Here is a 57671-nt window from a genome sequence, read left to right as displayed (position 1 = left end):
GAGCTGCCGCTTCAAGACTATTTCGCAGCGAAATCACCGTAAGATACTGCGTTTTTTCTACGGTGTTGTCGGCATTATCGTCGCGCTTGCCGCCGCGGAAATGGCCCAGATTATCCTGACCGGCGGCAGTAGTTTGATTGAGAAAATTTCGAAGTTTCTCATCTACAGCAACAGCTACGTGCTCAACTTTATTAGCTTCGGTGGGCGGCGTACCACCGCGCTCTATTTTGAGCCCGCTTTCTTCGCCCTGGCATTAATCTCAATTTGGCTCAGTATCAAACAGTTTGGTATCAAAACGCCGAAAACTGATGTTATGATTCTTTTAGGGATAATCCTTTCAGGATCCTTCTCCGGGGTGATGACGTTTATTTTGTTTTACCTGCTGGAGTGGGCATTCCAATACCTTAATAAAAGTGCCATTAAAAAGAAGTTGCCGTTAGCAATTATCTCTTTAGCCGTTTTTTTGATCGGTCTGGTGTTTGCATTTCCTTATATTGCAACACGTATTGGTGATTTAGGGACGGAAGGATCTTCATCGTATTACCGAATAATTGGTCCGTTAGCCATGGTGGGTTATTCTCTGGCAAATGTTGATGGGGTAGTTCGTTTTGGTTCACTCTATGAATATGTCGCATCATTCGGAATATTTAACGGTGCGGACGTAGGGAAAACCGTGGACAATGGACTGTATCTGCTGATTATTTATTTTTCATGGTTTGCACTGCTGATGACCGTTGGCTATATGTGGCGAGTCATGAAAATGATGCGCAATGCATTCGGCAATAATGAGAATTATCGTGTTCAGCTTTGGTTGTTTATGCCTGTATCCTTGTTTTTTACCGGTTCGATTTTTAGTCCGGAATACGCATTTTTAATTGTTTGCCCATTTATTTTGCGTAAAGCAATTAATCGTTCGCTGCCAGGAGGTGCGCAATAATGTTATTAAGTGTTATTACAGTCGCATGGCGTAATTATGACGGGGTAGTGAAAACCTGGCAATCACTGGCGCATCTGGCACAGGCCAAAAACATTGAGTTTGAATGGATCGTCGTTGACGGTGATTCCCCGGATGGCACGGCCGAGTTCCTTTCAGGTCTGCAGGGCCAGTACAACCTGCGCTTTGTCAGCGAGAAAGACAACGGCATTTACGACGCGATGAACAAAGGGATTGCTATGGCGCAGGGGCGCTACGCGCTCTTTCTGAACTCCGGCGATGCTTTCCACCCTGAGATTGCCGAGGTGATTTATCAGCTGGCAGCCGTAGGCGAGCGTGACGATGCGATGGTGATTGGCGACGCGCTGCTGGACTTTGGCGACGGCAATAAAATTCGCCGCAGCGCTAAGCGTGGCTGGTATATCTATCACAGCCTGCCGGCAAGCCATCAGGCGATCTTTTTCCCGTTATCCGGCCTGCGTAAATACCCTTACGATCTGCAATATAAAGTCTCATCCGATTATGCGCTGGCGGCAAAAATGTATAAAAGCGGCTATGCCTTCAAACGTATCAAAGGCCTGGTGTCTGAATTCTCAATGGGCGGCGTTTCTACCTCTAATAACGTTGAGCTGTGCCAGGATGCAAAAAACGTGCAGCGTAAAATTTTACGCGTGCCGGGATTCATTGCAGAACTCTCTTTTCAACTGCGGTTAAAAACAACCGGCAAAGCCAAAGCGCTTTATAACAAAACCTAAAGCACACGGGAAATATTATGCAGGATTTAAGCGGCTTCAGTGTACCGAGGGGGTTTCGCGGCGCGAGCGGCATTAAAGTGCAATTGTGGTGGGCGGTACAGGCCACGTTATTTGCCTGGTCTCCGCAGGTTTTATATCCGTGGCGTGCCTTTTTATTACGCATGTTTGGGGCGAAGGTAGGCAAAAAAGTTGTTATTCGCCCGTCGGTGAAAATTACCTATCCGTGGAAGTTAACGCTCGGAGATTATGCCTGGGTTGGCGACGACGCGGTGCTTTATACCCTCGGCGAAATTACCATCGGCGCAAATTCCGTGGTGTCACAAAAGTGTTATTTGTGCACCGGCAGTCACGATTATATGAGCCAGCATTTTGATATTACCCAGTCACCGATTGTTATCGGCGAAAAATGCTGGCTGGCAACGGATGTGTTTGTTTCCCCTGGCGTCACGATAGGTAATGGCTGCGTCGTGGGGGCACGGAGCAGCGTTTATAAATCATTACCGGCGAATGCCGTTTGCCGGGGTAACCCGGCAGTAAAAATACGCGAACGCGCGTAATTACTTTTACCCTCGCTCTACGCGTTAGCGGTTCTCGCCCTCTCTCCTTCGGGGAGAGGGATGGGGTGAGGGGTAAGGGCCAATAAAAATGTTCACAGAGGATAAAATATCATGACTAAAGTAGCTCTCATTACGGGTGTCACCGGACAAGACGGCTCTTACCTGGCGGAATTCCTGCTGGAAAAAGGCTATGAAGTTCACGGTATCAAGCGTCGCGCATCTTCTTTCAACACCGAGCGCGTTGACCATATTTATCAGGATCCACACGCGGGCAACCCGAAATTCCATCTGCACTACGGTGACCTGACCGACACCTCAAACCTGACCCGCATTCTGTCTGAAGTGAAGCCAGATGAAGTGTACAACCTCGGGGCGATGAGCCACGTAGCGGTTTCGTTTGAATCCCCTGAATACACCGCTGACGTGGATGCGATGGGTACGCTGCGCCTGCTGGAAGCCATTCGCTTCCTGGGACTGGAAAAGAAAACCCGCTTCTATCAGGCCTCCACCTCCGAGCTGTACGGTCTGGTGCAGGAAATTCCACAGAAAGAGACCACGCCTTTCTACCCGCGCTCTCCGTACGCGGTTGCCAAGCTTTACGCCTACTGGATCACCGTTAACTACCGTGAATCCTACGGCATGTATGCCTGTAACGGCATTCTGTTTAACCACGAATCTCCACGCCGCGGCGAGACGTTCGTGACGCGTAAAATTACCCGCGCCATCGCCAACATTGCTCAGGGCCTGGAGAAGTGCCTGTACCTCGGCAACATGGATTCCCTGCGCGACTGGGGCCATGCCAAAGACTACGTGAAAATGCAGTGGATGATGCTGCAGCAGGAAAAGCCGGAAGACTTCGTTATCGCCACCGGCGTGCAGTACTCCGTGCGTCAGTTTGTGGAAATGGCTGCCGCGCAGCTCGGCATCAAGCTGCGCTTTGAAGGCCAGGGCGTGGAAGAGAAGGGCATTGTGGTTTCCGTCACGGGCCACGACGCACCAGGCGTGAAACCGGGGGATGTGATCGTCTCCGTTGACCCGCGCTATTTCCGTCCTGCGGAAGTTGAAACCCTGCTGGGCGACCCTACTAAAGCGCACGAAACGCTGGGCTGGAAACCGGAAATTACCCTGCAGGAGATGGTCGGCGAGATGGTGGCCAAAGACCTGGAAGCGGCGAAGAAACACTCCCTGCTGAAGTCCCATGGTTACGAGGTCGCCATCGCGCTGGAGTCCTGAGTATGAATAAGAAACGTATCTTTGTTGCCGGCCACCGTGGCATGGTCGGCTCGGCCATCGTCCGCCAGCTCGGGCAGCGCGATGACGTTGAGCTGGTGCTGCGCGGGCGCGATGAGCTGAATCTGCTGGACACCGGTGAGGTGAATGCCTTTTTTGCCAGCGAGAAAATCGACCAGGTATACCTGGCGGCGGCAAAAGTGGGCGGCATCGTCGCCAACAACACTTACCCGGCGGAGTTCATCTACGAGAACATGATGATCGAAAGCAACATTATCCATGCCGCGCACACGCACGGCGTGAACAAACTGTTGTTCCTCGGTTCATCCTGTATTTACCCGAAGATGGCGAAGCAGCCGATGGCCGAAAGCGAATTGCTGCAGGGTACGCTTGAAGCCACGAACGAGCCGTATGCGATTGCCAAGATAGCCGGTATCAAGCTGTGCGAGTCCTACAATCGCCAGTACGGGCGGGATTACCGTTCGGTGATGCCGACCAACCTGTACGGGCCGAACGACAACTTCCACCCGAGCAACTCCCACGTCATTCCGGCGCTGCTGCGCCGCTTCCACGAAGCCACGCAGGAGAACGCACCTGACGTGGTGGTGTGGGGCAGCGGAACGCCGATGCGCGAGTTTTTGCACGTAGACGACATGGCCGCGGCCAGTATTCACGTGATGGAGCTGGATCAGGAAGTGTGGCAGGAAAACACCGAATCGATGCTGTCGCACATTAACGTCGGTACCGGCGTGGATTGCACCATCCGTGAGCTGGCGCAGACGCTGGCGAAAGTCACCGGCTACCGTGGTCGGGTGGTGTTTGACGCCAGCAAGCCGGACGGCACGCCTCGCAAGCTGCTGGACGTTTCCCGCCTGCATCGCCTCGGCTGGTATCACGAGATTTCCCTGGAGGCGGGCCTCGCCAGCACTTACCAGTGGTTCCTCGAAAACCAGCAGCGGTTCCGGGGGTAAGTATGTTCCTGAGCGCTGAAGATTTTGCCACCGTCGTGAGCGCGACTCCGCTGATCTCCATCGATCTTATCGTCGAAAACCAGGCGGGTGAGTTCCTGCTTGGCCTGCGCACCAATCGCCCTGCAAAGGGCTTTTGGTTTGTGCCGGGCGGGCGCGTGCAGAAGGATGAAACCCTGGCTAACGCGTTTATGCGCCTGACGGAGGCGGAGCTGGGAACATCCTTCACCCTGGCGAACGGAGAGTTTTACGGCATCTGGCAGCACTTTTACGGCGATAACTTCTCCGGAAAAGATTTCTCGACGCATTACGTGGTGCTCGGCTTCCGCCTGCGGGTGGACGACAAGCAGCTGAATCTGCCGTCCGAGCAGCATACAGCATACTGCTGGCTGACGCCGGAAGCGCTGCTTAAGCGTGAAGACGTGCACGACAACAGCCGCGCTTACTTCATTAAGCAGGGCAAAGGGAAGGTACCGGGCTTATGAAAATACTGGTCTACGGCATTAACTATTCACCGGAGCTGACCGGCATCGGCAAGTACACCGGTGAAATGGTGGAGTGGATGACCAGCCGGGGCCATGAGGTGCGGGTGATCACCGCGCCTCCTTACTATCCGGTGTGGAAAGTTCACCCGGACTACTCGGCATGGAAATACAAAAAAGAGCAGGGTAAAGCGACCGTCTGGCGCTGCCCGCTGTATGTGCCAAAGCAACCTTCTACGCTCAAGCGCCTGCTGCATTTAGGTAGCTTCGCGCTGAGTTCATTTTTCCCGCTTCTCGCCCAGCGAGGCTGGAAGCCAGATCGCGTAATTGGCGTGGTGCCGACGCTGTTTTGCGTCCCGGGTATGCGCCTGCTGGCAAAACTCAGCGGCGCACGCACGCTGCTGCATATCCAGGATTATGAAGTGGACGCGATGCTTGGCCTGGGTATGGCAGGTAAGACGCCGGGCAAAATTGCTCGTCTTGCCCAGCGCTTTGAAAAGAGCGGCCTGCACAACGTCGATAACGTCTCCACAATTTCTCGCTCGATGATGAATAAAGCCACCGAGAAAGGCGTGGATCCGCAGCGGGTGATTTTCTTCCCTAACTGGTCGGAAGTGGCGCGTTTTCGCGATGTTGCTCCCGAGCAAATAGAAGCCGTCCGCCGGGCGCTCAATCTGCCGGAAGATAAAAAAATCGTGCTGTACTCCGGCAACATTGGCGAAAAGCAAGGGCTGGAAACGCTTATTGAAGTGGCGGGCCGGTTCGCCGAGAGCCCGTACTTATTCGTGATTGTTGGCCAGGGGGGCGGCAAAGAACGTCTCGAAAAACTGGTGCATGTCCACGGGCTAAACAATGTGGTTTTCCACCCGCTTCAGTCTTACGAAGCGCTCCCGGCGCTGCTTTGCCTGGCCGACTGTCATCTGGTCATTCAGCGTCGTGGGGCGGCGGATGCCGTACTGCCTTCAAAACTGACCAATATCCTGGCGGCAGGCGGGAATGCGGTAATTACCGCCGAGCCGGAAACCGAGCTGGGCCAGCTTTGCGACGCTTATCCTGGCATTGCGGTTTGCGTGATGCCTGAGTCCGCCGATGCGCTGGCGGCGGGTATAGAAAAGTGCCTGCAGCGCCCTAAAAACAACACGGTGGCACGTGAATATGCCGAACGCACGCTCGAAAAAGAGAACGTGTTAAGCCAATTTATTGCTGACATTCGGGGATAAATTATGAGTCAGTCACAACTCTATCCGGTGATCATGGCGGGCGGAAACGGCAGTCGCCTCTGGCCGCTGTCTCGCGTGCTGTACCCCAAGCAGTTCCTCTGCCTGAAAGGGGAGCTGACCATGCTGCAAACCACCATCAATCGCCTTAATGGAGTGGAGTGCGAAAGCCCGGTAGTCATTTGCAACGAGCAGCACCGCTTTATCGTTGCCGAGCAGCTGCGCCAGCTGAATAAACTGACCGAAAATATCGTGCTGGAGCCCGCCGGACGCAATACGGCACCCGCTATTGCACTGGCGGCACTGGCCGCACTGCGTAATCAGCCTCAGCAGGATCCGCTGATGCTGATCCTGGCCGCCGATCACGTTATCCAGAATGAAGAGGTTTTCCGCACGGCGGTGCGTAGCGCGATGCCGTATGCCGAAGCCGGCAAGCTGGTGACCTTTGGTATTGTCCCGGACCTGCCGGAAACGGGCTATGGCTATATTCGCCGCGGCGGCGTTATCAGCCCGGAGAACGGCGTTGATGCACTGGCTTTCAATGTGGCTCAGTTTGTAGAAAAACCCGATCTCTCTACCGCTCAGGCCTATGTTGCCAGCGGTGAGTATTACTGGAACAGCGGTATGTTCCTGTTCCGCGCAGGCCGTTATCTGGAAGAACTGGCTAAATTTCGCCCGGATATTCTGGCCGCCTGTGAAAAAGCGATGGCGGGCGTTGACCCGGACCTCGACTTTGTGCGCGTGGACGAGCAGGCATTCCTGGACTGCCCGGATGAGTCTATCGACTACGCGGTTATGGAAAAAACCGCTGATGCGGTCGTGGTGCCAATGGACGCGGGCTGGAGCGATGTCGGCTCCTGGTCATCGCTGTGGGAAATTAGCGCCAAAAACCCGGACGGCAACGTACATCATGGCGACGTCATCAGCCACGAAACCGAAAACAGCTACATCTATGCCGAGTCCGGCCTGGTCACCACCGTTGGCGTGAAAGATCTCGTGGTGGTGCAAACCAAGGATGCCGTGCTGATTGCCGACCGCGATCACGTCCAGAGCGTGAAAAAAGTAGTGGAGCGCATTAAAGGCGACGGTCGCCACGAGCACCATAACCACCGTGAAGTTTACCGCCCGTGGGGAAAATATGACTCCATCGACGCCGGTGAGCGTTACCAGGTGAAGCGCATCACCGTCAAGCCGGGCGAGGGGCTTTCCCTGCAAATGCACCATCACCGCGCCGAGCACTGGATTGTGGTGGCGGGGACCGCGAAAGTCACGCTGGGTGATGAGGTGAAGCTGCTGGGTGAAAACGAGTCTATCTACATTCCGCTCGGCATGACTCACTGCCTGGAAAACCCTGGAAAAATCCCTCTCGACCTGATCGAGGTTCGCTCCGGTACTTACCTGGAAGAAGACGATATCGTCCGTTTCCAGGATCGCTACGGGCGCATTTAATCCCTGATTGTAAACATTCTCCACGGGCCACGAACCCGTGGGTTGGGTAACTGTTGCCCGAAGGAGCGAAATCATGCAGCAACTGACCTGTTTTAAAGCCTACGACATCCGCGGCCGCCTGGGCGACGAGCTGAACGAAGACATCGCCTGGCGCATCGGCCGCGCCTACGGCGAGTACCTGAAGCCGAAAACTATCGTGCTGGGCGGCGACGTTCGCCTGACCAGCGAATCGCTGAAACAGGCGCTGGCGCGTGGCCTGCAGGACGCGGGCGTGGACGTGCTCGATATCGGCCTGTCCGGCACCGAAGAAATCTATTTTGCGACCTGGCATCTGAACGTGGACGGCGGTATCGAAGTGACCGCCAGCCACAACCCGATGGACTACAACGGCATGAAGCTGGTGCGCCAGGGCGCCCGCCCGATCAGCGGCGACACCGGCCTGCGCGATGTGCAGCGCCTGGCGGAAGCCAACGACTTCCCGCCGGTAAATGAGGCGGCGCGCGGCAGCTACCAGAAAGTGTCGGTGGTGGAAGCCTACCTTGACCATCTGTTCTCCTACATCAACGTCAGCAACATCAAACCGCTAAAGCTGGTGGTCAACTCCGGTAACGGCGCGGCAGGCCCGATTGTGGACGCTATCGAAGCCCGCTTAAAGGCACTGAACGTGCCGCTGACCTTCGTGAAGGTGCACAACACGCCGGACGGTAATTTCCCGAACGGTATTCCTAACCCGCTGCTGCCCGAGTGCCGCGCCGATACCCGCGACGCGGTGATTGAGCACGGAGCCGATATGGGCATCGCCTTTGACGGGGATTTTGACCGCTGCTTCCTGTTCGACGAGAAAGGGCAGTTTATTGAGGGTTACTACATCGTGGGCCTGCTGGCGGCGGCGTTCCTCGAAAAACAGCCCGGCGCGAAAATCATTCACGACCCGCGCCTGTCCTGGAACACGGTGGACATCGTCGAGCGCGCGGGTGGCAAACCGGTGATGTCGAAGACCGGGCACGCGTTTATCAAAGAGCGCATGCGTGAAGAAGATGCGATTTACGGCGGCGAAATGAGCGCCCATCACTACTTCCGCGACTTTGCCTACTGCGACAGCGGAATGATCCCGTGGCTGCTGGTGACTGAGCTGCTGTGCCTGAAAGGGAAAACGCTGGGTGAGCTGGTACGTGACCGTATGGCGGCATGGCCGGCAAGTGGGGAAATAAACAGCAAGCTGGAAGCCCCTGCCGCGGCGATTGAGCGCGTGCGCGCGCATTTTGGCCCGCACGCGGAAGAGATCGACCACACGGACGGGATCAGCATGGCGTTTGGTGACTGGCGCTTCAACCTGCGCAGCTCTAACACCGAGCCGGTGGTGCGCCTGAACGTGGAGTCTCGCGGCGACGAGACGCTGATGCAGGTGCGAACGCAGGAAATTATGGCTTTGCTGAACCAGTAATCTGCCGCATCTGTGTGTTTTAACCCTCACCCTGGCCCTCTCCCTGGAAGGGAGAGGGGAAAGTCAGGAGCCAGAACTTCCGGCCCTCTCCTGGCGGGAGAGGGAATGCTCCTGGTTCCAGTTATTACCCCCTCTCCCCCTTGGGGAGAGGGTTGGGTTGAGGGGGAAAACACCGATGCGACTTCTTTCAAAGGTAAAACGATGACAAATCTAAAAAAGCGCGAGCTGCCAAAAACCAACGCATCGTTGATCTCTATGGTGCAACGTTTTTCCGACATCAGCATCATGTTTGCCGGGCTGTGGATGGTCTGCAAGGCTAACGCGTTGCCGTTTCTCTATATGCATCTGCTGATGGCTTTATTGACCCTCGTTGTGTTTCAGATGATCGGTGGGATGACGGATTTTTACCGTTCCTGGCGTGGGGTGAAAATCTCCAGCGAGCTCTTCCTGCTGCTGCAGAACTGGACGCTGAGCGTCATTTTTAGCGCCGGGGTGCTTGCCTTCAATAGCGATTTTGACGGCTCGTTTGGGGTTTATCTGGCCTGGTATGTTCTGACCGGTGTCGGGCTGGTTATTTGCCGCTCGTGGATTCGGTTTGCCGCAGGCTGGCTGCGTAATAAAGGTTTTAATACGCGTCGTGTCGCCATAGCGGGCTCTCTGCCGGTCGGGCAGGTACTGGCGCAAAGCTTTAAAAATGAGCCGTGGCTGGGCTTTAACGTGCTGGGCGTGTACGACGATGAACCACCGGCAGGCGCGCTGATCAACTATATGGGCAACTTCAATACGCTCGTGGCCGACGCTCGCAACGGCGAGATTGATAAAATCTACATTGCGATGGCGATGAGTCATGAGTCCCGTATTAAACAGCTGGTGAGCGAACTGGCGGATACCACCTGTTCCGTGCTGCTGATCCCCGATGTTTTTACCTTCAATATTCTTAATGCCCGTACCGAAGAGGTGAACGGCGTGCCCGTCGTGCCGCTGTTTGAAACCCCGTTGAGCGGCTTCAATAGCGTGCTTAAGCGGCTGGAAGATATCGTGCTGTCCTCTTTTATTCTGCTGCTGATTTCCCCGGTTCTACTGTGCATCAGCCTGGCGGTGAAGCTGACTTCGCCGGGGCCGGTTATTTTCCGCCAGACCCGCTATGGGATGGACGGTAAGCCTATCAAGGTCTGGAAATTCCGCTCGATGAAAGTGATGGAGAACGACGCGGTGGTGGTGCAGGCGACCAAAGGCGACAAGCGTATTACGCCCATCGGGAGCTTTCTGCGCCGCACTTCGCTGGACGAGCTGCCGCAGTTTATCAACGTCCTGCTTGGCGGAATGTCAATTGTCGGCCCTCGCCCCCATGCCGTTGCCCACAACGAGGAATACCGCGCGTTAATCGAAGGCTACATGCTGCGCCATAAGGTCAAACCCGGTATTACCGGCTGGGCGCAAATTAACGGCTGGCGCGGGGAAACCGACACGCTCGACAAGATGGAAAAGCGCGTGGAATTTGACCTGGAATACATTCGCGAATGGAGCCTGTGGTTCGACATCAAGATTGTTTTCCTGACCGTTTTCAAAGGCTTTGTTAACAAAGCGGCCTACTGACCGGAACCCGAAATGAGCCTGAGAGAAAAAACCATCAGCGGCGCAAAATGGTCCGCGATTGCCACGGTCATTATTATTGGCCTGGGGCTGGCGCAGATGACTATTCTGGCCAGAACCATTGATAACCACCAGTTTGGCCTGCTTACCGTGTCGCTGGTGATTATCGCCCTGGCCGATACGCTGTCTGATTTTGGTATTGCCAACTCCATTATCCAGCGCAAAGAGATAAGCCAGCTGGAGCTAACCACGCTGTACTGGTTAAACGTCAGCCTGGGCGTTGTGGTATGTGTCGCGATCTTTTTATTGAGCGATGTGATTGCCGGCGTGCTGCATAACCCGGATTTGTCGCCGCTGATCAAAACGCTCTCCTTTGCTTTTATCGTCATCCCACACGGGCAGCAGTTTCGTGCTCTGATGCAAAAGGAGCTCGAGTTCTCAAAAATCGGTTCGATTGAGACGGTGTCCGTGCTGGTGGGCTTTAGCGTGACCGTTACGGCGGCGATGTACTACCCGTTCGCCATCACGGCAATCATCGGTTACCTGGTGAACACCGCGGTACGCACCTCGCTGTTTGGCTTCTTTGGACGAAAGATTTACCGTCCGGGATTCCACTTCTCCCTGAAGTCGGTCAATTCCAACCTGAAGTTTGGCGCATGGCTGACCGCCGATAGCGTGATCAACTACGTCAATACCAACCTTTCCACGCTGGTGCTGGCGCGTATTCTCGGCGCCAGCGTCGCCGGTGGTTATAACCTGGCTTATAACGTCGCCGTTGTCCCGCCGATGAAGCTCAACCCGATCATTACCCGCGTGCTGTTCCCGGCGTTTGCCAAGATTCAGGATGACACCGCGAAGCTGCGGGTGAACTTCTACAAGCTGCTGTCGATTGTCGGCATCATCAACTTCCCGGCGCTGCTGGGGTTGATGGTGGTATCAAATAACTTCGTTCCGCTGGTGTTCGGGGAAAAATGGCAGTTCATTACGCCCATCCTTCAGCTGCTGTGCGTCGTCGGCCTGCTGCGCTCCATCGGTAACCCGATAGGGTCGCTGCTGATGGCGAAGGCCCGCGTGGACATCAGCTTTAAGTTCAACGTATTTAAAACCTTCCTGTTTATCCCGGCCATTATTATCGGCGGCCAGCTGGGCGGCGCGCTCGGCGTCACGCTCGGTTTTCTGCTTGTTCAGGTGGTTAACACCGTCCTCAGCTATTTCATCATGATCAAGCCGGTGCTGGGCTCCAGCTACCGGGAATACATCCTCAGCATCTGGCTGCCTTTTTATCTGTCGCTTCCGACGCTGATTGTCAGCGCCGGGCTTGGCGTGGCGCTTAACGGGCATCTGCCTCTGGCGGCATTGCTCTGCATACAGGTCGCGGCGGGTGCTGCCGCTTTTATGGTGATGATTATTTTGTCCCGCAATGCGCTGATCGTCGAAATGAAGCGACAGTTTTGCCGAAGCGAACGTCTGAAAGCTCTGCTCCGCGCTGGCTAATAACAACGAAGCGGGAAAAAACACGCTTTTTCCCGCTTCGTCATAAATATAGAGGTCGATATGAAATTACTTATTCTTGGCAACCATACTTGCGGCAACCGCGGTGATAGCGCCATTTTGCGCGGGTTGATCGATGCCATTACCACGCTTGATGACGGCATACATGTGGATGTCATGAGTCGCTATCCGGTGAGTTCAGCCTGGCTGCTGGGGCGCCCGGTGCTGGGCGACGGGCTGTATAAGCAAATGAAGCAGTACAACAATGCCGCCGGGATTGTGGGCCGGGTGAAAAAAGTGCTGCGCCGCAAATATCAGCACCAGGTGCTGCTGGCGAAGGCGACTAATTCCGGGCGTCTGCGCAATATCGCTATTCCGCAGGGCTTTATCGACTTTGTTAAGTCGCTGCATCAATACGACGCGATTATTCAGGTTGGCGGCTCGTTTTTTGTCGATCTGTACGGTGTGAGCCAATTCGAGCATGCGCTGTGTAGCTTTATGGCCCGCAAGCCCGTGTACATGATTGGCCACAGCGTCGGTCCGTTCCAGGAGCCGCAGTTTAACCAACTGGCTAACTACGTTTTCGGCCACGCGAAGTCGCTTATCCTGCGTGAAACCGTGAGCCTGGATCTGATGAAACAGAGCCAGATAGATACCAGCAAGGTCGAGCAAGGGGTCGATACGGCATGGCTGGTGGCGCAGCATGAAGAGGACTTTGTGCCGAGCTATGCGGTTAAGCACTGGCTTGGCGTAATTGAAGGTAAGAAAACCGTGGCGATTACGCTGCGCGAACTTGCGCCGTTCGATAAGCGGCTGGGCACCACCCAGGAAGCCTATGAGCGGGCCTTTGCCGAAGTGGTGAACCGCACCATTGAGCAGGGCTACCAGGTTCTGGCGCTCTCCACCTGCACCGGCATCGACAGCTATAACAAAGATGACCGCATGGTGGCGCTCAACATTCGCCAGTACATCCGGCAGCCCGATGACTATCACGTGGTGATGGACGAACTCAACGATCTTGAGATGGGCAAAATCTTCGCCGCCTGCGAGCTGACGGTGGGGACTCGCCTGCACTCGGCAATTATCTCGATGAACTTCGGCACGCCGGCCATTGCCATCAACTACGAACACAAATCCGCAGGCATTATGCAGCAGCTCGGCATGCCTGAAATGGCCATCGATATTCGCCAGTTGCTGGACGGTTCTTTACAGGGCGTAGTTGCTGACGTGCTGGGGCAATTGCCGCCGATTAACCAGCGGCTTGCGGCGGCGGTGAGCGCCGAGCGTGCAAACGGCATGAAAATGGTGGAATCGGTGCTTGAGCGAGTCAAGGAGGGGAAATGAAGGTTGGTTTCTTCCTGCTGAAGTTTCCGCTGGCTTCGGAAACCTTTGTGCTGAATCAGATCACCGCTTTTATCGACATGGGCTACGAGGTTGAGATTGTTGCCCTGCAAAAAGGCGACCTGACCAATACCCACGCGACGTTTAAAAGCTATGGGCTTTCGGAAAAAACCGTCTGGTTGCTTGATGAGCCAGAGGGTAAAGTCGCCAAGCTGCAAAGCCGCGCGTTGAATACGCTACGCGGAGGCCTGCGAGGCAGAACCTGGCGAGCCTTAAGTCGTGCGCGCTATGGCGATGAAGCCCGTAACCTTATCCTTTCATCTATCTGCGGGCGGCAGAAACAGCCGCTGGAGGCCGATGTGTTTATCGCGCATTTTGGCCCGGCGGGCGTCACGGCAGCCAAGCTCAAGGAGCTTGGATTGCTAAAGGGCAAAATTGCCACCGTATTCCACGGCATAGATATCTCGCACCGTGACGCGCTGGCTCACTACACGCCTGAATATCGGCAGCTGTTCGAGCGCGGAGATCTGATGTTGCCGATAAGCAATCTCTGGGCGAGCCGCCTGAAGCAGATGGGCTGCCCGGAGAGCAAAATTGCGGTATCCCGGATGGGCGTGGATATGGACAAATTTTCTTTGAGGCCCATGAAAACGCCGGGCACGCCGCTGGAGATTGTCTCGGTGGCGCGCCTGACGGAAAAAAAAGGGCTGCATATTGCCATTGAAGCCTGCCGCCTGCTGAAGGCGCGCGGCGTGGCATTTCGCTACAACATACTTGGCATTGGCCCCTGGGAGCGCCGTCTGAAGACGCTGATTGAGCAACTGCAGCTGGAGGACGTGGTCTTTATGCCCGGCTTCAAGCCGAGTCATGAGGTGAAAGCGATGCTCGATAGCGCCGACCTCTTCTTGCTGCCTTCTGTCACCGGTGAGGACGGTGATATGGAAGGTATTCCCGTTGCGCTGATGGAGGCGATGGCCGTCGGGATCCCCGTTGTATCAACCGTTCATAGCGGAATCCCCGAGCTTATCGACGCCGATGAGTCGGGTTGGCTGGTGCCGGAAAAGGACGCTTTTGCGCTCGCCGACAAATTGCAGGCCTCTGCTTCCGTGTCGGAAAGCGACCTGCAGTTGATGCTGTCGCGCGCCAGAGAGAAAGTCGCCAGCCAGTTCAATCAGCAGGTTATCTACCAGCAGCTTGCCCGTCAGCTTCAGACGCTGTAAATCACCGAATCCTATGATGAGGACTTATGTCGAAAAGCAATCCACTGAAGCGCATTCCTTTTTCCCTGTCTCGCCGTAAGCTGCTTGCCGCCGGCTCTGCGCTGGCGGCTGCATCCCTTATTCCCGGCCCGGCAAAAGCTATCGGTCGGGGATCTCAGGTCAATGTTAAAGATTTCTATCAAAACGACTGGATCGCCGCCTTTAAGCAGGCATTTGCCAGGGCGGACGTCGTACAGGTGCCGGCGGATTTAGTCTGTGACAGCATCAATACCGCGATTTTCATGCCGCAGGGGAAAACGCTACACGTTGCCGGTGGTCTCAAAGGCAACGGCAAAGGGCGTTTTGTGCTGCAGGATGGCTGCCAGATTGTGGGCGAGGGAAAAGGGCGGTTTAACAACATCACGCTGGATGTACGAGGGTCCGACTGCGCTATCAAAGGCATCGATATGAGCGGGTTTGTTAATGTCGCGCAGATCTACATTGGCGGCAAAGATAACCGCACCATGCGTAACCTGACTATTGATAACATCACGGTACACGATGCCAACTACGCGATACTGCGCCAGGGGTTTCACAACCGGATGGAGAACGTGCGCATTACCAATGGTCATTTCAGCCACCTGCAAGGGGATGCCATTGAATGGAATGTGGCGATAAACGACCATGACCTGCTGATTTCTGACCACGTTATCGACAATATCAATTGTACTAACGGAAAGATTAACTGGGGGATAGGTATTGGGCTGGCGGGCAGCACCTATAACAATAATTACCCTGAAGATCAGGCAGTAAAAAACTTCGTGGTGGCAAATATCACCGGCAGCAACTGCCGGCAGCTAGTTCATGTTGAGAATGGGAAGCATTTTCTTATTCGCAATGTAAAGGCGCGCAATATTAACCCAACCTTCAGCCGCAGCGCAGGGATCGATAACGCCAGCGTCGCGATATATGGCTGCGATAACTTCGTGATTGATAATGTCGATATGGTCAATAGTGCAGGGATGTTGATTGGTTATGGCGTGATAAAGGGGAATTATCTGTCTATCCCACAAAATTTTAAGCTTAACGATATCAAGCTTGATAATAGCGAGTTGAATAACACGCTGCGCGGCATCCAGGTATCCTCCGGTAACGCGACCTCTTTTGTGGCAATGACCAACGTCACGCTGAAGCGCGCTACGCTTGAGTTTCATAACAAACCTCAGCATCTTTTTATGCGCAATATCAATGTGATGCAGCTCTCTACGGTAGGGCCAGCGCTGAAGCTAAATTTCGACCTTCGCAAAGATGTGCGCGGGAAGTTTATGGCCAAAGATGACACGCTGCTGTCGTTGGCGAATATTCATGCAGTAAACGAAAAAGGGCAAAGCTCGGTGGATATAGATCGGGTCGATCAACTTTACATTAACAGCGAAAACCTCAATTTCGCCCTGCCGACCGCACGCAAATAATAATGCAACCCTTTTTACGACAATTCTGAGTCAACAGAAGCGTAAATAGCGGTTTTAACATATTTCGTTTGCCCGTGGACGGCGATAGCATGAACCATTCGCTTAATGAATTCATGCTGGCATCAGAGCACGAAAAGACTATAATCTTCCAACCATTTAGAGGTGGGACTAAGAATGACTAATTTAAAAGCAGTTATCCCGGTAGCCGGTTTAGGCATGCATATGCTGCCTGCGACCAAAGCTATCCCTAAGGAGATGCTGCCAATCGTTGATAAACCGATGATCCAGTATATCGTCGACGAAATTGTTGCCGCGGGTATCAAAGAAATCGTGCTGGTGACCCACTCCTCCAAGAATGCCGTTGAAAACCACTTCGACACCTCTTACGAGCTGGAAGCGCTGCTTGAACAGCGCGTAAAGCGCCAGTTGCTGGCGGAAGTCCAGTCTATCTGCCCTCCTGGCGTCACCATCATGAACGTACGTCAGGCTCAGCCGCTCGGCCTGGGGCACTCCATCCTTTGCGCTCAGCCGATCGTTGGTAATAATCCGTTTGTTGTGGTGCTGCCGGATGTTGTGCTTGACGACGCAAGCGCCGATCCTTTGCGCTACAATCTTGCTGCTATGGTTGCTCGCTTCAATGAGACTGGCCGTAGCCAGGTACTTGCTAAGCATATGCCAAACGAAGACCTGGCGGCCTACTCCGTGATAACCACCCAAGAGCCGCTGCTCAATGAAGGGCAGGTGAGCCGGATGGTTGAGTTTGTTGAAAAACCGGATCAGCCGCAAACGCTGGACTCCGATCTCGCGGCGGTGGGCCGCTACGTGCTTTCCGCTGACATTTGGCCGCTGCTTGAGAAAACCGAGCCGGGCGCGTGGGGCCGTATTCAGTTAACCGATGCTATTGCGGATTTGAATGAAACCCAGCAGGTCGAAGTGATGCAGATGACCGGTGAGAGCTACGACTGCGGTAAGAAAATGGGCTATATGCAGGCATTCGTTCAGTATGGACTGCGTAACCACAAGGAAGGTCAAAAGTTTCGCGAGAGCATTCAGAAGCTTCTCAGTTAAGAGACTGAGTGTGATTTGAGAGGTTATCACGGAAGATAATCTGCTAAACGGTGGCGTAGCGTTCGGCCTAAGACAGGGGCAGAACATTAGCCGCCGTTTTGCGTTATAAATAATCACTGAAATTGTGCTATTTCATGGTGTTACCATTTTTTGAGGGAAGTGTATAGACCTAAAATTTCCCTTGTTAATCGCGGCATGAAATATCAGAATTGCGGGGATTTATCCTAAATGTGTTCTGAAAGACCTATCGATGAGTTGTACAGTGATCTGGTAGCTGCTGAGCCAGGGGCGGTAGCGTGGCCAAAATAAAGCATTAAAAAGTTTATCCATTTAGACTAATACGTTCTGACGTTTCTTTTTCCCGCAAGGATACGACGGGAAAATAATAACTGAATAATAGAGAGACTGTTCTAGTGAAAATTCTTGTTACCGGCGGTGCCGGATTTATTGGTTCCGCAGTCGTTCGCCATATTATCAACGAAACACAAGACTCGGTTGTGAACGTTGATACATTAACCTATGCAGGAAACCTTGAATCACTGGCGACGGTAGAAAACAGCGATCGCTACTGCTTTGAACATGCAGATATCTGTGATGCAGAAAGCATGGATCGCCTCTTCCATGAACATCAGCCTGATGCCGTCATGCACCTGGCCGCTGAAAGTCATGTTGATCGCTCTATTACCGGCCCGGCAGCCTTCGTTGAAACCAACATTGTTGGGACTTATGTTCTGCTCGAGGCAGCGCGTCGTTATTGGTCTTCGCTGAACGAAGCTAAGAAATCAGCATTCCGTTTCCATCATATTTCTACTGATGAAGTTTATGGCGATCTTCCGCACCCGGATGAAGTTGCACAGGGCGAAGCATTGCCACTGTTTACTGAAACGACTGCCTACGCGCCAAGCAGCCCTTACTCCGCGTCAAAAGCTTCCAGTGACCATCTGGTTCGCGCCTGGCTGCGTACCTATGGTTTTCCAACGATTGTCACCAATTGCTCGAATAACTACGGCCCGTTCCACTTCCCTGAGAAGTTGATCCCGCTGGTAATTCTGAATGCCCTTGAAGGGAAACCGCTACCAATTTACGGCAAAGGCGATCAAATTCGCGACTGGCTGTATGTTGAAGACCACGCGCGTGCGCTTTATACCGTGGTGACGCAGGGCCAGATCGGCGAAACCTATAACATCGGCGGACATAACGAGAAGAAAAATCTCGAAGTTGTGCATACCATCTGCGATTTGTTGGATGAAATTGTGCCGAAGTCAGGTTCATACCGTGAACAAATTACCTATGTTACTGACCGTCCTGGGCATGACCGACGTTACGCGATTGACGCTGATAAAATTTCTCGTGAGCTGGGCTGGAAGCCTCAGGAAACGTTTGAGTCAGGGATCCGTAAAACGGTGCAGTGGTATCTGGATAACCAGCAGTGGGTGGAAAATGTGAAAAGCGGCGCCTACAAGAGCTGGATCGAAGAGAATTACGGTGAGCGTAAATGAATATCTTACTTTTTGGTAAGACAGGGCAGGTGGGCTGGGAACTGCAGCGCGCCCTGGCGCCATTAGGCAAAGTCACGGCTCTGGATGTTCGCTCAGAGGAATTTTGCGGTGACTTCAGTAACCCGGAAGGTATTGCCGAAACAGTGCGTCGGATTAAACCGGATGTCATTGTCAATGCCGCAGCCCACACGGCTGTAGATAAGGCAGAATCAGAACCCGAATTAGCACAGCTCCTGAACGCTACCAGCGTGGAGGCGATTGCGAAAGAAGCAGCTAAAATTGGCGCATGGGTTGTTCATTATTCAACCGATTATGTTTTCCCCGGCAACGGTGAAACACCGTGGCAAGAAACCGATGAGACCGCACCTCTGAACGTCTACGGTGAAACCAAGCGTGCTGGTGAGATAGCGCTGCAGGCACATTGCCCCAATCATTTGATCTTCAGAACCAGCTGGGTTTATGCCGGTAAAGGCAACAACTTCGCTAAAACAATGCTGCGCCTGGCAAAAGAACGCCAAGAGCTATCGGTCATAAGCGATCAGTTTGGTGCCCCAACGGGGGCCGAATTGCTTGCTGACTGCACCGCACATGCAATCCGTATAGCCATGGTTAAACCAGAAGTTGCCGGTGTATATCATCTGGTCTCAGGTGGTACCACGACGTGGCACGACTATGCTGTTCTGGTCTTAGAGGAGGCGCGTGCCGCTGGCATTACTCTGGCACTCAACAAGCTTCACGCCGTGCCAACATCATCTTATCCCACACCGGCTAAACGCCCACATAATTCAAGATTAAATACTGAGAAGTTTCAGCAAAATTTTGGCTTGGTTCTTCCAGAGTGGGAGCGTGGTGTTAAACGTATGCTCACCGAGCTTTTCACTACAACAATGATTTAATTTTAAGTTAATACCCATTTAGGTATTTGACATTCAGAGATAATGAAATGAAAACGCGTAAAGGTATTATTCTCGCAGGTGGTTCTGGGACTCGATTATATCCAGTGACAATGGCCGTAAGTAAACAGCTGTTGCCAATTTATGATAAGCCGATGATTTACTACCCGCTCTCTACGCTGATGTTGGCAGGTATTCGTGACATCTTGATTATTAGTACTCCTCAGGACACGCCGCGCTTTGAACAATTGCTAGGCAATGGCAGCCAGTGGGGACTTAACTTGCACTACAAAGTGCAGCCAAGTCCGGACGGGCTGGCGCAGGCTTTTATTCTTGGCGAAGAGTTCATCGGTAATGATGATTGTGCTTTAGTTTTGGGCGACAACATCTTTTACGGTCATGATTTACCGAAGCTAATGGATGCGGCGGTCAGCAAAGAAAGTGGGGCGACAGTATTTGCCTATCATGTTAACGATCCTGAGCGTTATGGCGTTGTGGAATTCGATAAAGCTGGAACGGCTGTTAGCCTGGAAGAAAAGCCACTAGAACCAAAAAGTAATTATGCGGTGACGGGGTTATATTTCTATGACAACAGTGTTGTTGAAATGGCTAAGAACCTCAAACCTTCCGCTCGTGGCGAACTAGAAATTACCGATATCAACCGTATCTATATGGAACAGGGGCGTCTGTCCGTTGCCATGATGGGGCGCGGGTATGCATGGTTGGATACCGGTACTCATCAGAGTCTTATTGAAGCGAGCAACTTTATTGCGACCATTGAAGAAAGACAGGGACTGAAAGTAGCTTGCCCGGAAGAGATCGCGTTTAGAAAAGGGTTTATCGATGTAGAGCAGGTTAGAAAATTAGCGGTACCACTTGCTAAAAATGCATATGGACAATACTTGCTAAAAATGATCAAAGGGTATTAATACGTGAATGTTATTAAAACAGAAATCGCTGATTTACTGATCATTGAGCCAAAAGTTTTTGGTGATAGCCGCGGGTTTTTCTTCGAAAGCTTTAACCAAACTATGTTTGATGCCGCAGTCGGGGATAAAATTAATTTCGTCCAGGACAACCACTCTAAATCCAGTAAAAATGTACTGAGAGGTTTGCATTTTCAGGAAAATCCTCATGCTCAAGGTAAGCTCGTTCGCTGCATAGCGGGTGAAGTATTTGATGTTGCAGTCGATATCCGCCGCGACTCAGAAACCTTCGGGAAATGGGTTGGAGTCATACTTTCAGCAAGCAATAAACGACAACTTTGGATACCTGAAGGGTTTGCTCACGGGTTCGTTACGCTGGAAGATAATACTGAATTTGTCTACAAAACGACGGATTTTTATCACCCTGAGTCAGAACAAAGTATTGCATGGAACGATCCAGATATTAATATCGAATGGCCGCTAATGGAGAGCCCAATCCTGTCTGCCAAAGATTTATCTGCAAAATGTTTAAGAGACTTTTTTTCCCTTTAACACATTGCTGCAAGAATACCGATCATGTTAAATGAATACTGAGGTTGATAATGAAGATTGATGTCCTGAGCCGGTTAGATCCTGATTTTTATAAATTGTCGGAGCAGGAGTTTATCATTAATAAACAACGGTCAGGTACATTATATGATCATTTTCCGTTTATCAAAAATGCGCATAAATTTTTGAATGTTGTTATTAAAAATGAATGTGAGCAAGTGGTCGGCGGGCTTATCGTCAAGTTTGAATATGATGAAAATTACTGTTTTGGAAGTATTGGGCTGGTAGTTATTACTAGTGAAGCTCGTGGTCGGGGTTATTCAAAGTTATTACTCCATGAAACAATCAAAGCATGTAAACAAAAGAAAATAGACTATTTGTTGCTTTGGACTTCATTGCATGATTTTTATGCTCAATTTGGATTTGAAGTGGATGAACCGCTTGCCTATTTAGAAGTTAATGAACAAAACGAGCTACAAGGTATCTGTGATCAGATAATTGTTGATTTTGAATCGCAGCCAACCTATACGAGTCGGCAAGGCTACTTAGAGTATAATAGAACAATCGTTCATTACTTGCATGATGGGGCAGGGTATGTTTTTGTGAGTTACAGTGGTGATGTTGCCACTGCAATAGATATCATTACAAATAATTTTTGCTCAATAAAAAAAACCAGAGTGATTATTCCTCTTCATGACCCATTGATTCGCGAATTATATCAACGACAGCCCGAGCTGACTCAGCATAATTATAATTATGAAATGTGGTTAAAGCTAAGGGCTGATGTGCATTCCAAGAAAATATTAAGTTTTTTACAACGAATTTAAGGAATAATAATGATTCCATTAGTAAAAGTCGCGATGGCACCAAAAGAAAAAATCATGCCAGCGTTGGAAGATGTACTCTATAGCGGAATGTTAGCTGAAGGCGAATATGTTTATCGTTTTGAGGATGCCTTCAAGTCTCACTTTAAAATTGAAGGCACCGTTTTAGGTATGAGTAGTGGGACAGCTGCTCTCCATACAGCATTGCTTTTGGCGGGTGTACAAGCTGGTGATGAGGTTATTACCACAAGTATGACCGCAGAACCAACAAATCTGTCTATTCTCTATGTTGGAGCAAAGCCAGTATTTGCAGATGTTATTGATACATCAGGCAACATATCGGTAGACTCTATCGAAAGCCATATTACGAATAAAACAAAAGCCATTCTTGTAGTGCATTATGCAGGCTACCCCGTTGAGCTTGAAAAAATTAGCAAGATTGCACGTAAATACAACATTCCATTAATTGAAGATTGTGCACATGCGTTGGGTTCAGAATACGGTGGAAAGACTATTGGAAACTATGGTGACTATGCTATTTATTCGCTGCAGGCGATAAAGCATATGACTACAGTTGATGGTGGTATTTTAGTTATTAAAAATCCTGAGCAAGTTACAGCGGCAAAGAAAATCCGCTGGTTTGGCATGGAGAAAGGAGTAGACAGAACCAAAGTCGATATTACTTCGCCTGGGTTCAAATATAACATGAGTAATGTGACGGGCGCTATCGGGCTTGTGCAATTAGATTATATTGATAGTATTATTAATATTCACAAGAGCAATGGCAGATATTATGATGCTCAGTTGAAGGATGTTTCCGGTGTAACAACGGGTTCTTTTGATTGTGAGGCAAGCCCTAGTTATTGGTTATACACTTTAGTGAGTGAGGACTGGGAAGATATTCAGAAGAAACTCACTGAGAAAGGTGTGATGGCTTCGAAGCTGCATCGTCCCAATCATTATCATACCATTTTCACCTATCCTGAAAACAAACTGCCAGGGCTCGACTCTTTCTATGGCAATCTGTTGCATATTCCTTGTGGCTGGTGGGTTACTGAAGAGCAGCGTGAGATGATCGTTGAAACCATTGCTCGAGGTTAGCATGTTCAAATATCCACTTTTTAAAACATATTACTCATCACAACTGGATTCTGTTATTTCTTCTGTCCTGCAATCAGGTGCAGTCGCATCCGGGAAATATATCAAAGAGTTCGAAAATGGACTTGGTGATTTACTCGGTGAGCAGTTTGTTGTTTCAACAAGTAACATGAGTGCTGCCATGTACATCGCACTTTATTTGTCTGGAGTAGGTAAAGGCGATGAAGTACTGACTACGGCATTCACCTGTATGTCGTCCAACTCTCCAATAAATAATATAGGCGCTATACCTGTATGGGTCGATTTATTTCCAGGCAGTTTTCATATGGATCCTGCACTGTTGGAGAGAGCGATCACAGAGAAAACAAAGGCAGTAATTTTATATCATACCGCAGGTTACCCCGCGAATAGCAAAGCCATCTCAGAGATCTGTAAACGTCACGGTATTACATTAATTGAGGATTGCAACAATGCTTTTCTTTCTTCAAATCGTGATGGTCTAAGCGGGTCATATGGTGATTTTAGCATCCACTCGTTTTATCCAAATCGTTTAATTAATACAATCGAGGGTGGTGCTTTGATTTGTAAGCACCAGGATGATTACGAGCGAGCATTGAAGCTTCGTCGTTTTGGGGTAGACTCCGCTACATTTCGTAATGCTATTGGTGAAATTAATCCGCAGTCTAATATTGCCGAAATTGGCTGGTCGATGAATCTGCCAAATCTGAATTGTGCAATGGGGAGTGTCCAGCTAAGTGATGTAAATGATAGACTTGCTGCGATTCAAAGCAATGCCAGTTGCATTGATTCATATCTGGATCAGATGCAAGGGGTTACAAGGCCGCAGTTGCAGGAGAAGGATGAACCGGCGTATTGGGTTTATTTATTGCAAGTTGAACAACGGGATTTGTTCATTAAAAAGCTTAAAGAAGCGGGTGTTCATGCATCATCACTGCATCATCGAAATGATATTTACAGTGGGTTTAATGCGAAGGCATCTTCACTTCCGGTAACAGACGAAGTCCAAAGTACAATCCTTGCGTTGCCTGTTGGTTGGTGGCTTACTAAAAACGACATCATCACCATGATGGACATTTTTAGCAAAGTAAAAGAAAAATTAGATGATTAACTCAACTTCTTTGCTCAATAAAGATTTTAGAAAGCTATTTGACTTATTTTCACTGTTGTCAGGGAAAGTTGGCAACATACTTGTCGGCGTTTTTTTTCTTCCTTTATATGCAAAGTATTTACAGCCAGAAGTATTTAGCATCGTTACGATTGTCTTTTCTTTACAGGCTCTCGCAACAATGCTTGACTTCGGCATGTCGATCATCGTTTCACGTGAAACAGCTATTCATTATAAAAAAGAGCTTATTAAGCTACCTGTATTGAAAGATGCAGAGCGCATAATAACGCTTCTATATGTTTTTGTAACAGTATTGATTTTTATGGTATTTTGGATTAGTAATGAAAAAGCTTTCCAGCTTTCATTATTTAACATCTGTCTTATCATTCTTACGGTTATTTTAGCAGTGCTGCAAAATGTTTATTACAATGTTTTGCTAACAGCCCGGAAATTTATTTTTTCAAGCTGGTTACAAATTTTCTTTGTTTTATTGCGGGGGGGGGGGACATTCCTCGGCGTTGTGTATTACCCTGCCAGCATAGAAGCGTTCTTATTTATACAAGTTGGTTTGCTGTTACTTCAGGCACTTGTTTTCAGGTTTTTTTGCTATTCTCAGGTTTATGATTTCAGAGGGAAATGCAGTTTCAGAACATTGTATTTGATGTTTTGCCAGGGGAAAAAACTCGTTCTATATAGCATAGCTGGCGCTACAGTATTGCAGCTTGACAAGATTATTGTGGCGCACCAGCATAGTCCGGCAGTTTCAGCACCATATTTTCTTGCAAGTACCTTTTGTATGCTACCAATTACGGTGATGGCGACACCGGTTATGCAGTTTTTTCAGCCCAGAGTTATTAATCAACTAAACACTCCGAGTGCTGATATTGGAAATATTCTAAAAAAATATACTTTGGCATTAAACGCGATTGTGATATTACCGACCATTTTTATATGGTTGATAATTCCTGTCGTGATTAAATTCTGGCTTCACAGTAGCGAGTATGTAGACAATGTAGTCTTTTACGCTACAATTCTTTTACCCGGCATTGCAATAGGTGCTCTTGGTTATATTCCTTATGTTTTATTAGTAGGCGTTGGCGATTTTAAGTTTCAGGCAGGCACGTCATTCATTCTTACTCTTATTACTTTAATGTTTGTTTATTATTTTTCGTCTCTAGGCGATATTAAAGCAATTTGTATAACTTATTTTATTTACCACACGCTTTCAACAACTGTATTTTGGGGGAGATGTATCTCACTTAAATTGATTAAACACCATGCAGTTGTAAACGCAAAAATAACAATAGCAGGTATTTCTTTCATGGCGGCCTGCTGTGGGATTATGAGTCTATTGCGATAAATATTGTTTCATATGTCTAAAAGTGAGTTGAAATAGTTATGTTTAAAGATAAAAAACTGATGATAACTGGTGGTACAGGGTCCTTTGGTAATACGGTGCTGAACCGCTTTTTAAATACTGATGTTAAAGAAATTATTGTCTTTAGCCGAGATGAAAAAAAACAAGAAGATATGCGTATCGCGTTGAATAATCCAAAAATTAAGTTCTATATTGGTGATACGCGTTGCTATGATTCTATCAGCCAGGCAATGAAGGGGGTGGATTATGTTTTCCACGCTGCGGCTTTAAAACAGGTTCCCTCGTGTGAGTTTTATCCGATGGAAGCCGTTAAGACCAACGTCATTGGTACTGAAAACGTCCTGAATGCGGCGATTCAAAATAATGTTAAAAAAGTCGTTTTGTTAAGTACCGATAAAGCTGTATATCCAATTAATGCTATGGGTATTTCGAAGGCAATGGCTGAGAAAGTACTCGTTGCAAAATCAAGAACTATTGGTGAAGATGGACCCATTATGTGCGCCACCCGTTACGGCAACGTTATGGCCTCCAGGGGTTCAGTTATTCCATTGTTTATTGAAAAAATTAAAACTTCAATGCCAATGACAATTACCGATCCGAAGATGACTCGTTTCCTTATGTCCCTTGAGGATTCTGTGGACTTGGTTTTACATGCATTTAAAAATGGCCAGCAGGGTGATATTTTTGTGCAGAAAGCACCAGCCAGTACCGTTGAAGATTTGGCAACAGCAATTGGCGAACTGCTGAAATTACCTTATAACACTAAAATTATTGGCACTCGTCACGGTGAAAAACTCTACGAAACACTTGTTTCACGTGAGGAGATGGCTAAAGCAGAAGATATGGGTAAATATTATCGAGTGCCGGCAGATAACCGTGATCTGAACTACGATAAGTTTATCATCGATGGGAAACCAGAAGCCAACAATGTTGATGATTATACTTCTCATAATACAGAGCGTTTAAATGTTGAAGAAATTAAGGAGCTCTTACTCACGCTGAAGTATGTACAGGAAGAAATCTCAAATTAATGTTTCCAGAGCTTGTGGCCTATTCAGGCCATAAGCAAAATTATAATTATCGGAACATACTATGCTTTATGTATTAATCCCGTCAAAAAATAACGCAGAAACACTTCTGACTCAGATAAAAATACTCAGTGAGGTTTTTTCTTCTGAGGTAAATATAAAGATTATTGTTCTAGATAACTCTTTACATATTAATCATGATGTCGCTAGTATTTGTAAAGCATCTGATTGGATTTATGATAATGACGATAGGCAAATTTCAGTTTCTGCTAACTTCAATCGTGGTATCAACTATGTGAAAAACAAAGCGGGCTACTCTACCTTTATTGGTGATGATGATTTTATCACGCCTGCAGCGTTGGATATATGCACTCAGTTGAAAGCTAAAAACATAGATGTGTTTCGACCGCTGTTCGAAAATCTTGTGTATTGGAATGGATTTAAATCACGGCGTGGTTCAGTAATATGTGACTTTGAAGTAAGAAAAAATAATCGGTTAGTCCAGGCAACTCATGCAATTATAAAGAAAAAAATTTTTAAAGGCATCAATAAATTTGATGGGCCACAGTTTAATATCATACCTTCTTTCTACCATTGTATTTTTTCGAACTCTATTGTTGAAGATTTTGATTTTGGTCCGTTTGCGCCGGATTCTTACTCTGCCGGCTATCTACAACAGCATAAGATAAGTTTTTATTCTGAAATAAGTAACGCAATAATCCCTGGCTCTGCGCCAAGAAGTGCAAGTGCCTACACAGCAATAAAAGATGGTCATGATTCCTTTGCTTCTCATGCGCATACTAATGCCTATTTAGATGACGAGACATTATCAGAGGTAGCAACGTTATCTTATCGCTCTGATTACATCTGGTATTTGTCTTTCTTGGCAGGTGAGAAGCAATATCTGATGGCGAAACAATTTACTAAAAGTGATGTTGAAGGCATATCTGGTTATCATGTGAGCAACATTCTTAAAAAATATAAAAGAATGCTCTCATTGATTAGTGCAGCAACGATAACAGTCAAAAAACACGCCAAAAGTGGTTTCACCGATTTTTTAAAAAATGGCTGAGCCGTGATGATATATATAATTGGATATGTTTACTCCATTCTTTCCCTGCTGTTTTTCAGGAATATATTAAAACCCAGCAGGCTCTATTTTTTAATTACAGCAATTCCACTGGCAATAGTATTGCTGCGTGGGCATACAGGGACTGATACACAATCTTATATTGATATAATCGGTCTCATTGAACATGGCGTTGATGCTTCGGTTGAAATCGGCTTTTATATTGCAACTGAATTCCTTTTAATGTTTACAAGTGATGGGCTGATTATTACAAAGATTCTTTCTTTGTTAATGCTCATCAACTTTGGATTATTTTTTGGGAATAGTAAGGAACGTGTATTTGTTTATACATTACTGATTGTTCCATTATTCTTTTTTGATATGTACATGAATGGATTGAGGTATGGAATAGCTTACTCATTCGCACTTTTAGCTTACGATCAACAGCAGAAGAAAAACAATATAAAGTTCTTGCTATTGGTCGCACTTGCCATATCGTTTCATATATCATCGATTGTTGTCATAGCTTTAATGTTTATCAATTATCTACGATATTTAAATACAAAAGCCTTGGTTGTTATTGCTGCTATTGCTGGTTTGTTTATTTATTTCTTTAAGGATAGGGTTCTTTTAAAACTAGCCCAATATTCCACCATTGAGTCTCCTGGTGCTCTTTCTGGTGTGATGCCATTATTAATATTTATACTAACTGTCGGGTTGGTTGTTGTCTCCGCAAGGAAGCAGCCTGCCTTTTTCTTTGTGGCTTTGCTCTGTGGTGCTGAGCTTCTGTCGTTTATAATGTCGCGTTATACTTATATGGGGATGAGAATTCAGTTTGTAGTGATTCTTGTCTTGTTTTGCAAATTACCGGAGCTTATATATTTTAGATTGCAGGCAGTTCTGGTGCTCTTCTTTATAAGTTTACTGTGTTTTACTGGAAGATACCGTAATATGGCTGATGAGTATGGAAACGGCCCGTCTCCATTTATGCCATACCATTATTATTGGGATGCCAGTTAGCATTGTTGTACTGAAAACACAGGAGTCGTTTGTGATGAATAATTCATTCACAATTATTGTTCCGCTATACAATTCGGCCCTTTTCCTTGAGCGCTGTATTAAGAGTTTACAGAACCAAAACTATAATAACTTTGAGGTTGTTTTGGTTGATGATGGCTCTCAGGATGAGACATTTGCTCTTTGTCAGGGATATGAAAAAAAAGATTCACGTTTTAATGCTTACACTAAAAACAATGAAGGGCAGGGGGTTGCTAGAAACTTTGGATTAGCTAAGGCTAAAAATGATTTTATACTTTATGTTGATAGTGATGATTTCATTGAAAGTGATGCATTGAAAAATATTAATGAAGCCATTAATAGTACACCGGATTGTGATTTTGTGAATTTCCTCATTGATTTTGTTGATGAAAATAATCGGCCACGACATCAGTCTGCTCGATATAGTCTGCCAACAATGTCAGGAGATGATATTTTTATATCAGCCATGTTAGATAGGGATATACTTTCTTCACCCTGCAATAAAGCATACCGCAGATGTTTTTTATTGAACAACAAGATCGAGTTCCCTTCGTTGAGAAAAAACGAAGACATTATATACTCAAGAATAATTGGTTATTATTCAAAGAAAACAACTTTTATTAATAAAACATTGTACCATGCATTGATACGCAGCGGCAGCACATCAAGGAATATCACTTCTGATAATTTAAAAGATAGCCTGTTAACCATAGATAAGTTAAAATTTTTCATGCAGGAAAAAGATATTTTCGATCAGTATGAAATTGTTTTTAACGCATTTGTTGTTCGACACTTAACGTACCTTCTCATCATTATTTCGTTTTGTTCTGATGATTATAATGGTTTTAAGCGAAAAGTAGATTTAACAACAGATATAGGTTTGAAGAATTATTTAAAAAATAAAAAGGTTATTAGTCTTTTAAGTATTAAACAGAAAATAATGGCGTTATTATGCCGTGTGCCATTGGTTCTTTTTAGTATGGCGAAATTATCTACGAAATTAGGCTTATATAACCCTGGTAGATAAAATTGTTCCATAAGAGAGTAAAGGGATAAAAATGAGGGTTTTCTTATCTGTTGTTTCGCATAAACATGCGTCTTTAATCACGGAATTGGATTGCTTGTCAATTCTTGCGAAGCACTTTGTGGTCGTATTGAAAAATAATTATGAGGGCGAGGCTCAGTTGTTACAGCGTTATTGTGAACAACATAACATTCATCTTATAAATGACGCGTACGGTTGTGGTTTCGGTAAAAATAACAATATAGTTTTTAAGTATTGTGAAGAGCAATTTAATATTGCAGATGATGATTTTTTCATTACATTCAATCCTGATGTGGTCGCCTCGCCAGAGGATATACAGCAACTGATTGATTGCATGAGTAATAATTCGATTCCATTTGCCGCGATCTCTTTGTACAAAAACAACGAAAGAACGATTCGTGATTTTTCCATTCGTAAATTCCCAACTTTCACCACGTTTGCGAAGTCGTTTATGGGATTGGGGAATAATTCGCTAATAAAAGAATGCCTTGATGTTTCTAAAGTTGATTGGGCTGCCGGTTCTTTTTTAGCATTTAGAACTGATGTTTATAAAAAGCTCCGTGGTTTTGATGAAAAATTCTTCATGTATTGCGAAGATATTGATATTTGCTATCGTGCTAATAAGCAAGGTTATGGCTTAACATATTTGCCGACAATCAGTGCAGTACATCTAGCAAAACATCAAAATCGTAAGATTTTTAGTAAACATTTTTATTGGCATATAAAAAGTGCTTTGATGTTTCTGCTATTGAGCAAAGCGGGTATCAGAACGAAATCAATCCTATAGGCAATAGCTATTATTATTAGGTTTCTACCCAGACTAAATATGTGGAATATGAAAGTTATGTGCGATTAAGGCATCTTCCACTATCTGTAAGTCTTAAACATGAGTTAACATCATAGCCACATTTGAAGCCGCGTGTAGGGCGCGGTGAGCACACCTGACAGGAGTATGTAATGTCCAAGCAGCAGATCGGCGTTGTTGGTATGGCCGTGATGGGGCGCAACCTGGCGCTGAACATCGAAAGCCGTGGTTATACCGTTTCCGTATTCAACCGCTCCCGTGAGAAGACTGAAGAAGTCGTCGCCGAGAACCCAGGCAAGAAGCTGGTTCCTTACTATACCGTAAAAGAGTTCGTTGAGTCTCTCGAAACGCCGCGTCGAATCCTGTTAATGGTGCAAGCGGGTGCGGGCACTGATGCCGCTATCGACTCCCTGAAGCCGTATCTCGATAAAGGCGACATCATCATTGATGGCGGTAATACCTTCTTCCAGGACACGATTCGTCGTAACCGTGACCTGTCTGCCGAAGGCTTCAACTTCATCGGTACCGGCGTTTCCGGCGGTGAAGAGGGCGCGCTGAAAGGCCCATCCATCATGCCTGGCGGCCAGAAAGACGCTTACGAGCTGGTTGCGCCTATCCTGACCAAGATTGCCGCAGTTGCTGAAGACGGCGAACCTTGTGTGACTTATATCGGGCCTGATGGTGCCGGTCACTACGTGAAGATGGTGCATAACGGCATCGAATACGGTGACATGCAGCTGATTGCAGAAGCCTATTCTCTGCTGAAGCATGGTCTGAACCTGTCTAATGAAGAGCTGGCCGAAACGTTCACCGAATGGAACAAAGGCGAGCTGAGCAGCTACCTTATCGACATCACCAAGGATATCTTCACCAAAAAAGATGATGAAGGTAAATACCTGGTCGATGTGATTCTGGACGAGGCGGCAAACAAAGGTACCGGTAAATGGACCAGCCAGAGCTCTCTGGATCTTGGTGAGCCACTGTCTCTGATTACAGAATCCGTGTTTGCACGTTATATCTCCTCTCTGAAAGAGCAGCGTGTTGCGGCATCAAAAGTGCTGAGTGGCCCGCAGGCTAAGCCATTCTCCGGCGACAAAGCAGAGTTCAGCGAAAAAGTTCGTCGTGCTCTTTACCTGGGCAAAATCGTTTCTTATGCTCAGGGCTTCTCCCAGCTGCGTGCCGCATCTGAAGAGAACAACTGGGATCTGAACTACGGTGAGATCGCGAAGATTTTCCGCGCGGGCTGTATCATTCGTGCCCAGTTCCTGCAGAAAATCACGGATGCTTATGCTGAGAACCCGACTATTGCTAACCTGCTGTTGGCGCCTTACTTCAAAAAGATTGCCGACGATTACCAGCAGGCGCTGCGTGATGTGATTTCTTACGCGGTACAGAACGGTATTCCAACGCCAACCTTCTCCGCGGCAATCGCCTACTATGACAGCTACCGTGCTGCGGTACTGCCGGCTAACCTGATTCAGGCTCAGCGCGATTACTTTGGGGCGCATACCTATAAGCGCACAGACAAAGACGGTGTCTTCCACACCGAGTGGCTTGACTAAAATTCTTTTCGCTTTAAATAAAAGGCCCTTTAAGGGCCTTTTTTTACATGTGTTAACTGGTGAATTATTGAACAACTTATTTATACGGCTTGTTTATTCCAGAGTCAGGTTGATTTTCAGCAAATTCTCATCTTCTGCTTACAAATCATTGAGGTTTTTTGACCATTCTCTCTCTATACTATAAAGCAGTTGAATATATGTCGTTGTTCTCACTCTTTTTTCAAAGGTTACCATGAATCGAACTGACTCAAATGTGACGACAGATCACACTAATAATAAAGAAGAACAAATTGATTTGATTGATATTTTTCTTCAGCTGTGGCGTGGTAAAATCGCGATCGTTGCAGTGATGGTTTTAGCCATCCTGCTCGCCGTTGTTTATCTGACCGTTGCCAAAGAAAAATGGACTTCCTCGGCGATCGTAACGCTGCCGGATTCGGGGCAGATTGCTAACTACAGTAACGCGATGGATATACTGTATAGTCAGACGCCAGGTAATACGCCATCGAATGTTGAAGTACAACAGCGCTTCTTTGGCCGTTTTAACTCAGCCATTTCTGCACTTTCTGGCCAGCTTGAAAATCAGGATAAGCCTGAAAAGTTAATCATAGAACCAGCAACTAAAGACCAGCCTTTGCCGCTTAAAATTAGCTATCAAAGCACTACGGCACAGCAAGCCCAGAAAACGCTCAATACTTATCTCCAGCAAATTAATAAGCGAATTGTTACCGAGTTGGATAGCGATCTCAAAACGTCTGTTGATGAAAGAATCAACGACCTGAAAGATCAGCTGATGACAAAAGAAAAAGTGGCAAAAGAGAAGCAGCAAAAACGCCTGGATGAGCTAAATCAAGCGCTGGTTGTCGCTCAGCAGTCCAATATTACAAAACCCGTGGTTTCACAAGCGGAAACCTTATCTGAAGATACGCTGTTTGTATTGGGGAGTGAGGCACTTTCTTCAATGATCAAAAATGAAGCTTCCCGTCCTCTGCCGCTGGATAACTCTTACTTTAACGCCCGCCAGGCGTTGTTGGCCGTCAGCGAACTGAAGTCGACGCCGGAAACGACGTATGCGTTTCGTTATATCATGAAGCCGACTTTGCCGGTGCGTAAAGACAGCCCGAAAAAAGGTCTGACGCTCGTGTTGGCTGCCTTGCTGGGTATTATTGTAGGTTCAGGTTATGTCCTGGGACGTAACGCGCTGCGTAACTATAAACCAGCTGCGTAAACCTGCAAAAAAACAAAAGGCCGCGTTAGCGGCCTGAGACTGCTGACAAAGTTCATTGTTCTAAAAAAGCCCGAACCCAGGTCTAATAAAAGCAATGAATAATGTTCTCTGGTTTGCCCCAAACAGTCGAAAACCACGTTTTTCGGCTGTTTGTCATCAATCTGAGGCCGCATTAGCGGCCTTTTTTACGTCCGTTCCCGGGCTTATTTATGCCGCGCCCGTAAGTTCTCTATCACCGCACTCAAGTCCAAATCCTGATCCTGCAGCAGCACCAGCAGGTGATACATCAAGTCAGAAGCTTCGTTGGTCAGCTCGTGACGATCGTTCACGGTTGCGGCCAGCGCGGTTTCCACGCCTTCTTCACCCACTTTCTGGGCAATACGCTTGGTCCCGCTGGCATACAGTTTCGCAGTGTAAGAGCTTGCCGGATCGGCTGTTTTGCGTGAAGCCAGCAGCTGTTCCAGCTCGAACAGGAAATGCCAGTCGTGATGCGCTTCGCCGAAGCAGCTTGAGGTGCCGAGGTGGCAGGTTGGGCCGATGGGGTTCACCAGGATCAGCAGCGTGTCGTTATCGCAGTCTGGCGCAATACGCACCACGTTCAGGAAATGGCCTGACGTTTCCCCTTTAGTCCACAGGCGCTGTTTGGTGCGCGAGAAGAAGGTCACTTTGCCGCTTTCCAGAGTTTTCGCCAGCGCGTCCTGGTTCATATAGCCGAGCATCAGGACTTCGCCGGACACCGCGTGTTGAACGATAACCGGCATCAGGCCATCGGTTTTTTCCCAGTCCAGCTGGGCTAGCTGTTGTTCTGTTAACACACTCGAATCTCCACACCTTGCTGAACCAGAAACGCCTTCAGCTCGCCAATATTGATAATTTGCTTATGGAACACGGAAGCCGCCAGAGCACCGTCAACGTCCGCATCGCGGAAAGCCTCATGGAAGTGTTCCATGGTGCCCGCGCCGCCGGAGGCGATGAGCGGCACGTGGCAGACTTCACGCACTTTCTTCAGTTGGGCCAGGTCGTAGCCGTTGCGCACGCCGTCCTGGTTCATCATATTCAGGACGATTTCCCCGGCGCCGCGCTTCTGCACTTCCTGCACCCAGTCCTGGGTTTCCCACTGTGTTACGCGCGTGCGGCTTTCGTCGCCGGTGTACTGGTTAACGTGGTATTTGCCGGTTTCAGCGTCAAACCAGGTGTCAATGCCGACCACGATGCACTGCACGCCAAAGCGATCCGCCAGGCGAGTGATAAGCTCAGGATCGGCCAGAGCAGGGGAGTTAATGGAAATCTTATCCGCCCCGAACGACAGGATCTGCGCGGCATCCTCAACGGACTTGATCCCGCCCGCCACGCAGAAAGGAATATCGATAACTTCCGCCACGCGGGTCACCCAGCTTTTGTCTACCACGCGGCCATCGCTCGAGGCGGTGATATCGTAGAAGACCAGCTCGTCTGCGCCTTCCCGGGCATAGCGCTGCGCCAGCGGCACGATGTCACCGATGATTTCGTGATTACGGAACTGAACGCCTTTGACAACCTGGCCGTCACGCACGTCCAGGCAAGGGATTATCCGTTTTGCCAGCATGAAATGGCCTCCTTCACGTTGAATTTACCTTCCAGAAGCGCGCGCCCAACAATCACCCCTTTCACGCCGCTGCCGCGCAGGGCGGCAATATCTTCAAGCCCGCCAATGCCGCCGGAGGCCTGAAACGCCACCTGAGGGAAACGCGCACAGACTTCCTGATAAAGCTCAACGTTTGAGCCTGCCAGCGTGCCGTCGCGCGAAATATCGGTGCAAAGTACATGCTTGAGCCCGAACGGCAGAAACAGTTCAACAAGCTGCTCCAGCGTGGTGCCGGAAGTTTCCTGCCAGCCGCTCACCGCCACCTGTTTGTTGCCTTGGGCATCAATACGCACGTCCAGCGCCAGCACTAAAGCATCGGCGCCAAAACGTTTAAACCAGCTCTGCACCCGCTCAGGGGATTTCACCGCGGTGGAGCCGACGACCACGCGAGCCGCACCGGCTTCCAGCAGGGCTTCAACGTCCTGCTCGGTGCGAACGCCGCCGCCAACCTGAACCGGCACGCTGACGCCTGCCAGCAGCTTTTGCAGCAGCGGGATTTGGCGAGCCGCCGGATCTTTGGCGCCGGTCAGGTCGACAAGGTGCAGCACTTCCGCGCCCTGCGACTGATAATCCTGTAAACGCGGCAGCGGGTCACTGCCGTAGTCGCGCTGCTGGCCGTAATCTCCCTGATGGAGACGCACCACTTTGCCGTCAATTAAATCAAGTGCCGGGATTATCATGACCTACATCTCCAGAAAGTTTTTCAGCAGCTGAGAGCCAGCCGCGCCGGAACGCTCAGGGTGGAACTGAACGCCCCAGAAGTTATCCTTTTGTACCGCCGCGGTGAAAGCTTCGCCGTAGTTTGCCTGGGCGATTGTATTTTCGCAGACCGGCATCGCGTAGCTGTGGACGAAGTAGAAGTACGCCCCGTCGTCAATGCCGCGGAACAGGCGGTCGCCTGCTTTCGGGTAAACCCGGTTCCAGCCCATGTGCGGCAGCGGCAGGCCAAAGTCTTTCATCTGCAACACCGGCTGCTCGATAATGCCCAGCATCTCAACGCCGTGACTTTCGTCGCTGCGGCTGCCGAGGAGCTGCATACCGAGGCAAATGCCCAGCACGGGTTGAGTACAGGCTTTGATCAGCTCCACCAGATCGCGTTCGATGATCTGGTTCATGGCCGCCTGCGCGGTGCCTACGCCCGGCAGAAAAAGTTTATCTGCACGCAGCACCACATCCGGGTCACGGCTCACCTGCGGCTCATAGCCGTGGCGCTGAATGGCAGATTTCACCGAATGCAGGTTGGCGCAGCCCGTATCGAGGATCACCACGTTCATCACAGCACTCCTTTCGAGGAGGGGAGCGTATTGCCCTCGACGCGAATCGCCTGGCGCAGGGTGCGGCCAAAGACTTTGAACAGGCTCTCCACGCGGTGGTGATCGTTCTTGCCTTTGGTTTTCAGGTGCAGCGTCACGCCCATGGTGTAAGAGAGCGAGCGGAAGAAGTGCTCCACCATCTCGGTGCTGAGATCGCCTACGCGCTGGTAGTTGAACTCGGCTTTGTATTCGAGGTGCGGGCGGCCGGAGATATCCAGCGCGCAGCGGGCCAGGCATTCGTCCATCGGCAGCACAAAGCCAAAACGAGTGATGCCGCGTTTGTCGCCCAGCGCCAGCTTAAGCGCTTCACCCAGCGCCAGACCGGTATCTTCGACGGTGTGGTGATCGTCGATGTACAGATCGCCTTTCACCGCGATCTCCATGCGGAAGCCGCCGTGAGTGCAGATCTGATCCAGCATGTGGTCAAAGAAACCGACGCCGGTGGCGATCTTGCTGCCGCCTTCGCGATCCAGCCAGACTTTGACGTCAATCTGCGTCTCTTTGGTGTTGCGTTCTACGTGAGCGTAACGGTCGCGCCTGGTCAGCTTCTCGGCAATTTGCTTCCAGTCCAGGCCGTCGCTGTTATAGCGCAGCCCCTGAATGCCCATGTTTTCAGCAAGCTCGATGTCCGTCGCGCGGTCGCCAATCACGTAGCTGTTGGCTTTATCCAGCGCGCCTTCCTGCAAATACCCGGTCACCAGCGCCAGCTTCGGCTTGCGGCAATCGCAGTTGTCCGCAGGCAGGTGAGGGCAAATCAGCACGTCATCGAAAATGATGTCCTGCGAGGTCAGCACCTGCATCATCAGATTGTGCGGGCCGTCGAAATCGGCCTGTGGGAAGCTGGCGGTGCCCAGTCCGTCCTGATTGGTGATCATCACCAGGCGGTAACCCGCCTTTTGCAGCTGCAGCAGAGCCGGGATCACCGCAGGCTCAAAGGCGAGTTTCTCCATGCGGTCGACCTGGTAATCACTCGGTGGCTCGGAAATCAGGGTCCCGTCGCGGTCGATAAAAAGTACTTTCTGGCTCATTTGCTCTCCGTGGCCTGCAGGCCGGGTTGCTGACGCAGCGCATCGATAGCGCGCTGGCACTCTTCGCGCGTGCCGATGCTGATGCGCAGGCAGCCGCTTAACGTCGGTTGTTTATTCTGGTCACGTAAGATAATGCCCTGATCCCACAGCGATTTAAAGACCGCGCTGGAAGCGGTAATTCTGGCGATCACGTAGTTGGTTTCGCTGTCGAAAACCTGCTCAACGCAAGGGACGCTTTTCAGCTCACCGATCAGGTACTGACGATTAAGCAGCACTTCGGCCACGCGCTCGCGCATCGCGTTAATGCCCTGCGGGCTAAGCGCCTGGGCGGCGATGTCGGCCACTGGCGTAGAAAGGGGGTAAGGGGCGATGACTTTTAGCAGCAGATTAATAACTTCTTCATTCGCCAGCGTAAAGCCGCAGCGCAGGCCCGCCAGCGCAAACGCTTTAGAGAGCGTACGCAGCACGACCAGGTTTGGGTATTCTTTCAGCCAGCCTGCCAGCGTCGCCTGTGGGCAGAATTCGATATACGCTTCGTCGGCAACCACCAGCGCTTTGCCTCGGGTCATCTCCAGCAGCACGCGCAGATCCTGCGGATTAATCAGCTGGCCGGTCGGGTTATTCGGGCTGCAAACATAAACGACTTTTACGCCGTCGAGGTTTTCCGCAATCGCCGGCAGGTCAAGCTGCCAGTTATCCAGCGTGGCAACGGTGCGGCACTCCACGCCGAAGGTTTCGGCGCTGACGGTGTACATGCCGTAGGTTGGAGGGCAATAGAGAATGGCGTCTTTGCCCGGTTCGCAAAACGCGCGAATCAGCAGTTCAATGCCTTCATCCGCGCCACGGCTCACCAAAACCTGCTCAGGCTTCACGCCCGCGTAGCTGGCATAGTTGGCGATGACCTGCTTTGGCTGGCACTCCGGGTAGCGGTTCAGCGTCTGCGCGGTTAACTGAAATTCTACCGGCGTCGGGTATTCGTTGGCGTTCAGCCACACGTCGCCGTTGCCGCCCAGGCGGCGGGCGGACTGATAAGGGGTCAGGGCGCGAACGTTGGCGCGGGCTAACTCTTCGATGCTCATGCTTGCTCCTTAAGGGCGGCGACGCGTAGGGTTACGGCGTTTTTGTGGGCGGTAAGCTGCTCGGCGGCGGCCAGGGTCTCAATGGTTTTCGCCAGCGAGGCAAAACCTTGAGGAGAAAGTTCCTGCACGGTCATACGCTTCTGGAAGTCCGCCAGCCCAAGGCTTGAGCAGGTGGCGGTGTAACCGTAGGTCGGCAGCACGTGATTCGTCCCGGAGGCATAATCGCCCGCGGACTCCGGCGACCAGTCGCCAAGGAACACCGAACCTGCGCTGGTAATGTCGTCTACCAGCTCACGGGCGTTGCGCGTCTGGATGATCAGGTGCTCAGGGCCGTATTGGTTTGATATCTCGATACATTGCGCTAAATCACGGGCGATAATCAAACGGCTGCTTTCCAGCGCCTTGCGGGCGGTTTCTGCGCGAGGCAGGGCAGCCAGCTGGCGCTCAACGGCCTCGGCAACGGCCTGAGCCATGGCGCTGTCCGGGGTCAGCAAGATCACCTGAGAATCCGGGCCGTGTTCCGCCTGAGAAAGCAGGTCGGAGGCTACGAAGTCGGGCGTTGCGCCGCTGTCTGCAATCACCAGCACTTCAGACGGGCCTGCGGGCATATCGATGGCCGCGCCATCGAGACGCTGGCTGACCTGGCGCTTCGCTTCGGTGACGAAGGCGTTGCCGGGGCCAAATATTTTGTCCACTTTCGGAATGCTTTCCGTGCCCAGTGCCAGGGCGGCAATGGCCTGCGCACCGCCTACCTGAAACACTTCCTGCACGCCGCAAAGCTGCGCGGCATATAGAATTTCGTCGGCAATCGGCGGCGGTGAGCAAAGCACCACTTTTTTACAGCCCGCGATGCGGGCCGGTGTTGCCAGCATCAGCACGGTGGAGAACAGCGGGGCGGAGCCGCCGGGAATATACAGGCCAACGGAAGCGACCGGGCGGGTGACCTGCTGGCAGCGCACGCCGGGCATGGTTTCCACGTCAACCGGAGCAAGCTGCTGTGCAAGATGGAACTTCTCTATGTTCGCGACGGCCACGGCCATCGCCTCTTTAATTTCACTGCCAAGTCTTGCCACGGCTTCATCGATTTGCTGCTGAGTGACCCGTAACTGCTTCACTTCAGTTTTATCGAACTTCGCGCTGTATTCACGCAGGGCGTCATCGCCGCTGCGTTTAACGTTATCAAGGATCTCTGCCACGGTGCGGGTAATGCTGTCCGAAGCGGAGATGGCCGGGCGCATCAGCAGCGCACGGCGAGCGGCTTCGTCGCAGTCGTTCCAGTTAATCAGCGTGTTGAAGTTACTCATCACATCACTCCATCATCTTCTCAATTGGCAGTACCAGAATGGAGCTGGCACCCAGCGCTTTCAGCTTCTCCATGGTTTCCCAGAACAGCGTCTCGCTGCTGACCATGTGCATCGCCACGCGCTGCTGGTCGCCGGCCAGCGGCAAAATAGTTGGGCGCTCGGCTCCCGGCAGCAGGGCAATCACTTCATCCAGACGCTCGGTTGGGGCGTGCATCATGATGTATTTGGACTCGCGGGCCTGAATCACGCCCTGGATACGGGTTAGCAGCTTGTCGATCAGCTGCTGCTTGGCTGCCGGCATTTCGCCATCGCGCTGGATCAGGCAGGCTTTGGAACGATAGATAACTTCGACTTCGCGCAGGCCGTTGGCTTCAAGCGTGGCGCCGGTAGACACCAGGTCGCAGATGGCGTCGGCGAGACCAGCGCGCGGAGCGACTTCCACCGAACCGTTCAGCAGGCAGGATTTAAACTGCACGCCTTTCTGGTCGAGGTAGCGCTTTAACAGGTGTGGATAAGAGGTCGCGATGCGTTTGTTGTTGAGGCTGGCTGGGCCATCCCAGGACTCGTCTACGGCGGTGGCCAGCGACAGGCGGCAGCCGCCGAAGTCCAGGCGACGCAGCGTGTAATAGCGCGGATCTTCACCCTGGGCACGGCGCGTCAGTAGCTCTTCTTCGAGGACGTTTTCACCGATGATACCGAGGTCAACCACGCCGTCCATCACCAGCCCTGGAATGTCGTCATCACGGACGCGCAGAATGTCGATCGGCATGTTTTCCGCCAGCGCAATCAGGCGCTGCGTGTGCAGGTTGATTTTTATGCCACAGCGGGCCAGTAATTCGCGTGAATCGTCGCTAAGACGGCCTGATTTCTGCATAGCTATGCGTAAACGGTTGTTGTCGATCATCGGTAGTTACCCCTTATCAATTCCTGTCTGACGCCCAATAAAAAAGCCCCCGAAAGATATCTTCCGGGGGCTTTTTCTCGCGTTCTAGCACCACTGGAAGATCTTTTCGTCTCCCAGCACCAATCGCCTGAAAGACTAGTCAGGGTGATGGTGATGATGGTGATTTTTAAATTGAGCGCGGTTCATAAAATTCTCGTATGAATGACTATTCATTATGTGCCGATTAACGTAAACCAGATTATGCGTTGAGCGCAAGGGTTTTTTCCGGGTTCATTAATATTCTGTTTGGCTGAGGGAATTGTCAGTTCTGCGCGGGTGGCGTAGCCTTAACGTAGGGCTAAATTCACTCGTCAGAAGATAATGCTACGAGGTCAGGAGAAAAGACATGAAAAGGGTCGCAATAGTCGGTTTAGGGTGGTTGGGAATGCCGCTGGCGCTCTCATTATCAGCGCGGGGTTATCAGGTCAGCGGAAGTAAAACAACGCTGGATGGCGTCGAAGCTGCCCGGATGTGCGGTATTGAAAGCTATCAGCTGCAATTGCAGCCTGAGCTGGTTTGCGACAGCGACGATCTGGATGCGCTGCTGGACGTCGATGCATTAGTGGTGACGCTTCCTGCCCGACGCAGCGGTGAAGGCGATGATTTCTATCTTCAGGCGGTGCAGGAAATTGTCGATAGCGCGCTCGCGCATGCCGTTCCGCGCATCATTTTTACCAGTTCGACCTCGGTATACGGCGAAGGCGAGGGGAACGTGAAAGAGACGACTCCGCTACGACCCGTCACCGCCAGCGGTAAAGTGCTCAAAGAGCTTGAAGACTGGCTGCACAAGCTCCCAGGAACGTCCGTAGATATTCTCCGTCTTGCCGGACTGGTGGGGCCGGAACGCCATCCCGGGCGTTTTCTGGCAGGGAAAACGGATGTGGCAAACGGACACCATGGCGTAAACCTGGTGCATCTGGAAGACGTCATTTCTGCCATTACGCTGCTGCTTCAGGCACCAAAAGGCGGACACATCTATAATCTTTGTGCGCCAGCCCATCCAACGCGAGAAGCGTTTTATTCGCACATGGCCCGGCAAATTGGCCTGGAGGCACCGCTGTTCCGTAAAGAGACGCAAACCGGCCACGGCAAGCTGATTGACGGCAGCCGTATCTGTAATGAACTAGGCTTCGAGTATCAATATCCTAATCCACTGATCATGCCGATGCAGTAGGTCAGCACAGGCAAATCACGCGCGCCGGGGGTGAGCATGAAACCTTTGCTGGATGTACTGGTTATTCTCGATGCGCTCGATAAAGAAGGGAGCTTTGCAGCGGCGGCGGCAAAGCTCTTTAAAACCCCTTCGGCGCTCAGCTATAGCGTTCAAAAGCTGGAAAGCGACCTTAATATTCAAATCCTCGATCGCAGCGGCCACCGTGCGCGTTTTACGCGTACCGGCCAGCTGCTGCTGGAAAAGGGGCGGGAGATTTTGCACTCGGTTCGTGAGCTTGAACAGCAGGCAATTAAGCTTCAACAGGGCTGGGAACACGAGCTCACCATCGGGGTTGATAATGCCTTCCCTTTTTCTCTGCTTACACCGTTAATCGAAGCGTTTTACCAGAGCTATAGCGTAACGCGTCTCAAATTTATCAATGATGTGCTTGGTGGCTCGTGGGAAGCGCTCACGCAAGGGCGCGCGGATATTATCGTCGGGGCGATGAGTGAACCGCCGTCGCTGAGTGGTTTTGGTTTTACGCTATTAGGGCGGCTGGAAATCGTGTTTGTCGTGGCCCCGCACCATCAACTGGCGAAGGCGGAAGAACCGCTAACCCGGCGTTTAATCAAGCAATCCCGTGCGGTGGTGGTGGGAGACACGTCCAGAATAGAGTCTGCCCGAGCCATGCATTTGCTGGAGGAGCAGGAGGCCATCACGGTGTTCGACTTCAAAACCAAGCTCGAGCTACAAATCAGCGGCATTGGCTGCGGGTATATGCCGCGCTACATGGCGCAGCGTTTTATCGACAGCGGGGCGCTGGTGGAAAAGCAGGTGGCAGGGCAGGTGCCGTATGTGCCGGTTTGGATTGGCTGGAATGAGCAAACTGCCGGGCTCGCCAGCGAATGGTGGCGCGAGAAAATCGTCAACGATCGGCATATCGCTCAGGTCTACATGTCAGCAGAAAAATAGTGCTTTTCTTTCTGGCGACATTTCACGAGTCATACTATGTTCAATGCAGCCAAACAGTAGTTATGGCAGCCATACGACGCTACAGGCCTATCTTCTTCTGCGGTACTGGATGTGGGAGGTTTTACTTCCGCCAGACGCGGAAAAAGAAATTGTCAAAGATGGCTTTAACATCTTGTCATTGTGCCAGTGAATGGTGCAAAATATGCGGCCTGCAAAATAGAAAACTAACCGACGTTTAAGAGACGTCGGTTATTTTTTTGCAACCAACTAAGTCAGACAAACGGCATTTGCCAAAAAAACCAAGAGGCCGGGCTTCGTACCGGATAGATACTAGCTTTTAAAAAACGACAGTCGTGTCGCCGAGGAAATTGAGATGGGGCAGATTTTTGCTTTTGCGCAGGCTTTCTCTATTGAGGGAAACAACCATGTCGCTTAACGTCACCGCAGGTGCAAACACCCGCCCAGGTCTGCATAAGACCCTGACGCTGGTTCCGGTAGTTATGATGGGCCTTGCCTATATGCAGCCGATGACCTTGTTTGATACTTTCGGTATTGTTTCCGGGATGACCGATGGCCATGTGCCGACGGCTTATGCCTTTGCTCTGGTGGCGATTCTGTTCACCGCGCTGAGCTATGGCAAGCTGGTGCGTCGTTTCCCGTCCGCGGGTTCCGCTTATACCTACGCTCAGAAATCCATTAACCCGCTGGTCGGTTTTATGGTGGGCTGGTCGTCGCTGCTGGACTATCTGTTCGCGCCGATGATCAACATTCTGCTGGCGAAAATCTATTTTGAAGCGCTGGTGCCCGGCGTCCCGTCGTGGATCTTCGTCGTGGTACTGGTCGGCTTTATGACCGTCTCTAACCTACGCAGCGTAAAAACCGTCGCCAACTTCAATAGCGTTATTGTGCTGCTGCAAATCGTGCTGATTGCGGTCATCATGGGCATGGTGGTTTACGGTGTTGCCGGTGGTGAAGGCGCGGGTACCCTGACAAGCAGCAAACCGTTCTGGTCTGAAAACGCACATATTGCACCGATGATTACCGGTGCGACGATTCTGTGCTTCTCATTCACCGGGTTTGACGGTATCAGCAACCTGTCTGAAGAGACCAAGAACGCCGAGCGTGTTATTCCGCGGGCAATCTTCCTGACCGCGCTGATTGGTGGCCTGATCTTCATCGTCTCTACCTATTTCCTGCAGCTGTACTTCCCGGATATCTCTCGCTTTAAAGATCCGGACGCGTCTCAGCCGGAAATCATGCTGTTTGTTGCGGGTAAAGCCTTCCAGGTTGGCGCGCTTATCTTCTCCACCATCACCGTGCTGGCTTCCGGTATGGCGGCGCACACCGGCGTTTCCCGCCTGATGTATGTGATGGGCCGTGACGGCGTGTTCCCGAACCGCTTCTTCGGCTACATTCATCCGAAATGGCGTACCCCGGCGTTTAACGTGCTGCTGGTTGGCGCGGTCGCGCTGATGGCTATCGACTTTGACCTGGTAACCGCAACCGCCCTGATTAACTTCGGTGCGCTGGTGGCCTTTACCTTCGTTAACCTGTCGGTTATCTCGCAGTTCTGGATCCGCGAAAAGCGTAATAAATCCCTCAAGGACCACCTGAACTACCTGGTTCTACCAACCATTGGCGCGCTGACCGTTGGCGCACTGTGGATTAACCTGGAAGAAAGTTCGATGATCCTCGGCCTGATTTGGGGTGCAATCGGTCTGATTTACGTTGCCTGCGTAACCCGCAGCTTCCGTAATCCGGTCCCGCAGTACAACGAAGACATCGCTTAATCGGCTTCGGTGAAATAAAAATGGCTCCTGACGGGAGCCATTTTTTTATCTGTAAAAAGCGTTAACCGACCAGGTACTGCGCGTATTCAAACAGCGCTTTAAGCAGGGCCATTTTCTCTTTATCCCCTTCATGCTGGTTATAGAGCGCTTCCAGCTCCAGGGCATAGGCCTGCAGGGCTTCCTGAGAAAGCACCTCCCGGCGGTGTTGCAGCCAGCGGTTCTGCTCTTCTTCGCTTAATGTGCCCGGCCAGTTGCGCGCGCGATAGTTGAAGAGCAGCTTCTCAATGCGCTCATCGGCAAAGGTGATATCCAGCGCCGGCAGATTCTGCGGGTCAGTTTCCAGCACGATGCGCATTGCCGCGCGGTCTGCATCGCTGAAGAAACCGTTGTAGAGCTGGGCATCCACGTTTTCAGAAGGCACAAACGGCTCGGCTTCAGCAAACAGCGTCACCACTTTTTCACGAACTTCCGGATGCTCACGCAGCACTTTCAGATTATCAAGACATTGCTGGCGGTTAATGCCGAGACGTTCGGCATCTTCCGGGCGCAGCGTGTTGGCGACGGCCAGCACCGGGCACTTGTTCAGATGCACCAGTTTGATCGGCACCGCGGCGTTATCCCCCAGCTCGGCTTTGGGCGTGTACAGGCGCTCACGCAGGGTGCTGGCCTCCAGCGCCAGCAGCGGAGAAATATCTCCGGCCAGGTCCACCATAATCACCGCATTACGGTTATCAGGGTGCCACGCCAGCGGCGCTATCCAGCTGGTATTGCCGCGCTGGGCGCCGAACATACCGGACACGTGAACCAGCGGCTTCATCTGTGGGATATCAATCAGCGTCTGTAGTTTCTGCTTCGAGCGGTGGCTGTAGAGATACTCAAACAGGCGCGGCTGACGAGTTTTCACCAGCTGAGCCATGGCGATGGTGGCGTAAACGTCTGACATGGCATCGTGCGCGTTGGCGTGCTCAATGCCGTTAGCTTTGGTCAGATGCTCCAGGCGGAAGCTTGGCAGCCCGTCCTCATTTTCCGGCCAGACAATGCCTTCGGGGCGCAGGGCGTAGCAGGCCCGCATCACGTCGAGCAAATCCCAACGGGAGTTGTCGTTCTGCCAGCTCCAGGCATAGGGATCGTAGAAGTTGCGGTAAAAGATATTGCGCGTCACTTCGTCGTCGAAACGCACGTTGTTGTAGCCCACCACGCAGGTCTTTGGCACGGTAAAAATACCGTGAATACGCTTAGCAAAGTCCGCTTCGTTTTCACCGCGCGCCAGCGCCTGCTGAGGCGTTATGCCGGTAATCATCACGGCTTCTGGCTGAGGCAGGTAGTCATCCGCAGGCTTGCAGTAAAACACTTCCGGATCGCCAATAACGTTAAATTCGCCGTCGGTGCGGAGCGCGGCAAACTGGGCCGGTCTGTCCAGCGAAGGGCTTTTGCCGAAGGTCTCGTAATCGTGAAACAGAAATGTAGCTTGCGATGCAGAGTCAGACACAGAGGTTACCATTGAGCGAGTTGTAATCGGACTCAATGGTAAACCATCTGCTGGCTCATCAGAAGGAAAAGCGCGTTTAAGATGCTGCCCGCGGGGACTTCAGCCCGGCGCGGCTTATCAGGCGTTTACCCAGCGCGATACCGCGTTTTTCTACCTTGTGGTAGAGCGCAATGGCAATCAACCAGACCACAGGCAGCACGATAGCCGTCACCATCAGGAAGCGAATCAAAGAGGGCTGGTGGGCAAAGGCGGTGTAGTGGACGAGCAGACCGATCGTGGGGAGGACAATCATCAGGTGCAGCAGGTACACCGAGTAAGACACGTCCCCCAGGAACAGGCTAAACCGGCAGGTGAGCAGCTTTCTCGGGGCGTCTGTCATCTGGCGCAGGCGACCCTCGCCCTGGTGCTGCCAGAGCAGCAGCGTCATTCCCGCGATCATTATGCACTCTGCCATCAGCCGCAGGTGAGTTTCCGCAATATGCATCTGCCAGGCAATGACCGGGGCGAGCAGCGCCAGCGCACAATAGCGCAGGTTTCTCTGCATCACCGCGTGGGATATCAGCATGCCGGCGATAAACAGCGGCAGCTTTATCACGATCATCGACGGCATCGGGAAGGCGTTGAAGTAGTCAGGAAAGAGCCAGCGAGCCGCCAGGCAAACGACCATCAACAGCGTGGTGCTGACCGCAAACCCGTAGCGCATCACCAGTAACATGATGAATGGGAATAGCAGATAATACTGCATCTCCAGCCCAATGCTCCAGTCGGGCAATACGGTGCGGAAAGAGTAAGCCGGTAACAGGCCGAAAATAAACGTCAAATGGCTGAAAATATTCAGTGCGGAATGGTCAGCATAGCGACTGCTTGCGGTGGCGGTTGTCGGCCAGGCGCTGGCGATAATATCGCGCATTTCGCCAAACCAGCCGCCAAAAATCAGCGCAACGGCCAACAGCAGATAATAGAGCGGGGCGATGCGAAAGAAGCGGCGTAGCCAGAATTTACGAAAAGTCTCCGGACTATTCCACGGTTCTTTTTCCCGGCGTTCCTGGTAATTTTTGGCCATCAAATACCCTGACAGTAAAATAAATAAATCGACCCCCATGCCAGGGTCGTAAAGAATGGGAATGCGGCACTGCACCAGCAGGCAAATGTGGCCGAGCAGAACCCAAAGCGAGGCCAGACCGCGCAGTCCTTCCAGCTCAGGAGACCAGCGTTTACTTTCCACTATAAGATAACCTTTATCTGTATTTTCTTCGGTCAGAGTAAAAATGAATCAAAGCCGCCACAATCAGAATGTCGCGCAATCGGGGAATATCAGAATAAACGCAGTACAACGCACGGCAGGAATATATCCGTACAAATGTCATTCATTACTATTACCAAATATGAAATGTCATATTTTCTTGCAATTTAAAGAAGCAAATTAACAAGAACTCCCGTAAAACGAGCCGCTGTAAATTAAGTCTTTGAGGAAATGCCGTTGAAAACCCGCCTGCTTGTTGCCCTGAGCTTTATGTCCCTTTCCATTAACGCCGCATTAGCTGATGATATTTTCCCCCATCAGCCGCAGCCGCCTCAGGTAGAGGCTGGTGCATGGGTGCTGATGGATTACACCACCGGGCAGGTGCTGACCGCAGGTAATGAACACGTACAGCGCAACCCGGCGAGCCTCACCAAACTGATGACCGGCTATGTGGTAGACCGCGCTATCGACAGCAAACGTATCACGCCGGACGATGTCGTCACGGTGGGCAAAGATGCCTGGGCAAAAGGCAATCCGGTCTTTGATGGTTCATCGCTGATGTTTATTAAGCCCGGCGACAGGGTCACCGTGCGTGACTTAAGCCGCGGATTGATCATCGACTCCGGTAACGATGCCTGCGTCGCGCTGGCAGACTATGTGGCGGGGGGGCAAAAGCAGTTCGTGGGCATGATGAACCACTATGTGGAACAACTTGGCCTGCATGACACCCATTTTGAAACCGTTCACGGCCTTGACGCGCCAGGCCAGCACAGCTCTGCTTATGATCTGGCCGTATTATCCCGCGCAATTATCCACGGCGAGCCGCAGTTCTACCATATGTATAGCGAGCGGAGCCTTACCTGGAACGGCATTACCCAACAGAACCGTAATGGCCTGCTGTGGGATAAATCACTCAACGTTGATGGCCTGAAAACAGGGCACACCGAGAGCGCAGGCTTCAACATTATTGCTTCCAGCGTGCTCGGCCAGCGCCGACTGATTGCGGTGATTATGGGCGGTCTTAGCTCAAAAGGACGTGAGGAACAGGCTCGCAAGCTGCTGCATTGGGGGCAGGATAACTTTGATACCGTGCAGGTTTTGCAAAAAGGCAAAGCCATCGGCAGCGAGCACATTTGGTATGGGGATAAACCAAACATTAGCGTTGGCCCGGACCATGACGTTTTCCTTGCGCTACCTAAGTCCGAAGTCGCTCACATCAAGGCTAAGTATGTGCTGAGCAAACAGGATATGGAGGCGCCCCTTGCTGCCAACGCGCAGATTGGCGAAATTCAGCTGTTTGATGGCGACAGGCTTATCTCCCATTGGCCGCTGGTTAACCTTACGCCGGTGGAGAAAGGCGGGATGTTTTCACGCCTGGGCGATTTCATTAGCCGCAAGCTTTAACCGTTTTGAATGCGCATAAGCCGCGCGACTTGCGCGGTTTTTTTTGCCCAGATTTCTTGCGAAGCAGCTCCCAAAACTGGCAGCTTGTGCCTACGCCAAAAACGCTATAGTGTATAAATGTACAGTGCATTTATTCATCAGCGTGGAGGCAGTATGACATTCAACGTTCAGCAAGTTCCGGCGCGTAAAGTGGCCGGCTTTCATCTGGTTGGGCCGTGGGAAACAACGGTACCGCAGGGGTTTGGTCAACTGGCAATGTGGGCTAAATCCCACAGCCTGAACGGCGAGTGGCTGGCCGTTTATTACGATGATCCGGACGTGGTTCCTGCGGAAAAGCTCCGTGTTGACACCGTGATTAGCGTCGGTGATGACTTTGATATCCCAGAGAACAGTGAAGGCGTTATTGTCACGGCGCTTGAGGCGGGTACCTACGCTGTTAGCCATGCAAAAGTGGAAAATGAAGCATTCCAGGCAGCCTGGGAGACCTTCTTCAACCAAATCGAAGCGGATGGCGGCTATCAGCTGACCGGTAAGGCCTGCTATGAAATCTACCTTAACGACGGCTCCGCGTCCGGCGTCTGGGAAATTGATATGTATATCCCGGTGACGAAAGCCTGACAGGAGCAAACTATGACGGATGCGTTAGCCGGGTTAAAGGTGTTATTTGTTGCCGGGTATGGCCCTATTCCGCGTGATGTGGCGGTCAGCACCGGGTTTTATCAGCAGGTGCTTGGGCTGCCGCTAAAGACAATGGAAGGCAACGAGGACTATCTGGCAACGGAACACGGTGCGCTGGATGGCGTAAAACACTTTGCGCTCTGGCCGCTCTATCAGGCTGCCCAGTCCTGCTTTGGTGTCGACAGCTGGCCTCAGGACCTTGTTATTCCGCAAAGCTGGGTGGAGTTCGAAGTTGAAGACGTCGGGCAGGCGACGGCGGTGCTGAAGCAGTCAGGGTACCGGATGCTGGTGGATAACCGTATGGAGCCCTGGGGGCAAACGGTGTCACGCTTGCTCAGCCCTGAAGGTTTGCTGGTCGGGATCACCGTAACTCCCTGGCTTCGTTAGCGTCGGTCAACCTGGGCGGCAGGTTGCCGCCCCATTTCTGATATTCAGCAAAGAAACGTGAAATATCCCGCGTTAAAACCCTGTGCTACGCGGCTTTATGATTTCTTTGCGAGAAAAACGGGTACAATTTCTTTTTTGTTTCCGGAGAGCCGGGTGTGCGCCCCGACAAATCACTGACCCCGTTTGAGATCCGTATTTACCGTAATTATCGTGTCGTTCACGGTATACGTATCGCGCTTGCCTTTGTGCTGACGTTTATTTTGGTTCGCCTGCTGCAGATCCCTGAGGGAACCTGGCCTTTGATCACGCTGGTCGTCGTGATGGGGCCTATCTCATTTTGGGGTAACGTGGTTCCACGCGCATTCCAGCGCATTGGTGGAACCATTTTTGGCGCAGCAGTTGGGCTAATAGCCCTTAAGCTTGAGCTTTTCTCGCTGCCGCTGATGATAGTCTGGTGTGGATTAGCGATGTTTTTGTGCGGTTATCTGGCGCTCGGCAAACGTCCCTACTAGGCGTTGCTTATCGGCATCACGCTCTCCGTGGTTGTCGGGGCGCCGCCGGGAGACATGGAGATTGCGCTGTGGCGCAGCGGTGACGTTATCTTTGGCTCTCTTCTGGCCATGTTATTCACCAGCGTTTATCCGCAGCGGGCGTTTATTCACTGGCGTATCCAGATGGCGACCTTCGTGCAGGCGTTCAGTAAAGTCTATACCGCCGGTTTTTCGCCAAACCTCGTGGAGCGCCCGCGGCTGGAAAAACCGCTGCAGAAGATCCTCAATGACGTCGTTAAAATGCGCGCCTTAATTGGGCCAGCCAGCAAAGAAACCCGTATTCAGAAGTCGGTCTTTGAGGCCATTCAGACTATTAACCGCAACATGGTGTGTACCCTGGAACTGCAGATAAACGCTTACTGGGCAACGCGAGCCAGCCATTTCGTGATGATTAACGCCCATACGCTGCGCGATACTCAGCAAATGACACAGCGAACGCTGGTGGCCATTGCGAAGGCGCTGCATGAAGGGAATCCTTCGCCTATATCTGCCAACACGGAAAAACTGAATGAAATTGTCTATGAATTGCGTCAGCTGATGGAAGGGGGACAAGGCGGCGATCTGCAGGAGACACCGATTCATGGCTACGTCTGGCTTAGTCTCGAACTCGCTCGCCAGCTTGAGCTATTGTCGCACCTTATCTGCCGGGCATTGCGCAAATAGCGCGCGTAAAGCGCAGAAATGACAAAGCTTGTTTCGATTCAGCAGAAATTGAGGTTAAGATAGGGCAAGCCCGTTAGTGAGACTGACAAAAAATTGTAATCGTCAACCGCTACTACTAAGGTTATGGCGGTTGTCTTAACGAATCCGAGTACCAATTTAGCAGGGGTGTAAAAATGGAAAATATCAAACCAACCTTCCAGGACGTTCTGGAGTTTGTGCGTCTGTTCCGTCGTAAAAACAAACTGCAGCGTGAGATCCAGGACGTAGAGAAAAAGGTCCGTGACAACCAGAAGCGTGTGCTGCTGCTCGACAACTTGAGCGACTACATCAAGCCAGGTATGAGCATTGAAGCGGTGCAGGGCATTATCGCCAGCATGAAAACCGACTACGAAGACCGCGTGGATGACTACATCATCAAGAACGCAGAGCTGTCTAAAGAGCGTCGTGAAATTTCTAAAAAGCTGAAGGCGATGGGCGAGCAGAAAGTTGTCGATACCAAAGCTGAATAACTTCAGTGAATCTAAAATAACCGCCTTCATGGGCGGTGATGAGGCTGCTGACAAAGTTCATTGCTCTAAAAAAGACCGAACCAGGTCTAATAAAAACAATGAATAATGTTTTCTGGTTTGCCCCAAACAGTCGAAAACCACGTTTTTCGGCTGTTTGTCATCAATCTGACCGCCTTCATGGGCGGTTTTTTTATGCCTCGTTCACCATAACCCGCAGTAAGGTTTCCAGTAGCCCGGGGAAACGCGCATCCAGATCTTCACGTCGTAACGAGATCAGATTCTCACGCCCCTGAGGGCGCTGCCAAATGACGCCGCTATCGCGCAATACGCGCCAGTGGTGGGTCATGGTCGACTTCGCCACATCCTGACGTAAAGCGCCGCAGGTAAGTTCTTCGCCACCGGCGAGCGATTTAACAATCCCCAGTCGCAGCGGGTTACCCAGCGCAAAAAGGACATTTTCAAGGCGGATTTGTTCTCGTTCGGGATGGTTGGCGATCATACTCTTCCTGTATCGGCGGTTACGGCACGGCGGCCGGCTACTATAACAAACTTGCCGGGCTTCGACTGTATCGAGATTAACGATAGCTCAAATTGTTCGAATATACTCGTACAGTTGTACTATGATGATGGCGAACAAATTGGGCGGCCATCCTGGCCGTCGCTTAACAGTCAAAAAGACTAAGGACACATCATGCCCCGACCCATCCCTCTCGAACGCTATCGCAACATTGGTATTTCCGCCCACATTGATGCCGGTAAAACAACTACGACCGAACGTATTTTGTTTTACACCGGCATGAGCCACAAACTGGGTGAAGTTCACGATGGCGCAGCAACGACAGACTGGATGGCTCAGGAGCAAGAGCGCGGCATTACCATTACGTCCGCCGCGGTGAGCTGCTTCTGGCCGGGTATGGATCGCGGTTTTGAACCGCACCGTATCAACATCATCGACACGCCGGGACACGTGGACTTCACCATTGAGGTGGAGCGCTCCATGCGCGTACTCGACGGCACCGTAATGGTTTATGACTCCGTGGGTGGCGTGCAGCCGCAGTCGGAAACCGTCTGGAGACAGGCCAACAAATACGGCGTGCCGCGCCTGGCGTTCGTCAATAAAATGGACCGCCCGGGGGCCGATTTCTTCCGTGTGGTACAGATGATGATTGATCGCCTGAAGGCTAATCCGGTGCCGATTGTGATCCCCGTTGGCGCAGAAGATAACTTCACCGGTGTGGTGGACCTGATAAAAATGCGGGCCATTTTATGGGATGACGCGACCCAGGGCATGACGTTCAGCTATGCGCCGGTGCCGGAAGATCTGCTGCAAACCGCGCTGCAGTGGCGGGAAAAAATGGTGTCTGCGGCGGCGGAGGCCAACGATGAGCTAATGGAAAAATACCTGGAAACCGGCGAACTGAGCGAGGCGGACATTATTGTCGGCCTGCGAGCCCGCACCCTCTCCGGGGAAATCCAGCCGATGCTGTGCGGCAGCGCGTTCAAAAACAAAGGCGTGCAGCGCATGCTGGATGCGGTTATTGAGCTGATGCCTTCTCCGCTCGACATTCCTTCTATTCAGGGCGTGGACGAGAAAGGGCGGACAATTGAACGCCACGCAAACGACGACGAACCGTTCTCGGCGCTGGCTTTCAAGCTGATGACCGACCCGTATGTTGGGCAGCTGACCTTTATCCGTGTTTATTCCGGCGTGCTGCGAAAAGGCGATTCGGTTTATAACCCGGTAAAAGGCAAAAAAGAGCGTATTGGCCGTATCGTGCAGATGCATGCGAACGACAGGCATGAGGTTGACGAGCTTCGCGCCGGCGATATCGCGGCCTGCGTAGGGCTGAAAGACGTCACTACGGGGGATACGCTAACTGACCCGAATGCGGTAATCACCCTTGAGCGGATGGAGTTCCCCGAGCCGGTGATTTCACTGGCTATCGAGCCGAAGACCAAGGCCGATCAGGAAAAAATGGGCATCGCGCTGCAGCGTCTGGCGGCAGAAGAGCCCTCTTTCCGGCTGCATACGGATGAGGAATCCGGCCAGACGATTATCTCCGGCATGGGCGAACTCCATCTGGAAATCATCGTGGACCGGATGAAGCGCGAGTTTGGCGTGGAGGCTAACATCGGTCGGCCTCAGGTTACCTACCGCGAAACGATCCGCAAGACGGTGAAAGATGTTGAAGGCAAATTTGTGCGCCAGTCCGGCGGTAAAGGGCAGTACGGCCACGTGGTGCTGACGCTTGAGCCGCAGGAGCCGGGTAAAGACTTTGTGTTTGAAGATGCGACTAAAGGGGGCGTGGTTCCGCGCGAGTACATTCCTTCCGTGGAAAAAGGCCTGCGCGAAGCCATGAACACCGGCGTGCTGGCCGGGTATCCGGTGGTGGACATCAAAGCCACCCTAACCTTTGGCTCTTACCATGACGTTGACTCTTCGGAAATGGCGTTCAGGATGGCGGCGATTTTTGGCTTCAAGGATGCGGCGCGCAAGGCAGATCCGATCATTCTGGAGCCTGTCATGCACGTCGAGGTGGAAACACCGGAAGAGTACGCTGGTAACATCATGGGCGACCTCTCTTCCCGCCGCGGCATGGTGCAGGGCATGGAAGAGCGGTTTGGCAGCCAGATAATCCGTGCCGATGTGCCGCTGGCTGAGATGTTTGGCTACTCCACCACGCTGCGCTCAATGTCGCAGGGGAGAGCGACCTACAGCATGGAGTTCCACCACTATGCTGAAGCGCCGCGTAACGTGGCCGACGACATTATCGCCAGCCGTACAAACGCTTAAACGCTAATAAAAAGGCGGATGGGGTTTACTTATCTGTCTTTTTTTCTGATGCTACAACTAACGTTCTCTTTTTACCGCAGCGTTCTCTCCTCGCTATTCCCGCCTTACAGCCATCGTGAGTGTCAAAAATCCGCAAAACCTGTTTTTATAGTAAATGTCCAGGGCATAGTCTGAGAAGATGTTGGGATGGAAATATAGCGTTGTGAATTTCATCTTTAAATTTTTTATTATGCATCCAGGCTGCATAGATTCATGGTAAGCATGAATTCATGCTTTATATTACCTCTGATTAATTAATGACGCCGTAAGGCATCCAGAAAAAGGCATCTTAAAAAATATTCATGGTGGAAAAATTCTTATTTATATCCGTTCAATGCGTTTTTTTCGGGGACTTTCCTGGGGGCTTTATGATAATTAGATCGTTTTTCATATAATTCATTGATTAAATGGGGCTTCTGGTGGGTGAGGGGCACCGATGTCATCCGTGGATATCGGCGTCGGCTCTCCGCTTTTGATAGTCTTTACTTCTTGTTTGCATGTATATTGAATGTTTTCATCTATTGTTTATGCTCGGTGTTTCTTGTTAAAAAGTAGGGGCTGGGATGCGACTAGTGTTTAAGTAAAGCATTAAATTAATGCAGTGATAGCTATCAATTTTTATTTCTCAAATTCATAAGCGTTTGAGTGGCATGTTTTTATTGAATAGCGTTAATGCATAAATAAAACGTCCCTGTTAACGGATTAATTTTTTACAAGGGTATATTAAATGAAGAAACTAACTCTGGCTGGTCTGATCGCTGCGTCTTTTATTTGTACAAACGCAATGGCCGCAGAAACTAAGGCCTATGCAACGGCGACCTGGGATGCCTCTGCGACCAAAGATACAACCAGCATTCTGGTTGTGACCCCGCTGAAGCCACTGTCTTTCCAGTACGCAGAAGGTATTGAAGCATTCAATCAGCAAAGTGGTGCGTTTGACATTACTCTCCAGGGCCAAAGTGGCGCGACGGACTTTAAGCTGACTTCACAGATTGTGGCTAACACCCTTTCTCGCCCTACTGATGCTTCGACCCTGGATGTGGGCGTAGCATGGAATGGGGTGAAACTGAGCAAAACTACACCGACAACCTTGATTGATATCGCCCGTAATGTTTCTGCGGGGCTGGATGCGCTTGCCGTAAGTTCGGCTTATGCCGGCAGCGGCCGTAGTTCTGCCCAGGGAACATTCACCTTCACCGTCGACTCCGCTACCAGCGATGGCACCACTGCTGAGGCGTTCTCCAACCTGAATGACGGTTACTGGAACGGTGATGTAAAGGTGCAGTTTAATGCGGTCTGGATCATCTAAGGCTTTATGAGGGTAAGGAGGGGTCTTTATGGCCTCTCTGGTTTAACACAGAAAATGATATGAAAATATTACAACCGATTGCGTTGCTCTTTCTGGCTATGGCTGCCTCTCCCGGTTTCGCCGTCAGCGTTGGGGAGGTTACTTCTATGATGCATCCCGGGCGTTCAGTCTTATCAAAAGAGATCGCTAACAACACGGATTCAGCGCGCTTTGTTAGCGTCACCGTGGAAAGAATTTCAAGCCCGATGGAGGATGGTGTTGTTATTCGTATGGATAGCAAAGCGGAACTGCTCTCTACGCCAGCGAGCCTGATTCTGCCCGGGCATACTAAAGAGAATTTTCGCTTTATTTATAACGGGCCACGCGATAACAAAGAAAGATATTACCGCCTGCTATGGCAGGATGAACCTATTGCTGAGCATGATACCACATCAAATCGCAAGCAGGGGTTGGCAACAACATCTGCGGTTATTGGCACTCTTCTGGTTGTATTACCGAGACAAACGACATTTGATTTTAAATATCAGAACGGAACGGTAACCAACACCGGTAATGCATCATTCCGGGTGATCGCTTATGGACCCTGCAGCGAAAAGAATAAAGATATAGGGAAGGGGTGCCGGGAGAGGTATTACTTAAAACCTGGAGTCAATGTCAAAATAAAGTATGCAGATATAGCAAATAAAAAAACTCGCATTGGTATTTGGCATGACGAGAAGTTCATAAGCGTAAAATAAAGTTTAAGGAAAAGTCTATGGAGAGACTTGGTTATATAAAAGGGGCTTTTTATCTCGGCATGCTTTTTGTTGTGAACCCAGTGTTTTCATCGTCTCTGTCAGTGCCGGTTAGAATTCATAACTATATTATTCCTTCGGTGTTTGCTGATGCTCTGCAGCAGGGAATGACCGTTCCGGTATTTATTCGCTATGATAATGGAACGCCGAGTGGTGAGCGGAGTCGCCAGAAAATAGCTGATGCGATTATTGTAGTCAGGGATGGGGCTTTTTGGGTGAATCAGATTTCATTGAGCGAACAGCCTGAACGTACGGAATTGTCTCCACAGCTTAATAAGCTGCTTGGTGAAATAAAGGCAAGGAATTTCAATCAAGAAAGTAAGATCTATATTAATCGCGATGCATTCCTGACTCTCGATATGAAATCTTTTTATCTGGAGATGACGGTTAATAAAAAAGCAATGGCCGCCGCTATTTTACCACGTAGTAATCTGCTGGGGGAGTCCTCGGCCACGCAGGCATCCAGCATTTTGAATTACACTTTCGGCAGTTATTACAATAAATACCAAAACACGGACAGCTCCAGCAGCTACCTGACCGTGGACAACACTAGCGCATTTCGTGAGCATCATCTTAACGTTAATGGTTCCGCCTATGGTCTTGGCTCGTCAAACCAAAATACCGAGTTATACCGCATCATGTATGAGCGAGACTATCAGGGGCATCGACTTGCTGTTGGTATGATTGATACCTGGAATCTGCAGTCTATTGCCAGCATGAGCGCGCTGAACTCCAGTAGAATATACGGTGCCAGCTATGGCAACGTAAGTAATACGCTTATAGAAGACAATACGTTATCACTTATCCCCATCGTTGCTTTTTTGCCCGCCGCAGGGGAGGTTCACGTCTCCCGTGAAGGGCGCTTATTAAGCATCCAGAACTTCCCTATGGGGAGCTATGAAATCAATACGGCACGCCTGCCGTTTGGAATATATGATGTTGAAATACAGGTGGTTGTCAACGGTAAAGTGGTTAATTCACGAATTGCCCAGATCAACAAAACTTTCTCCCGGCAGTCGAGCTTAACCGATAATATTGGCTGGCAGATCTTCAGCGGAATGCTGGAATATAATCACACGGATTACAGGAAAAAAAGAAATATCAACTACGGTAAAAAAGAAACGTGGCTGGCGGGGCTCGCTTTCAATAACACTAAGCCCTGGCTCGCTGGTGTAGATCTGAAATCGACGTTTTACGGTTTTGATAGCAATGGTGTTACCGAGTCAGAAGTTAATATTGCATTTACTGACTATTTTAACCTGAATCAGCAGTTGCTGGCCGCCACGGAAGGAAGTATCCAGAGTACCAGCACCGCTAATCTTGCCATACCTGATGGG

The 57671-nt window shown here is 50.6% G+C and carries 53 protein-coding genes, 1 pseudogene and 1 other annotated feature (1 of these 55 running past the window's edge); of the genes and pseudogenes, 42 read left to right on the top strand and 12 right to left on the bottom strand.

Features of this window, described 5'->3' with window-relative positions; all coding sequences use genetic code 11:
- The 30 genes from wcaD to wzzB form a co-directional block, all read left to right on the top strand.
- A protein-coding gene (wcaD, locus tag VGM55_RS16160; RefSeq protein ID WP_154188136.1) for a colanic acid polymerase WcaD crosses the window boundary here: on the top strand, nucleotides 1-937 show its 3' portion. Its footprint begins 296 nt before the window's first position; 937 of the gene's 1233 nt are visible here — the last part of the coding sequence; the start codon falls outside the window, past its left edge; its stop codon occupies nucleotides 935-937.
- Nucleotides 937-1689: a colanic acid biosynthesis glycosyltransferase WcaE gene (wcaE, locus tag VGM55_RS16155; RefSeq protein WP_331636019.1), complete on the top strand. Its 753-nt coding sequence runs from the start codon at nucleotides 937-939 to the stop codon at nucleotides 1687-1689. Before wcaD ends, wcaE begins: the two co-directional genes overlap by 1 nt.
- Nucleotides 1690-1706: 17 nt before the next feature.
- Complete coding sequence (gene wcaF / locus VGM55_RS16150) at nucleotides 1707-2246, top strand: colanic acid biosynthesis acetyltransferase WcaF (protein WP_331636018.1); 540 nt, start codon at nucleotides 1707-1709, stop codon at nucleotides 2244-2246.
- 111 nt (nucleotides 2247-2357) lie between these two features.
- Nucleotides 2358-3479, top strand: a complete 1122-nt coding sequence (gmd, locus tag VGM55_RS16145; protein WP_038481254.1) for a GDP-mannose 4,6-dehydratase — start codon at nucleotides 2358-2360, stop codon at nucleotides 3477-3479.
- A 2-nt stretch (nucleotides 3480-3481) separates the two neighbouring features.
- Nucleotides 3482-4447: a GDP-L-fucose synthase gene (gene fcl / locus VGM55_RS16140; RefSeq protein WP_154187978.1), complete on the top strand. Its 966-nt coding sequence runs from the start codon at nucleotides 3482-3484 to the stop codon at nucleotides 4445-4447.
- A 2-nt stretch (nucleotides 4448-4449) separates the two neighbouring features.
- A complete protein-coding gene (locus VGM55_RS16135; RefSeq protein WP_154187976.1) occupies nucleotides 4450-4929 on the top strand; it encodes a GDP-mannose mannosyl hydrolase in 480 nt (159 codons plus the stop codon).
- A complete protein-coding gene (wcaI, locus tag VGM55_RS16130; protein WP_331636017.1) occupies nucleotides 4926-6146 on the top strand; it encodes a colanic acid biosynthesis fucosyltransferase WcaI in 1221 nt (406 codons plus the stop codon). The genes VGM55_RS16135 and wcaI overlap by 4 nt, the downstream gene beginning before the upstream one ends.
- Before the next feature lie 3 nt (nucleotides 6147-6149).
- A complete protein-coding gene (cpsB, locus tag VGM55_RS16125; RefSeq protein WP_331636016.1) occupies nucleotides 6150-7592 on the top strand; it encodes a mannose-1-phosphate guanyltransferase in 1443 nt (480 codons plus the stop codon).
- Nucleotides 7593-7665: 73 nt separating this feature from the next.
- Nucleotides 7666-9036: a phosphomannomutase CpsG gene (cpsG, locus tag VGM55_RS16120; RefSeq protein WP_331636015.1), complete on the top strand. Its 1371-nt coding sequence runs from the start codon at nucleotides 7666-7668 to the stop codon at nucleotides 9034-9036.
- A gap of 201 nt (nucleotides 9037-9237) precedes the next feature.
- Nucleotides 9238-10632, top strand: coding sequence for an undecaprenyl-phosphate glucose phosphotransferase (gene wcaJ, locus VGM55_RS16115; protein ID WP_154187971.1), 1395 nt, complete (start codon nucleotides 9238-9240; stop codon nucleotides 10630-10632).
- Between the two features lie 12 nt (nucleotides 10633-10644).
- On the top strand, nucleotides 10645-12123 hold the full coding sequence (locus tag VGM55_RS16110; RefSeq protein WP_331636014.1) for an MOP flippase family protein: 1479 nt from the start codon (nucleotides 10645-10647) through the stop codon (nucleotides 12121-12123).
- 60 nt (nucleotides 12124-12183) lie between these two features.
- On the top strand, nucleotides 12184-13464 hold the full coding sequence (wcaK, locus tag VGM55_RS16105; protein ID WP_154187968.1) for a colanic acid biosynthesis pyruvyl transferase WcaK: 1281 nt from the start codon (nucleotides 12184-12186) through the stop codon (nucleotides 13462-13464).
- On the top strand, nucleotides 13461-14681 hold the full coding sequence (wcaL, locus tag VGM55_RS16100) for a colanic acid biosynthesis glycosyltransferase WcaL (protein WP_154187967.1): 1221 nt from the start codon (nucleotides 13461-13463) through the stop codon (nucleotides 14679-14681). The genes wcaK and wcaL overlap by 4 nt, the downstream gene beginning before the upstream one ends.
- A gap of 26 nt (nucleotides 14682-14707) precedes the next feature.
- A complete protein-coding gene (wcaM, locus tag VGM55_RS16095; protein WP_331636013.1) occupies nucleotides 14708-16132 on the top strand; it encodes a colanic acid biosynthesis protein WcaM in 1425 nt (474 codons plus the stop codon).
- 174 nt (nucleotides 16133-16306) lie between these two features.
- A complete protein-coding gene (galF, locus tag VGM55_RS16090) occupies nucleotides 16307-17200 on the top strand; it encodes a UTP--glucose-1-phosphate uridylyltransferase GalF (RefSeq protein ID WP_154187965.1) in 894 nt (297 codons plus the stop codon).
- A gap of 413 nt (nucleotides 17201-17613) precedes the next feature.
- Complete coding sequence (gene rfbB, locus VGM55_RS16085; RefSeq protein ID WP_331636012.1) at nucleotides 17614-18699, top strand: dTDP-glucose 4,6-dehydratase; 1086 nt, start codon at nucleotides 17614-17616, stop codon at nucleotides 18697-18699.
- Nucleotides 18696-19595, top strand: a complete 900-nt coding sequence (rfbD, locus tag VGM55_RS16080) for a dTDP-4-dehydrorhamnose reductase (protein ID WP_331636011.1) — start codon at nucleotides 18696-18698, stop codon at nucleotides 19593-19595. Before rfbB ends, rfbD begins: the two co-directional genes overlap by 4 nt.
- Nucleotides 19596-19642: 47 nt before the next feature.
- The gene (gene rfbA, locus VGM55_RS16075; RefSeq protein ID WP_331636010.1) at nucleotides 19643-20521 is read left to right on the top strand and encodes a glucose-1-phosphate thymidylyltransferase RfbA; all 879 of its coding nucleotides are present in this window, start codon (nucleotides 19643-19645) and stop codon (nucleotides 20519-20521) included.
- 3 nt (nucleotides 20522-20524) lie between these two features.
- Entirely contained in the window at nucleotides 20525-21070 is a 546-nt protein-coding gene (rfbC, locus tag VGM55_RS16070) for a dTDP-4-dehydrorhamnose 3,5-epimerase (RefSeq protein WP_331636009.1), read from the top strand.
- A gap of 50 nt (nucleotides 21071-21120) precedes the next feature.
- Nucleotides 21121-21894 (top strand): GNAT family N-acetyltransferase, encoded by a 774-nt coding sequence (locus VGM55_RS16065; protein ID WP_331636008.1) that lies wholly within the window; start codon nucleotides 21121-21123, stop codon nucleotides 21892-21894.
- Between the two features lie 9 nt (nucleotides 21895-21903).
- Nucleotides 21904-22992, top strand: coding sequence for a DegT/DnrJ/EryC1/StrS family aminotransferase (locus VGM55_RS16060; RefSeq protein WP_331636007.1), 1089 nt, complete (start codon nucleotides 21904-21906; stop codon nucleotides 22990-22992).
- 1 nt (nucleotide 22993) lies between these two features.
- Nucleotides 22994-24118 carry a DegT/DnrJ/EryC1/StrS family aminotransferase gene (locus VGM55_RS16055; protein ID WP_331636006.1) on the top strand — a complete coding sequence of 375 codons (1125 nt, stop codon included), beginning with the start codon at nucleotides 22994-22996 and terminating at the stop codon, nucleotides 24116-24118.
- Nucleotides 24111-25475: a lipopolysaccharide biosynthesis protein gene (locus tag VGM55_RS16050; RefSeq protein ID WP_331636005.1), complete on the top strand. Its 1365-nt coding sequence runs from the start codon at nucleotides 24111-24113 to the stop codon at nucleotides 25473-25475. Before VGM55_RS16055 ends, VGM55_RS16050 begins: the two co-directional genes overlap by 8 nt.
- 38 nt (nucleotides 25476-25513) lie before the next feature.
- The gene (locus VGM55_RS16045; protein ID WP_039304607.1) at nucleotides 25514-26524 is read left to right on the top strand and encodes a polysaccharide biosynthesis protein; all 1011 of its coding nucleotides are present in this window, start codon (nucleotides 25514-25516) and stop codon (nucleotides 26522-26524) included.
- Nucleotides 26525-26585: 61 nt separating this feature from the next.
- Complete coding sequence (locus VGM55_RS16040; RefSeq protein WP_331636004.1) at nucleotides 26586-27593, top strand: hypothetical protein; 1008 nt, start codon at nucleotides 26586-26588, stop codon at nucleotides 27591-27593.
- A gap of 6 nt (nucleotides 27594-27599) precedes the next feature.
- Complete coding sequence (locus VGM55_RS16035; protein ID WP_331636032.1) at nucleotides 27600-28610, top strand: EpsG family protein; 1011 nt, start codon at nucleotides 27600-27602, stop codon at nucleotides 28608-28610.
- Between the two features lie 34 nt (nucleotides 28611-28644).
- Complete coding sequence (locus VGM55_RS16030) at nucleotides 28645-29655, top strand: glycosyltransferase family 2 protein (protein ID WP_331636003.1); 1011 nt, start codon at nucleotides 28645-28647, stop codon at nucleotides 29653-29655.
- A 31-nt stretch (nucleotides 29656-29686) separates the two neighbouring features.
- Nucleotides 29687-30460, top strand: coding sequence for a glycosyltransferase family 2 protein (locus VGM55_RS16025; RefSeq protein WP_331636002.1), 774 nt, complete (start codon nucleotides 29687-29689; stop codon nucleotides 30458-30460).
- 170 nt (nucleotides 30461-30630) lie between these two features.
- Nucleotides 30631-32040 (top strand): NADP-dependent phosphogluconate dehydrogenase, encoded by a 1410-nt coding sequence (gene gndA, locus VGM55_RS16020; protein WP_331636001.1) that lies wholly within the window; start codon nucleotides 30631-30633, stop codon nucleotides 32038-32040.
- 232 nt (nucleotides 32041-32272) lie between these two features.
- Nucleotides 32273-33268, top strand: a complete 996-nt coding sequence (wzzB, locus tag VGM55_RS16015; protein WP_154189200.1) for an LPS O-antigen chain length determinant protein WzzB — start codon at nucleotides 32273-32275, stop codon at nucleotides 33266-33268.
- A 203-nt stretch (nucleotides 33269-33471) separates the two neighbouring features.
- Here wzzB and hisIE read toward each other — a convergent pair whose 3' ends face one another.
- The 9 genes from hisIE to hisL all read right to left on the bottom strand — a co-directional run bounded on the left by hisIE (nucleotide 33472) and on the right by hisL (nucleotide 40706).
- Nucleotides 33472-34083, bottom strand: coding sequence for a bifunctional phosphoribosyl-AMP cyclohydrolase/phosphoribosyl-ATP diphosphatase HisIE (gene hisIE, locus VGM55_RS16010; RefSeq protein ID WP_331636000.1), 612 nt, complete (start codon nucleotides 34081-34083; stop codon nucleotides 33472-33474).
- The gene (gene hisF, locus VGM55_RS16005) at nucleotides 34077-34853 is read right to left on the bottom strand and encodes an imidazole glycerol phosphate synthase subunit HisF (protein ID WP_154189199.1); all 777 of its coding nucleotides are present in this window, start codon (nucleotides 34851-34853) and stop codon (nucleotides 34077-34079) included. The genes hisIE and hisF overlap by 7 nt, the downstream gene beginning before the upstream one ends.
- Complete coding sequence (gene hisA / locus VGM55_RS16000; RefSeq protein ID WP_331635999.1) at nucleotides 34835-35572, bottom strand: 1-(5-phosphoribosyl)-5-[(5-phosphoribosylamino)methylideneamino]imidazole-4-carboxamide isomerase; 738 nt, start codon at nucleotides 35570-35572, stop codon at nucleotides 34835-34837. The genes hisF and hisA overlap by 19 nt, the downstream gene beginning before the upstream one ends.
- A gap of 3 nt (nucleotides 35573-35575) precedes the next feature.
- A complete protein-coding gene (gene hisH, locus VGM55_RS15995; RefSeq protein ID WP_154189197.1) occupies nucleotides 35576-36166 on the bottom strand; it encodes an imidazole glycerol phosphate synthase subunit HisH in 591 nt (196 codons plus the stop codon).
- Complete coding sequence (gene hisB / locus VGM55_RS15990) at nucleotides 36166-37233, bottom strand: bifunctional histidinol-phosphatase/imidazoleglycerol-phosphate dehydratase HisB (protein WP_154189196.1); 1068 nt, start codon at nucleotides 37231-37233, stop codon at nucleotides 36166-36168. Before hisB ends, hisH begins: the two co-directional genes overlap by 1 nt.
- Nucleotides 37230-38312: a histidinol-phosphate transaminase gene (gene hisC / locus VGM55_RS15985; protein ID WP_331635998.1), complete on the bottom strand. Its 1083-nt coding sequence runs from the start codon at nucleotides 38310-38312 to the stop codon at nucleotides 37230-37232. The genes hisB and hisC overlap by 4 nt, the downstream gene beginning before the upstream one ends.
- A complete protein-coding gene (gene hisD, locus VGM55_RS15980; protein WP_331635997.1) occupies nucleotides 38309-39616 on the bottom strand; it encodes a histidinol dehydrogenase in 1308 nt (435 codons plus the stop codon). Before hisD ends, hisC begins: the two co-directional genes overlap by 4 nt.
- 4 nt (nucleotides 39617-39620) lie before the next feature.
- Nucleotides 39621-40520 carry an ATP phosphoribosyltransferase gene (hisG, locus tag VGM55_RS15975; RefSeq protein WP_154189193.1) on the bottom strand — a complete coding sequence of 300 codons (900 nt, stop codon included), beginning with the start codon at nucleotides 40518-40520 and terminating at the stop codon, nucleotides 39621-39623.
- 37 nt (nucleotides 40521-40557) lie between these two features.
- Nucleotides 40558-40680 (bottom strand) — a sequence feature (His leader region).
- Nucleotides 40656-40706, bottom strand: coding sequence for a his operon leader peptide (hisL, locus tag VGM55_RS15970; RefSeq protein ID WP_154189217.1), 51 nt, complete (start codon nucleotides 40704-40706; stop codon nucleotides 40656-40658). It overlaps the preceding feature by 25 nt.
- Nucleotides 40707-40905: 199 nt before the next feature.
- Here hisL and VGM55_RS15965 point away from each other — a divergent pair, with 199 nt between their 5' ends.
- From VGM55_RS15965 to VGM55_RS15955, 3 genes are all read left to right on the top strand, one after another.
- A complete protein-coding gene (locus VGM55_RS15965) occupies nucleotides 40906-41733 on the top strand; it encodes an SDR family oxidoreductase (protein WP_331635995.1) in 828 nt (275 codons plus the stop codon).
- 36 nt (nucleotides 41734-41769) lie between these two features.
- Nucleotides 41770-42684 carry a LysR substrate-binding domain-containing protein gene (locus VGM55_RS15960; RefSeq protein ID WP_154189191.1) on the top strand — a complete coding sequence of 305 codons (915 nt, stop codon included), beginning with the start codon at nucleotides 41770-41772 and terminating at the stop codon, nucleotides 42682-42684.
- 425 nt (nucleotides 42685-43109) lie between these two features.
- Entirely contained in the window at nucleotides 43110-44474 is a 1365-nt protein-coding gene (locus VGM55_RS15955; RefSeq protein WP_154189190.1) for an APC family permease, read from the top strand.
- A 61-nt stretch (nucleotides 44475-44535) separates the two neighbouring features.
- Here the strand turns inward: VGM55_RS15955 and sbcB are convergent, their stop codons facing one another.
- On the bottom strand, nucleotides 44536-45963 hold the full coding sequence (gene sbcB / locus VGM55_RS15950; RefSeq protein WP_331635994.1) for an exodeoxyribonuclease I: 1428 nt from the start codon (nucleotides 45961-45963) through the stop codon (nucleotides 44536-44538).
- Nucleotides 45964-46039: 76 nt separating this feature from the next.
- Nucleotides 46040-47191: an acyltransferase gene (locus VGM55_RS15945; RefSeq protein ID WP_331636031.1), complete on the bottom strand. Its 1152-nt coding sequence runs from the start codon at nucleotides 47189-47191 to the stop codon at nucleotides 46040-46042.
- A gap of 252 nt (nucleotides 47192-47443) precedes the next feature.
- Here VGM55_RS15945 and dacD point away from each other — a divergent pair, with 252 nt between their 5' ends.
- The 5 genes and pseudogenes from dacD to VGM55_RS15920 all read left to right on the top strand — a co-directional run bounded on the left by dacD (nucleotide 47444) and on the right by VGM55_RS15920 (nucleotide 51398).
- Nucleotides 47444-48610 (top strand): serine-type D-Ala-D-Ala carboxypeptidase DacD, encoded by a 1167-nt coding sequence (gene dacD, locus VGM55_RS15940; protein ID WP_331635993.1) that lies wholly within the window; start codon nucleotides 47444-47446, stop codon nucleotides 48608-48610.
- Between the two features lie 153 nt (nucleotides 48611-48763).
- Nucleotides 48764-49228, top strand: a complete 465-nt coding sequence (sbmC, locus tag VGM55_RS15935) for a DNA gyrase inhibitor SbmC (protein WP_154189187.1) — start codon at nucleotides 48764-48766, stop codon at nucleotides 49226-49228.
- Between the two features lie 12 nt (nucleotides 49229-49240).
- Entirely contained in the window at nucleotides 49241-49675 is a 435-nt protein-coding gene (locus tag VGM55_RS15930; protein ID WP_154189186.1) for a glyoxalase, read from the top strand.
- 155 nt (nucleotides 49676-49830) lie between these two features.
- Nucleotides 49831-50889: pseudogene (locus VGM55_RS15925) on the top strand (FUSC family protein).
- A 173-nt stretch (nucleotides 50890-51062) separates the two neighbouring features.
- Nucleotides 51063-51398 carry a DUF496 family protein gene (locus VGM55_RS15920; protein WP_154189185.1) on the top strand — a complete coding sequence of 112 codons (336 nt, stop codon included), beginning with the start codon at nucleotides 51063-51065 and terminating at the stop codon, nucleotides 51396-51398.
- Between the two features lie 190 nt (nucleotides 51399-51588).
- Here VGM55_RS15920 and VGM55_RS15915 read toward each other — a convergent pair whose 3' ends face one another.
- Nucleotides 51589-51897, bottom strand: coding sequence for an ArsR/SmtB family transcription factor (locus VGM55_RS15915; protein WP_038481382.1), 309 nt, complete (start codon nucleotides 51895-51897; stop codon nucleotides 51589-51591).
- 192 nt (nucleotides 51898-52089) lie between these two features.
- On the opposite strand from VGM55_RS15915, the gene fusA reads away from it, so the two are divergent.
- From fusA to VGM55_RS15895, 4 genes are all read left to right on the top strand, one after another.
- The gene (fusA, locus tag VGM55_RS15910; RefSeq protein WP_331635992.1) at nucleotides 52090-54192 is read left to right on the top strand and encodes an elongation factor G; all 2103 of its coding nucleotides are present in this window, start codon (nucleotides 52090-52092) and stop codon (nucleotides 54190-54192) included.
- A 766-nt stretch (nucleotides 54193-54958) separates the two neighbouring features.
- Nucleotides 54959-55540, top strand: coding sequence for a common pilus major fimbrillin subunit EcpA (gene ecpA / locus VGM55_RS15905; protein ID WP_331635991.1), 582 nt, complete (start codon nucleotides 54959-54961; stop codon nucleotides 55538-55540).
- A 59-nt stretch (nucleotides 55541-55599) separates the two neighbouring features.
- On the top strand, nucleotides 55600-56277 hold the full coding sequence (locus tag VGM55_RS15900) for a hypothetical protein (RefSeq protein ID WP_331635990.1): 678 nt from the start codon (nucleotides 55600-55602) through the stop codon (nucleotides 56275-56277).
- A gap of 17 nt (nucleotides 56278-56294) precedes the next feature.
- A partial coding sequence (locus VGM55_RS15895) for a TcfC E-set like domain-containing protein (protein WP_331635989.1) occupies nucleotides 56295-57671 on the top strand: 1377 nt, incomplete at its 3' end.

This window comes from Cedecea sp. (assembly GCF_036500665.1).
Taxonomy (GTDB): Bacteria; Pseudomonadota; Gammaproteobacteria; order Enterobacterales; family Enterobacteriaceae; genus Cedecea.
The sequence above is the reverse complement of the archived record's forward strand: the minus strand, read 5'-3'. Positions and strand labels throughout refer to the sequence as shown.

Bases quoted from the DNA above. Each gene is read 5' to 3' on its own strand.
- wzzB (WP_154189200.1), top strand. From the start codon at position 32,273: ATGAATCGAACTGACTCAAATGTGACGACAGATCACACTAATAATAAA.
- hisA (WP_331635999.1), bottom strand. From the start codon at position 35,572: ATGATAATCCCGGCACTTGATTTAATTGACGGCAAAGTGGTGCGTCTC.
- ecpA (WP_331635991.1), top strand. From the start codon at position 54,959: ATGAAGAAACTAACTCTGGCTGGTCTGATCGCTGCGTCTTTTATTTGT.
- VGM55_RS16030 (WP_331636003.1), top strand. From the start codon at position 28,645: ATGAATAATTCATTCACAATTATTGTTCCGCTATACAATTCGGCCCTT.
- wcaJ (WP_154187971.1), top strand. From the start codon at position 9,238: ATGACAAATCTAAAAAAGCGCGAGCTGCCAAAAACCAACGCATCGTTG.
- VGM55_RS16045 (WP_039304607.1), top strand. From the start codon at position 25,514: ATGTTTAAAGATAAAAAACTGATGATAACTGGTGGTACAGGGTCCTTT.
- hisC (WP_331635998.1), bottom strand. From the start codon at position 38,312: ATGAGCATCGAAGAGTTAGCCCGCGCCAACGTTCGCGCCCTGACCCCT.
- VGM55_RS16050 (WP_331636005.1), top strand. From the start codon at position 24,111: ATGATTAACTCAACTTCTTTGCTCAATAAAGATTTTAGAAAGCTATTT.
- VGM55_RS16065 (WP_331636008.1), top strand. From the start codon at position 21,121: ATGAAGATTGATGTCCTGAGCCGGTTAGATCCTGATTTTTATAAATTG.
- wcaF (WP_331636018.1), top strand. From the start codon at position 1,707: ATGCAGGATTTAAGCGGCTTCAGTGTACCGAGGGGGTTTCGCGGCGCG.
- wcaK (WP_154187968.1), top strand. From the start codon at position 12,184: ATGAAATTACTTATTCTTGGCAACCATACTTGCGGCAACCGCGGTGAT.
- hisD (WP_331635997.1), bottom strand. From the start codon at position 39,616: ATGAGTAACTTCAACACGCTGATTAACTGGAACGACTGCGACGAAGCC.
- cpsB (WP_331636016.1), top strand. From the start codon at position 6,150: ATGAGTCAGTCACAACTCTATCCGGTGATCATGGCGGGCGGAAACGGC.
- VGM55_RS15920 (WP_154189185.1), top strand. From the start codon at position 51,063: ATGGAAAATATCAAACCAACCTTCCAGGACGTTCTGGAGTTTGTGCGT.
- VGM55_RS16135 (WP_154187976.1), top strand. From the start codon at position 4,450: ATGTTCCTGAGCGCTGAAGATTTTGCCACCGTCGTGAGCGCGACTCCG.
- rfbA (WP_331636010.1), top strand. From the start codon at position 19,643: ATGAAAACGCGTAAAGGTATTATTCTCGCAGGTGGTTCTGGGACTCGA.
- VGM55_RS15900 (WP_331635990.1), top strand. From the start codon at position 55,600: ATGAAAATATTACAACCGATTGCGTTGCTCTTTCTGGCTATGGCTGCC.
- VGM55_RS15955 (WP_154189190.1), top strand. From the start codon at position 43,110: ATGTCGCTTAACGTCACCGCAGGTGCAAACACCCGCCCAGGTCTGCAT.
- hisB (WP_154189196.1), bottom strand. From the start codon at position 37,233: ATGAGCCAGAAAGTACTTTTTATCGACCGCGACGGGACCCTGATTTCC.
- wcaI (WP_331636017.1), top strand. From the start codon at position 4,926: ATGAAAATACTGGTCTACGGCATTAACTATTCACCGGAGCTGACCGGC.
- sbmC (WP_154189187.1), top strand. From the start codon at position 48,764: ATGACATTCAACGTTCAGCAAGTTCCGGCGCGTAAAGTGGCCGGCTTT.
- hisF (WP_154189199.1), bottom strand. From the start codon at position 34,853: ATGCTGGCAAAACGGATAATCCCTTGCCTGGACGTGCGTGACGGCCAG.
- hisG (WP_154189193.1), bottom strand. From the start codon at position 40,520: ATGATCGACAACAACCGTTTACGCATAGCTATGCAGAAATCAGGCCGT.
- wcaM (WP_331636013.1), top strand. From the start codon at position 14,708: ATGTCGAAAAGCAATCCACTGAAGCGCATTCCTTTTTCCCTGTCTCGC.
- gndA (WP_331636001.1), top strand. From the start codon at position 30,631: ATGTCCAAGCAGCAGATCGGCGTTGTTGGTATGGCCGTGATGGGGCGC.
- fcl (WP_154187978.1), top strand. From the start codon at position 3,482: ATGAATAAGAAACGTATCTTTGTTGCCGGCCACCGTGGCATGGTCGGC.
- VGM55_RS16040 (WP_331636004.1), top strand. From the start codon at position 26,586: ATGCTTTATGTATTAATCCCGTCAAAAAATAACGCAGAAACACTTCTG.
- VGM55_RS15915 (WP_038481382.1), bottom strand. From the start codon at position 51,897: ATGATCGCCAACCATCCCGAACGAGAACAAATCCGCCTTGAAAATGTC.
- fusA (WP_331635992.1), top strand. From the start codon at position 52,090: ATGCCCCGACCCATCCCTCTCGAACGCTATCGCAACATTGGTATTTCC.
- rfbD (WP_331636011.1), top strand. From the start codon at position 18,696: ATGAATATCTTACTTTTTGGTAAGACAGGGCAGGTGGGCTGGGAACTG.
- VGM55_RS15965 (WP_331635995.1), top strand. From the start codon at position 40,906: ATGAAAAGGGTCGCAATAGTCGGTTTAGGGTGGTTGGGAATGCCGCTG.
- galF (WP_154187965.1), top strand. From the start codon at position 16,307: ATGACTAATTTAAAAGCAGTTATCCCGGTAGCCGGTTTAGGCATGCAT.
- VGM55_RS15930 (WP_154189186.1), top strand. From the start codon at position 49,241: ATGACGGATGCGTTAGCCGGGTTAAAGGTGTTATTTGTTGCCGGGTAT.
- hisH (WP_154189197.1), bottom strand. From the start codon at position 36,166: ATGAACGTGGTGATCCTCGATACGGGCTGCGCCAACCTGCATTCGGTG.
- VGM55_RS16025 (WP_331636002.1), top strand. From the start codon at position 29,687: ATGAGGGTTTTCTTATCTGTTGTTTCGCATAAACATGCGTCTTTAATC.
- gmd (WP_038481254.1), top strand. From the start codon at position 2,358: ATGACTAAAGTAGCTCTCATTACGGGTGTCACCGGACAAGACGGCTCT.
- cpsG (WP_331636015.1), top strand. From the start codon at position 7,666: ATGCAGCAACTGACCTGTTTTAAAGCCTACGACATCCGCGGCCGCCTG.
- VGM55_RS16035 (WP_331636032.1), top strand. From the start codon at position 27,600: ATGATATATATAATTGGATATGTTTACTCCATTCTTTCCCTGCTGTTT.
- VGM55_RS16055 (WP_331636006.1), top strand. From the start codon at position 22,994: ATGTTCAAATATCCACTTTTTAAAACATATTACTCATCACAACTGGAT.
- VGM55_RS16110 (WP_331636014.1), top strand. From the start codon at position 10,645: ATGAGCCTGAGAGAAAAAACCATCAGCGGCGCAAAATGGTCCGCGATT.
- wcaE (WP_331636019.1), top strand. From the start codon at position 937: ATGTTATTAAGTGTTATTACAGTCGCATGGCGTAATTATGACGGGGTA.
- VGM55_RS15960 (WP_154189191.1), top strand. From the start codon at position 41,770: ATGAAACCTTTGCTGGATGTACTGGTTATTCTCGATGCGCTCGATAAA.
- wcaL (WP_154187967.1), top strand. From the start codon at position 13,461: ATGAAGGTTGGTTTCTTCCTGCTGAAGTTTCCGCTGGCTTCGGAAACC.
- VGM55_RS16060 (WP_331636007.1), top strand. From the start codon at position 21,904: ATGATTCCATTAGTAAAAGTCGCGATGGCACCAAAAGAAAAAATCATG.